The organism is Rhizobium sp. Root1212 (assembly GCF_001424985.1).
GTDB lineage: Bacteria > Pseudomonadota > Alphaproteobacteria > Rhizobiales > Rhizobiaceae > Pararhizobium.
The window spans coordinates 112,548-168,777 of sequence record NZ_LMDA01000001.1 but is presented as its reverse complement, the minus strand read 5'-3'; the positions used below and the strand labels follow the sequence as shown (position 1 = coordinate 168,777).

The window sequence follows — 56,230 nt, the reverse complement described above, 5'->3', positions numbered from 1 at the left end:
CCAAGGCCTCGCGCCCCTATGACGTCAACCGCGACGGCTTCGTCATGGGCGAGGGCGCCGGCATTGTCATCTTGGAAGAGCTGGAGCATGCGCTCGCCCGCGGCGCCAAGATCTATGCCGAAGTCGTCGGCTACGGCCTTTCGGGTGATGCCTACCACATCACCGCCCCCTCGGAAGACGGCGACGGCGCCTATCGCTGCATGAAGATGGCGCTGAAGCGTGCCGGGCTCGATCCGTCCGAGATCGACTACATCAACGCCCACGGCACCTCGACCATGGCCGACACGATCGAACTCGGCGCCGTCGAGCGCGTCGTCGGCGATGCCGCCTCGAACATTTCGATGTCGTCGACCAAGTCCGCCATTGGCCACCTGCTCGGTGCCGCCGGTGCCGTGGAAGCGATTTTCTGCGCGCTGGCGATCCGCGACAACATCGTGCCGCCGACGCTCAACCTCGACGATCCCTCGGTCGAAACCAAGATCGACCTGGTGCCGCACAAGGCGCGCAAGCGCAAGGTCGATGTCGCTTTGTCGAATTCCTTCGGTTTCGGTGGCACCAACGCTTCGCTGGTTTTGAAGCGCTATACGGCCTGAGCCTTCCATTGACGTTGCCCTCCGGCACTTGTGCCGGATGGAGCACGAATGTAGCCATAGGCGGGGATAATTTCGCGATTATCCTGCTTTTGCCGCATTGCTCGGCTCAAACGTGCGATGCGGGCGGTGGTCTGTCGACTTGATCTTCATGAAGACTGCGATTCGCCGTCGGCGACTGCCCATGAGTTTTTGCTTCTTCCCGGCTCTCTTCCGGAGTTCGCGTCGGGAAATCGAGACACAGGAATGGTGCGAACACCGGATTCAGGAAGATCGTGAGCGACGCAAACGAAAACAGCCCTCAGCCGTTCGGCCGTAGCGAGGCCGGCAGCAAGGGGCCTATTATCCCCAAATCGGCAAACGAGGCGCTTCGTCCCGAAAAGGTGCCGCAGCCGCAGAAGCGCTCGCGCAAGGCGCGCAGCCAGGTCGTCATCTTTCTGAATTTCCTGATGACGCTCGTCGTTTTCCTGACCATCGCCGCCGCCGGCACCGTCTATTATGCGATGACCTCCTATGAGGCGCCCGGTCCGCTGGCGGCCAACACCAATTTCATCGTCCGCAACGGCGCCGGCATCCAGGAGATCGCCTCCAATCTCGAGCGCAACAACATCGTCACCGATGGCCGCGTCTTCCGCTTCATGTCGGAAGCCTATCTCGACGACGACACGCTGAAGGCCGGCGAATACGAGATCAAGGCCGGCTCCTCGATGCAGGAGATCATGCAGCTCCTGAAGTCCGGCAAATCGATCCTCTATTCCGTCTCCCTGCCGGAAGGCCTGACGGTGAAGCAGATGTTCGACCGCCTGCGCAACGATCCGGTTCTCGAAGGCAACCTGCCGCAGGAGCTTCCGGCCGAAGGATCGCTACGGCCCGATACCTATAAGTTCTCGCGCGGCACCAAGCGCGCCGAGATCGTCGCCCAGATGTCGGCGGCGCAGAAGGCGCTGGTCGACCAGATCTGGGATCGCCGCGATCCGAACCTGCCGATCGCCACTCGCGAGGAATTCCTGACGCTCGCCTCGATCGTCGAGAAGGAAACCGGCATTGCCGACGAGCGTTCGCGCGTCGCCTCGGTCTTCCTCAATCGTCTCGACAAGGGCATGCGGCTGCAGTCCGACCCGACGATTATCTACGGCATCTTCGGCGGCGAGGGTAAGCCCGCCGACCGTCCGATCCTGAAATCCGACCTCGACAAGCAGACGCCCTACAACACCTACATGATCAAGGGCCTGCCGCCGACCCCGATCGCCAATCCGGGCCGGGCGGCGCTGGAAGCTGTCGCCAACCCCTCGCGCACGAAGGACCTCTACTTCGTCGCCGACGGCACCGGCGGGCACGTGTTCGCGACCACGCTGGATGAACACAATGCCAATGTCCGCCGCTGGCGCAAGCTGGAGGCCGAAAAGGCCGCCGCCGCCGGCAAGGCGGCCCCGGATGAGCCGGTTCAGGAGTAATCCCGAACGGCAGCTGTGGATCGTGCGGCCCCGGCGCGCTTACCCCTTGCGGGAGGCGCTGCCGGGGCCGTAAACATTTTGCCTAAAGCAATTCCAGCAAACGTGCGAAGCGCATCCGGGATTGCTCCAGAGATGAAGGCGTCTGATGGCGCCGGAGGATAACCATGCCATTGCAATCCATGACCGGGTTTGCCCGCCGCGAAGGCTCGTCCGGCCGATATCGCTGGGCGTGGGAACTGCGCTCCGTCAACGGCAAGGGGCTGGACCTGCGCCTGCGCCTGCCGCCCGGCACGGAAAACATCGAGGCGGACGTGCGGCGTCTTGCCGGCGAGATGTTTTCCCGCGGCAACATGCAGATCGGCCTGACGATCAGCGCCAGCGAGCTGGGCGTCGAGACGGTCGTCAACCAGGCCGCCCTCTCGGCCGTCCTGTCGCTGCGCGAACAGTTGACCGGCCTGATCGACCCCGCGCCGCTGCGCCTCGATACTTTGCTCGGTGTGCGCGGCATCGTCGAGTTCCGCGAGCCGGAGGAAAAAGAGGGCGAAAAGGCCGCCCGCGACGCCGATATCATGGCGGCCCTGCGCCTTGCGCTGCACGACATCATGATGATGCGCGAAACCGAGGGTGCCGCCCTCCATCACGTCCTCCTCGGCCAGATCGCCCGCATCGAAGAACTTGCCCGCACCATCGAGGCGGACACGTCGCGCAGCCCCGAGACGATTGCCACGCGCCTGTCGCATCAGGTGGCGCTCCTGATGGACGGCTCCACCTCCCTCGACCGTGACAGGCTTTATGCCGAAGTGGCGCTACTTGCCGCCAAGGCCGACATCCGCGAGGAGATCGACCGGCTGCATGCCCATGTCGCAGCCGCCCGTGATCTTCTCGAGAAGGGCGGTCCGGTCGGGCGCAAACTCGATTTCCTATCCCAGGAATTTAACCGCGAATCGAATACGATCTGTTCGAAGTCCAATGCGGCCTCCGTCACGGCGGCCGGCATTGAGTTGAAGGTCGTCATCGACCAGTTTCGTGAACAGGTCCAGAATCTGGAGTGACCATGAGCCCCGTCAGCCGCCCTTCGTCCATCAATATCCGCCGCCGCGGCCTCATGCTGGTGATTTCCTCGCCCTCCGGCGCCGGCAAGTCGACGATCGCGCGCAATCTGCTCGAAGCCGACCCGCAGATGAGCATTTCTGTCAGCGTCACCACCCGCCAGCGCCGCCCGAGCGAAATCGAGGGCCGTCACTATTACTTCAAGTCGATTCGTGAGTTCGAGGGCCTGCGCAAGGCCGATGCGCTGCTGGAATGGGCCGAGGTTCACGGCAATTTCTACGGCACGCCGCGCGACGCTGTTGAAGAAGCAATGGCCGAAGGCCGCGACATGCTGTTCGACATCGACTGGCAGGGCGCCCAGCAGCTTCAGGAAAAGATGGCCGGCGATGTCGTCTCGATCTTCATCCTGCCGCCAACCATGGCCGAGCTGCAATCGCGTCTTCACCGCCGCGCCGAAGACACCGAAGAGGTGATCGCCACCCGTCTCGCCAATTCCCGCTCGGAAATCGAGCATTGGCTGGAATACGATTACATCGTCGTGAACGAGGACCTGGACAGCGCCTTCGCCTCGGTCCGCGCCATCGTCGAAGCCGAGCGCCTGCGCCGTGACCGCCGTCCGGGCCTGTTCGATTTCGTCAATGGACTGCTGACTGAAAACCCGTTCTGAGGTTTCCCAAGGTGCGGCATTTCCCTTCTCCCCGCCTGCGGGGAGAAGGTGGCCGACAGGCCGGATGAGGGGTGAGGCTACCGATTCTCGGGGATTGGAGTTTGCTCCTCCGTCGCTCCGTCAAAGACAATTCGCCAACCGGCAGAATTCCTCGACGGACAAGGTTTCGGCCCGCCGCTGCGGATCGATCTCCGCCTTCGCCAGCAACGCCTCGCCGCCGAGCGATTTCACGCTCTGCCGCAGCATCTTGCGCCTTTGCCCGAAGGCTACCTGTGTTACGCGCTCCAGCGCTTCCACGCGGCAGGCAATGGGGTTTTCCCGCGGCTCCAGATGCACGACCGACGACGTCACCTTCGGCGGCGGCGTAAACGCCTGCGGCGGCACATCGAAGGCCATGCGCGCATGGGTGCGCCAGCCGCAAAGCACGCCGAGCCGCCCGTAATGATCGTCATCCTCTTCGGCAACGATCCTGAGCCCCACCTCGCGCTGGAACATCAGCGTCAGGGACTGGTAGAAGGGCGGCCACGATTTCGAAAGCAACCAGTTGACGAGCAACTGCGTGCCGACATTGTAGGGCAGGTTGGCGATGATCTTCACCGGGCTGCCATCCGTCACCAGCGTCTCGAAATCCACCCGCAGCGCATCGCCCTCGATCACCTCGAGGCGGCCAGGATAATGATTGGAAATTTCGGCCAGCGCCGGCAGGCAGCGGCTGTCGCGCTCGATGGCGATCACTTTCTTCGCCCCAAGCGACAGAATGGCCCGCGTTAAACCGCCGGGACCCGGCCCGACCTCGATCACCGTCACACCCTCCAGCGAGCCCGCCGTGCGGGCAATCTTCTGGGTCAGGTTGAGATCGAGCAGGAAATTCTGGCCGAGCGCCTTCTTGGCGTCGAGTCCGTGACGGGAGATCACGTCCCGCAGCGGCGGAAGTCCGTCGATGGCAGCCATCAGCCGGCCGTCCTTTCGGTGTTGTCGGCGAGTTCGCGGGCCATCCGAAGCGCCGCCATCAGGCTGTCGGAGCGGGCGACGCCCTTGCCGGCGAGGCTGAAGGCCGTGCCGTGGTCCGGCGAGGTACGAATGAAGGGCAGGCCAAGCGTGGCATTGACGCTGTCGTCGAAGCCCAGCGCCTTGGCCGGGATCAGCGCCTGATCGTGATACATGCAGATCGCCACGTCATAGGTGGCGCGGGCGCGGTCGTGGAACATGGTATCGGCGGGCAGGGGGCCGGCAACATCGTTGCCCTCGCGCTGCAGCCGCTCGATAACCGGACGGATGATCGTATCATCCTCCAGCCCGAGCGCCCCGCCTTCGCCGGCATGCGGGTTGAGGCCCGCCACGGCAAGCCGTGGACGCGCAAGCCCAAACCGCGCCTTGAGATCGGCGATGGTCACCGCGCAGGTGCGATAGATGAGATCGCCCGTCAGCGCCCCCGGCACATCCTTCAGCGGAATATGGATCGTCACCGGCACGGTCTTGAGCTTCGGCCCGGCGAGCATCATCACTGGCAGCAGCGGCTTGCCGGTCGCCCGTTCGCCGAGATCGGCCAGAAATTCCGTATGGCCGGGAAAGCCGAAGCCAGCATCGTAAAGCACGGATTTGGCGATAGGGCAAGTGACGACCGCCGCGGTCTCGCCGCCCAGCGTCAGCCGTACCGCTTCCTCGATGGCGCCGATGATAGCACCGGCATTGGCGCTGTCGGGCGTGCCTGCCACCACCGGCGCAGCACAAGGCATCGGAAGAACCGGCAGCGCATCCGCGAAGACGGAGCCCGCCTCGGCCGGCCCGGCTTCCTTGATGGCGATGTCATAGCCAAGTAGCTTAGCACGCGCCGAAAGCGCAGCCGGATCGCCGATCAATAGAAAGGGCGGGGTGTTCCAGTCGCGCCGCCTCAGCCAGACGTCAAGGCTGATATCGAGCCCGATGCCGGCCGGATCGCCCATGGAAAGCGCGAGCGGCGCCGCAGGGTGAGGGGTCATGAAGGATTACTTGTTGAGGATCTGCGCCTTGGAACGCAGCTCGTCCAGATACTTCACGCTGTTCGGGTCTTCGCCGCCCTCTTTCTTCTTGCCGAGGTCTTCGGCGCGGAAGACGACTTCGGCGGCAAGATCGTCGTTGACCTGACGCTTCTTGCAGATGGCGAGATACTCGACGCCCTTTTCGGTAACACGCGTTCCAGTCGTCTTGCCGTCGCCGGCCTTTTCGACCAGACCCTTCCAGTCCTCAGGAATTTCCTGGATCATCATGCGACCGAGATTACGGATCGAAACGTCGCGCATGGTGGCGGCATAAACCTTGGCCTGTTCGCAGCCCGGAAAGTTGGCGCGCGAGGCGTTGGCTTCGGCCTGACGCTTGCCGAGAATGGCGTTGCGCTTGGATGCGGGCACGACGAAAATCACCTGCTGCAGGAAATATTCGGTGGTCACCGGCTTCTGGCCGCCGTTTTCCTGCATGCGGCGCACCAGTTCCTCATTGGAAAGGCGACCGTTGTTGCCGGCGCGGTAGCGAAGGTTAACGGCGCGCGGCCAGCTCATGGCGACGGCGACATATTGCTTGAAGTGATCGAGCGTGACGCCGGCCTTGTCAAGAACGCCGCCCAGCTGCTGTACCGTCATCTTGTTGCTGGCGGCGAAACGGCCGACAGCCGCATCGACATCGGCACTGCTGACGGAAACCCGCAGCCTGAGGATTTCCTCGCGCTTCAGCGCTTCGTCGATCAGCTGCTTGCGGGCCTCAGCCGCGCCGCCGCCCTGCCGCTGCAGGCGCATGAAGGCGACACGCTTGGCGACGTCACCGGAAGTGATCGGAACATTGTTGACGATGACCGCAACCGAGCTTGCGGCATAGGCCGCCGGTGCCGTTGTCGAAACCACGGAGCCGGCGAGAAGACCCGCCACCAATGCCGCCGTGAGCGCCCGCTTCATCGAAAATGTTCCACCCATGTCCTGTCCTTCTCTAAGCCTCGGACCTGCCTCAGGCCGTTGCCGTGACCGTTATCGGCTGGAATCCATAATGGTGCCGGTGGTGCATGACAAGGCCTGCCGATTGCCACAAAGGCCGGATCGCAGGGCAATCCGGCCGTTTTGCGGCAATCCGCCGTTTTTACCCGGCAAAACAGCTTATCGCTGGTCGAGGCCTTCGAATTCCGTGTCGCCGACATTGATGTCGCCGAGTGTGCGGAAGCTGAGGCGCGCGCCGATCGACCAGTCGTTTGCGACACTGTCTTCGCTGTCACGTTCGCGCTTGTAAACCAGCGAGAAAAGCGTGTCCTGATCGTCATAGGTGATGCCGATGCCGTCGCGGGTAATGATCTGCGCGTCGATATCGTAGGTCACCGAGCCGAAGACCGACCAGTAATCGTGGAAGCGATAGGCGGCCGCAGTCTGAATTTCGTCCTGATCATTGACCGAGCCGTAAGTCGGCTGCGCCGCGATGCGGGTATAGGTCAGCGCCGTCTGCCAGCGGATGCCCTCATAGCCGATCGTCGTGTCGGCGCGACGAAGATCGAAGCTCTGTTCGTCGAAACGGCCGCTGAGGCTCGCCGTCAGGCCGGAGGGCGCATCGATGCCGATCATCGAGACATAGTCCGAACGGTCGGTTTCGAGACCGGAATCGGCACCGGCCTTCACGAGGTCGTCCGTCGCGAAGGAGTTGAGGCCGCCGAGATGGAAGGACTGGCCGGCAATCGCGCGCAGTGCATAGCCGTTGCCGAGTGCGCCGGTATAGCGGAAGCCGAGATTGGCACGGCTGCCGCCTTCGATGCGGTCGAAGCCGGAGAACTTGTCGCGGTCGAACAGCGAGGTCGCATCGAAGACGAAGCTTTGGGCATCCTCGTTCGGCAGGCCGCCGGCATAGTCTTCGTCCGGGCGCACATAGACCTGGGCGATCGGCTCGAAGATATGGCTGCTGTTTTCGGTCGCCATCAGGATCGGATAGCGCGCTTCGAGACCGGCCGTCAGCATGCTGCGGGTGGCCGCATCGTCGTTATAGTACGGGCCGGTATAGGCTGCACCGGGATCGTCCATCGTCAGACCGATGATATCGCCGCGCGCTGCAAGCAACGGCGTCAGCGAGAGGCCGCCGGGAACGATGAAATTACGCTGCCATTCCAGTTCCGCCGTCAGGCGGTGATCCGTGCCGCTCAGACCAGGGAAGCGGTTGACGCCGTCCACCGTATACATATCTTCGCGGTTGCGGTGGATGTTCGTCAGGTTGATCGTACCGTTCAGCTCGCCGCCGGCCACCGGCGTATCGGGCGTGAAGGTATAGTCGAGCACCTGCGCCACCGGCTGCTTGTTTTCGGCCAGGCTGTCAGGATCGGCATCCTGAATGTCGAAATAGAAAGCGCGGGCGTCGAAGTAGTTACGCTTGCCGAGACCGGTCAGGTAGACTTGATTGGTCAGCGTGCGGCCGTCGAAGGTCGAAAGCTCGTAGGTCTTGGCAAAATTGTTGTCGCTCTGGACAAGAACGTCCCAGCCGAAGGTCCAGCGCGGATTGACCTCGAACTTGCCGTGGGAGGCGATCATGCCGCGATTGGTTTCCTGGGCGTCGACCGTATCGGATGAGAAGGCGGAGCGGTCCAGCTGGCTGATGCCGGCCATACGCAGCACGTGCTCCCCGCTCTCGAAGGCCTGGCGGAATTCACCCTCCAGCAGGAAACCCTGTTTGGTCAGGCCGGTCGCGGTCACGGTCGCATCCATATAGGGCGAGATCGCGAAGTAATAGGGAACGCTGACGCCGGCGCCGAGCTTCTGCGTGTAGCGGAATTTCGGGAACAGGAAGCCGCTCTTGCGCTTCACCGTATGATCCGGAATTTCGAGTGTCGGCAGATAGACCAGCGGCTTGCCGAACAGCTCGAACTGGGCGTTCTCCAGCCGAACGGTATGGGTACGGCCGTTCTGTATGATGCGCTGCGCCTTGATCTGCCACAGCGACTTGTGATTCGGGTTGGTCGCGCAGGGGGTGCAGGCGGTGTAGACGGCATGATTGAGGATGATCTCCTCGCCGTTCACGCGCTCCCCGCTGACGGCCGCCAGCTTGGTGAGGTCGGTCGTCTCGATGCGCATGGCCTCGACGAAGCCGTTGCCGAAATCGTCGGTCACGTCCATGCGATCGGCATAGATCTTGTTGCCGCCGGGCTCGATCAGCTCGATTTCGCCGGTGGCGATGATGCGGCCGGTCTTCTGGCTGTATTCCACCTGCTGGGCCACCATCTGGTAGCCGCCGTAATTGATCTGCACCGCGCCGCGCACGATGACGCGCTCGGTGTCCCTGTTATAGACAAGCTCGTTTGCCGAAAGCAGCATCTTGGCGTCGTCGGGCATGGACGGCTGCAGCGAATCGAGATTCGCCGGTTGCGCCCATGCAGGCGCAGTCGTCCCCGCAGTCACCGCCGAAAGGGCGACGCCGGACGTGAGAATGGCTATCAGCAGCCTGTTATATTTGCGGTTGCCTGCCGCCACTAGCCATCTTCCTCATGCAACAAGATCGTCGCCCCCAGTGCCATCGCCACGACGACGGGCAACCAGGCTGCAACGAAGGGAGGAACAACACCGCTACTCCCGAATGCTTTGACAAGCACGGTGACGACATAAAGCACGAAGCCCGAAAGGATGCCACCGAGAATCACCGGCCGGGATTGGTTAAACCGGCTAAATTTTAATGAGACGCTTGCAGCGATCAGCGTCATTGCAACCAAAAGCAGAGGCAGCGCCAGCATGGAGTGAAACTGCGTTTCCATGCCGCCCGTCGGGAAGCCGAAGGACTTGGCCACCTCGATCTTGTGCCGCAGATCGAAAAACTGAATGGAATCAGGCTTGGTCAAGGTTTCCTGAATGAATTCCGGCTTCAGGTTGGTCGGCAGCTGTGCCGTTTCGAGATTGCGCGTCAATTCTCCGCTGCGGTTCTCGGTTACCTTGTTAAGAAGCCAGTAACCATTTTCGAGTTTTGCGCTCTGTGCATCCTGCCGAAGAACGATCTGTCCCTGTGGATCAAAGTGGATCACCGTGACCCCGATCAGCGTCTGTCCGCCGTCCTGCAGCGAACGTGCGCCGATGATCGTATCGTCGCCCTTGTAGATCTGACGCAGCCACGGGATTCGCAGATTCGTGCGTGCCGCAGAGCTGCTGCCCCATGACGCCTCAAGCGCTTCGGCCTTGCTCGCGCCCCAGGCGGCGAGGGGGTTGAGCGCGGCGACGGTAAGCGCGCCGAACAGGAAGGCGCCGGCAACGAAAGGCTGCAGGAACTGCCAGACCGATATGCCCGCCGCCCGCGTCACGACAAGCTCGTAGCGTCGGTTCAGCGAAATCAGCGCCGCCATGCCGGAAAACAGCGCCACGAAGGGCACGGTCTGCTGCAGGATCATCGGAATGCGCAAGGCCGTCATCAACAGCCCGCCGCCGATCGAATAATGCGGCAACTGCGACATGCGGCTTGAAAGCTCGCTGAAATCGATGATGAAGATCAGCGAGAAAATGCCCGTCAGGAACCAGAAGGTGGTGACGGCATAGCGTCTGAAGAAATAGCGCCCGAGCGTCGAGGTGAGAATCACGGCGTCTGGCCTCCGTCAACGGAGGTCTGCGCGCGCATCAGCCCGAGCCGTACCAGCCGCTCCTTGGCGAATTTCTCCCAGGTGACCGGTATTTCCAGCCGCCGGTTGCCGAAAAGATGGCGCACCGCCAGATATCCGGTCACCAGCGGGATGAGATACATGACCGGCACGAAGGCGAGCGATTCCTCGGCGCTGTTGCCGGCATAAAAGGTCATCCAGCGGATGAAGAGACAGGTCAGCAGCGCCGAAACCATGGGGTGCAGGCGTGCCTCGCGGTGCGAGCGCGCATCGCTCGAAAACACCAGCGCGATCAGCGCAAACAGGAATGGGTAGGTCCATTCCGTGAAACGGCGGTTGAGCTCGGCGGTAAAGGAAAGCGGGTCCTTCTTGAGCACCGGATCGTTCGGATCAGGGTGGAAAAGATAGGGCAGGTCGCGGTCCTTGGCCCGGATATTGGCTTCGCCGGCCATGCGCGTCATGTCGGTGAGGTCGAAGGCATAGGAATCGAACTTGATGATCGAGACGCCGCCGTCCGGCAGCTTGCGATGCACTTCGCCATCCTTCATCACCAGCGCCGAGCTGGTTTCATCGACGGCGCCCTCGCGGGCATAATAGACGAGTTCATAGGCGGGATTGCGCGAATCGGCGACGAAGATGCCGTGCAGCACACCGCCGCTGCGGCGCGAGGCGACCTGAACATAAAGGCCGTCGGCGATCTTGCGGAAGGTATTTTCCTGCACGACGGAAGAGAGCAGATCGGCATGCGCGGTCGCGATCATCTTGCGCACGGCCATGCGCGAATAGGGCTCGACGAAATTATCGACCGCGAAGGAAAGCACGCTCAGCCCGAGGCCGAGATAGAGCACCGGCCGGATGATCGTCATGCGCGAGCTGCCGGCGGCGGCAAGCACGGTCAGTTCCGAATCGGTGTTCATCGCCGTCAGCACCTGCGCCACGCCGATCACCAGCGCGAAGGGCAGGATCAGCGGCACGATCGAGGGCAGGATCAGTGTCGCGAGCTTGAGGAAGGCGAAGATCGACTGGCCGCTGTCGGTGACGAGATTGACGCTGGTCAGCGCCTGCGTGACCCACACGATCGCCAGGAGCGGAAGCAGCGTGGCGAGGAACATGCCCGTCGCCCGCCTCAATATGTAGCGCTCGATCAGTTTCATCTCAGGCCTTCGCCGGCGCCATTCGGCCATTGGGTTCGTGCAGCCGGCGCGCATGGACGCGCCTCTGGCGTGCCCGCGGTGCCGCTGGCCGGGGTGCTTGCTGTCACGCTGTACAAAAGGTTCTGCAAATTTTCCACGGCAACCAAGCTGTAAACGGACAGGGATAAATTAGTGCCAACGATAATGGTTAACCTGATGTAAACACGTCCGGCTGCGTTGCCAAGAGTCTCTGCCGTTACGAAACGACCGAAGTCCCGCCCGGCATTCTGGAATGTTGGCCAGTGTAACAGGACGGTAACAGATCGGGCCGGGCCTGCCTTCAGAAACTGCGACTTGCAAGCTGGCCCCGAGGCACTACAAAGGTCCCCGAAGGCCGCCCGGCGCAGGGCGGCACCGCTGTCATTCCGGAGTTTCCCATGTCCTTCACGTTCCAGATCGGTTTTTCGAAGTCGGCACCCGTCACCGGCGGTGTCGCCATCCTGGCGCGGGCGGCCGATGGCGCCGTTGCCGGCGCTGCCGAAGCCGATCCGGCAGGCATCCTCGAAAACGCCATGCGCATCGGCAAGTTCACCGGCAAGGCGCTCGCCACCCTCGATATTCTCGCCCCCCATGGTTCGGCTGCCGAGCGCATCATCGTGCTCGGCCTCGGCAAGCCCGAGGCGCTCACCGTCCATGATTGGCTGCGGGCCGGCGGTACCGCTGCGGCCAAGGTCCGCAAGGCCGATGCCGTCACCATCTTCCTCGATGCGCCCGGCGTAGAGATCACCGCCAAGGCCGCCGCCGATTTCGCCCTCGGCATGGAGATGAACGCCTACAGCTTCGACACCTACAAGACCAAGAAGGACGAAGACGAGGACAAGGCCCCGAAAAAGCCGGTCAAGGTCACCATCGTCACGGCCGTTGCGGGTGAAGCCAAGAAACTCGCCGCCGTCACCGATGCCGTCGCCGGCGGCGTCTTCCTCGCCCGCGATCTCGTCAACCTGCCGCCGAACGCCCTCGGCCCGATCGAATTCGCCGACAAGGCCAAGGCGCTGGAGGAACTCGGCGTCGAAGTCGAAATCCTCACCGAGAAGGAAATGACGAAGCTCGGCATGGGCGCGCTGCTCGGCGTCGCCCAGGGCTCCGTCCGCCCGCCGCGTCTGGCGATCATGAAATGGAACGGCGGCAAGGCCAAGGAACAGCCGATCGCCTTCATCGGCAAGGGCGTCGTCTTCGATTCGGGCGGCATCTCGATCAAGCCGGGCGCCGGCATGGAAGAGATGAAGGGCGACATGGGCGGCGCTGCTGCCGTCACCGGCCTCCTGCATGTGCTCGCCGCCCGCAAGGCCAAGGTCAACGCCATCGGCATCATCGGCCTCGTTGAAAACATGCCGGATGGCAACGCCCAGCGTCCGGGCGATATCGTCACCTCCATGTCCGGTCAGACGATCGAGATCATCAACACCGATGCCGAGGGGCGTCTCGTGCTCGCCGATGCCCTCTGGTATTGCAACGAGCGCTTCAAGCCGAAGTTCATGATCAACCTGGCGACGCTTACCGGCGCTGTCATGGTGGCGCTCGGCAGCCATCACGCCGGCCTGTTTTCCAATGACGACGCGCTCTCCGAGCAGCTTCTCTCTGCCGGCCTGACGACGCAGGAACGCCTCTGGCGCCTGCCGCTCGGCAAGGAATACGACAAGATGATCGACAGCAAGTTCGCCGACATGAAGAATACCGGCGGCCGTTACGGCGGCTCGATCACCGCTGCGCAGTTCCTGAAGCGCTTCGTCAAGGATACGCCCTGGGCGCATCTCGATATCGCCGGCACGGCCATGGGCTCGCCGACCGACGAGATCAACCGCTCCTGGGCCTCCGGTTTCGGCGTGCGCCTGCTCGACGAACTCGTTCGCGCCAATTACGAGGCCTGAGCCATCTGTGACGGAAATCCTCTTCTACCACCTGACTGAATCGAAGCTCGAAGACGCGCTTCCCGGCCTCCTCGACCGCAGCGTCGAGCGCGGCTGGCGTGTCGTCGTGCAGACGGTGGACGAGGAGCGCCGCGACAAGCTCGACCAGCATCTCTGGCTGTACCGTGACGACAGTTTCCTGCCGCACGGTACGCCGGACATGGCCTTTGCCGAGGAACAGCCGGTGCTGATCACGGCCGACGGCGAAAATCTCAACGGCGCCACCGTCCGCTTCATGGTCGACGGCGCCGAGCCGCCGGAGGTCTCGTCTTACGAGCGCGTCGTCTTCATGTTCGACGGCTACGACACCGCCCAGCTCGACAATGCCCGCGCCAACTGGAAGCGCCTGAAGGGCGAGGGCCATACGCTCACCTATTGGCAGCAGAATGACGATGGCCGTTGGGTGAAGAAGGCGTAGTCGAGGGATGTTCACCACGATGAAACGCATGGATGAAGACGATTGGCGGGCCATTCCCGGAGGCGATGCGCTGATCGCCTACTTCGGACATAGTCCGATGTTTCACGATGGCGAAATTACCCAGGTGGTTCTCAATCGCCTTTCGACCAGCACGATTTCGGTTCACATCTGGGGCGTTGATGATGTCGATCCGGTCAAGCACGCGGTCGTCACGCTCTCCATTAACGATATCATCGACTTGGAGCTTGAAAACTTCAGTCCGCAGAATGTCATTGGCGATGTGATCATCCGCCCTCTGCTCGAACGTGAAGACCGCCGTTCCCACTACCCCCGAAATCGAAAAGAGAGCGATATCGAGATAGAGTTGATTCCGATCTATGGATTGAACGGCATTCTTCGCGCGGGCTCGGTATCCCTGACATTTGTTCCCGGAAAACCGGGTGATGCCTGAGGATGAAGCTCGCGCATACCCTCATGAAGCCGGCAAACACCGTCGCTCTGCTGCCGAAGCCGCCATCCTTCACGACATTGCTGAAATAAAGATCGCTTTCGGCGCGGATGAAATTGTCCACGGTGATTTTTTCCGCGGCAAAGGCCGGGCAAGCCGCCGCAGCGGCAATCGACAAAATGCCGAACATCTTTGCGCTCTTCCTCATCATGGCGGCAATTTCCTTTAGCTGGAATGGGTGAGGGCAGGGGCTTTCCAACGCCCGTCGAGCGCTTCGGCTTTCGGCCAGTAGAGCCGCATGACCATGAAGAACGGGCCGGCTGGCGCAGGCAGCCAGTTGCGTTCCTTGTCTCGCCCCGGCGTATCGTGCTGAATATACAGCGTCATGCCGCCATCGCTGTCCTTGCTCAGGTTCGGCAGCATGGGGGAATTGATGAGATAACGGTTGAGCGCATTGGCCGAGAGCAGGCTCGACGGCAATTCATAGAGCGTCAGCGACCAGAAGGCATTCACCGGCGGCAGTTCACCGGGTGCAAAGCGGAGTTCATAGGGGCTTGCGCCGGTGAGCGGCTTTCCTTGACCATCCACGAAATAGGCCGGGTAGAGCGCCTCGTCCTTCGAGTTGCCGTAGATGCCGAGGACCGCGCCGGACATGCGGGTAAGATAGTCGTTCTTCAGGAATGCGCGCGTACCGAAGGAATCGGCGCTCGAAGCCTTGCCGGTATCGACGAAATCCTTCTTGTGCTGCTGGAAGGCAGCCCAGGCATCCGCCATGCCCTCGGTCACCGCCTGCTTCAATTCCGGCGACAGCGAGGCCGCATCGAAGCCTTTGCCGCCGTCGATGCCGAGTTTGGCGAACCGTTCCCTCAGTTCGGTTTCCGAAGGATGCGTCGGGCAGAATTGCAGGATGAAGCTCAACTGCTCGAAGAAACGCGGCGAGGTCTTTTCCTCCTCTGCCGTCAGCGGCTTGAAGAAATCGACGGCCGGTGCCGGCGCGGGCGCCGCCGTTCCGAGGAAGGACGACAGTGGCTCGACCTTGTAGCCGGCCTGGACGGCCTTCACCTTCTCGATGTCATCGGGACCGAAAAGCTGGGTGCGATACAGAACGAAGGCAAATTCGGTCTCGCAAGAAATGACCTCGGTGACGCCCTCCGGCTTTTCGCCCTTCCAGTTCGGCCCGGCGAGCAGATAGCGGCCTTCGCCGTTGCCGGTCGCCCGGCTTCCGACATAGGCGAAGTTGAAGGTGTACATGTCGATGAACTGAAGTGAGTAGTAACGGCCGTCCTCTACCTTCGGAACGGTGAACACCAGAGGCTCGGCCCTGAGATCGGCGCCGACATACGAGTAGGGCGTATCCGAATTGGGCGTCTGGATCGCCTTGTCATCCGGCGTATAGACGCGGGCATTGTTGACGAGCGTGTTCCAGCCTGCCTTGTATTCCGGCCCGCCCTTGTCGATGAAATAGGAATACTGCACCCGGTAGGTATCGACGAGCGGAAAGCCGTAGATGACGGCTTCCTTGGCGATCGCCCGCGCCTCGGCGGGGTCGATATCGGCGGCGAGGGCCGGATTCGCTTTGAGAAAAGGCAGCGATGCGAGAGCACCCAGCGCCGAGCAACCGAGGAAATATCGTCTTGAAAACATACTGCGACCTCCTTTGAGCAGCTTCATCCTATGGGAGAGACGAAATCGTGGGAAGGTTGCAACTGTAACTTACGGGGCTTGGGAGCCGTCGATCGCGGGAAAACGGGCCGCATGTCGCGCGGCCCGTCGAGACGGTTCAATCGATGAACGCTTCGACGAACTTGCGCCGGCCGAGCATGAACGCGTCGGCGACATGGCACAGCGGCGCCAGATCGACGTCGGATTTGCCCGCCTTCACGATCTCGGCAAAGCGCTCGTAAAGCGCCGGATATTCGCGCTCCGGCGTATCCTTGCGCAGTTCGCCATCGATCGAAAGCTTGGCGCCGCCCTCGGCCAGCACCATGCGGCCGGCCTCCGTTTCGGCGATGATGTCCCAGCTCTGGTGGCCGGTCTGGCGCCAGTCGAATTCAGCCGAGACATCAAGGCCGTCAGCATCGCTGAAGGTGATGTCGGCGGCGATCGGGGCGTCGCGGTTTTCCGGGAATTCCAGCGTCGCCGCAGTGATGAACAACTGCTTCGGCAGGATGTGGGTCACGATCGACAGCGCATTGATGCCGGGATCGAAGACGCCGAGGCCGCCGGCCGCCCAGATCCAGTCTTGGTTCGGATGCCAATGGCGCACGTCTTCCTTCCAGATGACCTTGACGCTGTTGATCCTGGTCGAGGCGAGGAAGGCCTTGGCCTCTTCCACCGCCGGCGCATAGCGCGAATGCCAGCTGGCAAACAGCGAAAGCCCCTTGGCATCGGCCAGCGCCTTCAGGTCGGCGACTTCGCTCAGCGTCGCGCCCGGCGGTTTTTCGAGAAATACATGCTTGCCGGCCTGTAGCGCCGTGTGCGCGGCCGCATAGCGGAACTGCGGCGGCATGCACAGAGAAACGGCCTCGATGGCCGGCACGGCCTCCAGCATCGCCTCGATCGATTTGAAGTTGTCGATGCCGTCGACGACGCCGTGGCGGCTCGCAGCCGCGATCAGCTTGTAGTCCGAGTTGGCGGCAAGGGCGGGGAGATGCTGGTCGCGGACGATCTTGCCGACGCCGACGATCGCGATATGGATGGGGCTCATGGGGTTTCGCTCGATTAGTATGATTATTCTTCGCTTGTATCAGAAAGTATGAATGGGGCAAGCTGCGGCACAATGATCGGCGACGATCTTGGACAAGGCAAGATGGCGCCTATTTGCTCTCTTTGAAACCCATGCAGGAGCCTTCATGCCGATCTTCCGAAATGCCAGTCGCGCCGATCTCGAAACCTTGCTGGACTGGGCTGCCCGCGAGGGCTGGAACCCCGGCCTCGACGACGCCACGCCCTTTTTCGCCGCCGATCCCGCAGGTTTTCACGTGGCGGAGGAAGACGGACAGATCGTCGCCGCGATCTCGCTGGTGCGTTACGGCCCAGCCTATGCATTCCTCGGCTTCTATATCACGCACCCGGATTTTCGCGGTCAGGGCATCGGCCGTGCTTTGTGGAATCATGCACTGTCGGAAACGGAGGCCAGGACCATCGGCCTCGACGGTGTCGTCGCGCAGCAGGAAAACTATCGAAAGTCCGGCTTCGCCTATGCCCATGCCAATCTCCGCTACGGCGGCGAAGTGAGTTGCAGCGAGCCGCCGTCCTCGGAACTGGTCGAGGTCTCCCCGGTCCACATCCCCGCGATCATCGACTATGATCGCCGCTTCTCGGCCGCCCCGCGCGAGGCTTTCCTGAAGGAGTGGCTGCGGCCCTTGCCGGCCCGCAACAGCGCGGTGCTGATCCGCAATGCCGAAATCCTGGGTTACGGCACCATCCGCGCCTGTCGCGACGGCCACAAGATAGGCCCGCTCTTTGCCGATACCGAAACCAACGCCGACCTGGTCTTCCGCAAGCTGGTGACGATGGCCGGCGGCGGCGACGTGTTCCTCGACATCCCCGAGCCGAACGCCGCGGCAAAAGCCCTGTGCGATCGCTACAATCTGAAACCTGTGTTCGAGACGGCCCGCATGTATCGCGGCCCGGTGCCGGAGCTGCCGCTTGCGAACATTTACGGCGTCACCTCGTTCGAACTCGGATGATCAGAAAATCTGCGTGCCGGTCGCGATCAAATAGACATTGAAGAGGGTGAAGGCTGAGAGGAGGAAGACGGCGACCCAGAACCACCGCCCCGCCGGCTCCCGGTCGCCCTCGGCGATGGCCGGCATGGCGTTGCGCAGCTTGTTCATCTGGTGGCGCGGATTGCCCCATTTCACCCGGCGAAACCGGTAGATATCGGTTTTGTCTGTGCGCTCGTTGCTCATGGCGCAAAAGTTTAGGAAGAGTCGCTGAAGACGATGTTAAAGCGACCGCTAAAATCTTAACGAAGCGTTGATGAGGCGGCGGAAACGGCGGGTTTCAGTCCGCCATCGCCTCTTCATACTCGGTCGAAAGCGCCATCCACTCGTCCTCGGCCTTGGCGAGCTTGCCGGAAAGCGCGCCGCGTTCCTTGATCTTCGCGGCCGCCTTGTCCGGGGATTTTTCGTAGAGTTCCGGGTTCTCAAGCTCCGCATCAAGGGCGCGAATCTGTTTCTGAAGCTTTTCCGTCAGGGATTCGATTTCATTGATCTTTTTCTTGAGCGGTGCAAAGGCAGCCCGCTTTTCGGCCGCCGCCTTGCGCTGATCGGCCTTGTTCATCGATTCGTCCGCAGCCTTCGCCTTGCCGTTTTTCTGCCTGGCGCTGGCAACGACGATGCTGCGATAATCCTCCAGATCGCCGTCGTAATTCGTCACCGTGCCGTCCTTGACCAGCCACAGCCGGTCCACCGTCGCCTCGATCAGGTGGCGGTCGTGGGAAATCAGGATGACGGCGCCTTCGTAGTCGTTCAGCGCCTCGATCAGCGCATTGCGGCTGTCGATGTCGAGATGGTTGGTCGGCTCGTCGAGGATCAGCATGTTCGGCGCATCGAAGGCGGCAAGGCCCATGAGCAGCCGCGCCTTCTCGCCGCCGGAAAGATCCTTGGCCGGCGTGTCCATCTTCTCGGTCGCAAGCCCCATCTGGGCGACGCGTGAGCGCACCTTCGCCTCCGGCGCATCGGCCATCAGCGGCCGCACATGCTCGACGGCGCTCTCGTTTGGCCTCAGGTCATCGAGCTGATGCTGGGCGAAAAAGCCGATCTTCAGGCTCGGCGCCAGCTTGATGTCGCCGGCCTGCGCCTCCAGTCGGCCGGAGATGAACTTGGCGAAGGTCGACTTGCCGTTGCCGTTCGAGCCCAGCAGGGCGATGCGGTCGTCATTGTCGATGCGAAGGTTGAGGCCCTTCAGAATCGGCTTGCCCGGCTGATAGCCCACCGCGCCGCCTTGAATGGCGATGATCGGCGAGGCCGGCTGCTTGTCCGGCTCGGGGAAGGTGATCGGATGCACATGATCCTCGATCACGGCAGCAACCGTGCCCATGCGCTCCAGCGCCTTGACGCGGCTCTGCGCCTGCCGCGCCTTGGTCGCCTTCGCCTTGAAGCGGTCGATGAACGATTGCAGATGCTTTCGCGCTGCCTCGTTCTTTGCGCGGGCCTTGTGCTGCAGCTCGATGGCTTCCGCCCGCTGGCGCTCGAACTGGTCATAGGAGCCGCGATAGAAGGTCAGCTTCTTCTGGTCGAGATGAATGATCGAATTGACCGCCGTGTTGAGCAGATCGCGATCGTGGCTGATGATGATGACCGTGTGCGGATAGCGGCGGATATAATCCTCCAGCCACAGCGTGCCTTCGAGGTCGAGATAGTTGGTCGGCTCGTCGAGCAGCAACAGGTCCGGCTCGGAAAACAGCACCGCCGCCAGCGCCACGCGCATGCGCCAGCCGCCGGAAAAGGATGAGGCCGGCCGCCGCTGCGCCTCATAGTCGAAGCCGAGACCATCGAGAATGCTCGCCGCCCGCGCTTCCGCCGAATGCGCCTGGATATCGGCAAGCCGCGTCTGGATTTCGGCGATCCGGTGCGGATCGGTGGCGCTTTCGGCTTCCCGCAGCAGCGCCTCGCGCTCCTTGTCCGCCTTCAGCACGATCTCGATCAGCGGCTCCTCGGTGCCCGGCGCTTCCTGCGCCACCTGTCCGATCCGCGCATTCTTCGGGATCGAAACCGAGCCGGTTTCGCTCTCCATCGTGCCGGTGATGATGCGGAACAGCGTCGATTTGCCGGCGCCGTTCTTGCCGACGAGGCCGGCCTTGGTGCCGGCGGGAAGCGAAACCGTCGCCTGGTCGATGAGCAGGCGGCCGGCAATACGGGCGGAGAGGTTGTTGAGCGTAATCATGGCCGGCGTTTTGGCCGATGTTGCCTGAGAAGGCAAGAGTTTGCGGGCAGCCTTGCCGCCGCCCGCGCAATCAGGCCGCGTGCGGCGAATAGAGCCGCGGCGCCCGCGCGCCGATAGCCGACGAGAATACTAGCTGGCCCGGCCGCCCGGTGGCCTTCACCGCCTGCAGCGCCAGTTCCGCCTGGCTGGTGAGATCGGCATCGCCGCTGGCCTGATCGGTCATGGCGATCCCGGCCGAAATCGACACTCTTTCGGGCGTGAAGGCACGCTCGGGAAGGGGAATATCGATCGCCTCGATCGAGGCGCGGATGCGCGCGACGATCGCCTCGGCATTGGCGGCATTCACATCCGAAAACAGAAAGGCCAGTTCGTCGAGCCCGATACGGCTGATGAAATCGTTCTTCTTGATCGACTTGCGAAAGGTCGGCGCAAGCTTCTTCAGCGCCTTTTCCAGGGCGCCGATGCCATAGCGTTCGCCCACGCCGCGCAGACCGTCGACGGACACCACGACCAGCGCCGAAGGCGCGCTCGCAGGTGCGTCGACAAAGAGCGCCGAAAGCCGCGCGGCAAAGGCGGTGCGATTGGGAAAGCCGGTCGAGGCGTCACGCGTCGCGGCCGCCCGCAGCGCATCGATATCGCCCTCCATCGAGGAAAGCTGCGCGGCTGCCTCATCAAGCCGGCCGGCAAAGCGGGTTTCCTCGCGCAGCAGGGTTGCGGCCTGTTCGCGGATCGCCTGCGCCGCGTCGGCGAAATCCGACATGCCGACGACGGGATCGGTCTCCAGGCGCAGTGCAAAATCGGTGAGCTGCCGCACGAAACCCGTCTTGCGCCCGTTCGCCTCGCGCATCGCCACCGAGGCGGCGTTCAAGAGCTTCGCCGCTTCCGCCTGCACCTTGTCGGCATTGAGCGTCGCATGGCTTGCGAGATTGTGGCGAATGCCGAGTTCGTCGATCTTCGCGGGCGACGGCGAGGGTCCGAGCGCGGCCAGTTCGCGGGCAAGCTCCGGGTTGCGCCCCGAAAGCGCCTCGTAGAACAGCGCGTAATTGCGGGGAAGGGGCGAAACGCCGAGATTTGCCATCGCCTGGGCGATCCTGCCCACCACGGCATCGATTTCGGGACGGGCGGGGTTTTTCGCTGTCTGCCTTGGGTTCGTCATCGGCTCGATCCTGCTCGGCGGCCAGTGCGCCGTTTTCCTGTTGTGGGATCAGGGGTAAGCCTTTGACATTTAAAAGAGCGTCAACCAGCCAGGACAGCCGTTCTGCATGGTTAGCAGAGTGCTAGGACCGGTCGATCGCTCACGCCGCATGCCGCCGCCCCTCCGGCGTGCGCTGGAAAAAGGCAAGATCGAGCGAAAGGCTCGGCTTGCCAAGCGAGGTCAGGATCATATGGCACTGGCCGCGATGATGGGTCTGGTGGTTGAAGAGATGGGCAAGGGCCGGCGAGAGCTTTTGCGAGACGGGCGTCGGGTTGCTGACGGGCGTATAGGTGATGGTGCCGCGCAGATCCTCTTCTATCAGCCCGGAAACCCAGTCGATGATCCGGATATCCTCGGCCCGCCGCGCCGCGGCAAGCGCCGCAAAATCCTCGTGCAGCACGGCATCGAGCCGGTTCGGCGCTTCGCCGGTGCCGGTAAAGCGGCGCATCCAGATGCGGTCGGTGGCGAGCAAATGGTTGAGCGTGCCGCAGAGCGAGCCGAAGAAGGCGCCCTTGTTTTCCCGGAATTCATCGTCGCTCAAGGCGGACGCCGCCTCGTAGACCAGCCGGTTCGCCCAGCTGTTGTAGTCCGCCATCATCATGAAGTGGTTGCGCATCGGGTTCTCCTGTTTTGTGCGAGCATAGCCGAAGAGCCGATCGCTTTGGCTGATGCGACAGATGAAATTTGCTGATCGCCGCCCTTTGGCCGAAATCCGGCCGCCACCCCTTGTTTTGCGCCGCGTTGGCGGCTATTGACGCGCCAAATCCACGGATAACCAAGGGAAGTTAGAAAATGGCGATTGAACGCACCTTTTCGATGATCAAGCCGGACGCCACCAAGCGCAACCTCACGGGCGCCATCACCAAGATGCTCGAAGACGCCGGCCTGCGCGTCGTCGCTTCCAAGCGCGTCTGGATGAGCAAGCGCGAAGCCGAAGGCTTCTACGCCGTTCACAAGGAACGTCCGTTCTTCGGCGAACTGGTTGAATCCATGTCTTCCGGCCCGACCATCGTTCAGGTTCTCGAAGGCGAAAACGCCATCCTGAAGAACCGCGAAATCATGGGCGCCACCAACCCGGCAAACGCCGACGAAGGCACCATCCGCAAGGTTCATGCCCTGTCGATCGGCGAAAACTCGGTTCACGGTTCGGACGCTCCGGAAACCGCAGCGATCGAAATCGCCTACTGGTTCTCGGGCACCGAAATCGTCGGCTGATCGCCACCTTCGGTTCGAATACAAAAAAAGGCCGGGCGTCAAAAGCGCCCGGCCTTTTCGTTTTTGCATCAGGCATTGCATTTGGCCGTCTCGAAATGCGCCGGCGCCTTGCCGTCTTTGAACACTTCGGGATTCTTGTCATAGGCTGGGCCGATCACCAGCGGCTTGGCCGGCAAAACGTCCTGATCGAGCGTCGAGGTGACGGTCGTCTTCACCGTCTGCAGAAGATCGCCGTCCGGGCCCTTGAGTTCGATGGTCACCGCATAGGGTTTCTGCTTGCGAACGCAGGTCACGTCAGGACTTTCGAGCACGATCTTTTCCTGCTTGGTAAAGACCTTGCGCTCCAGAAGCAGCGGCTCGCCCCCGGCCGGATTTTCGAAGGTCGCGACCACCACGCTTCCCTCCGGTACCGGCTCCTTCTTGTTCAGCGTCACCATGTAGGTGGCGTAAGCCAGCCGGTAATTGAAGACGAAGATCTTGCCGCTCAACTGCAACGGCTCGTCGCTCGTCTCGCGCTGGCAGGCGGAAAGGGCGAGAAGCCCGAGCAGCATGACCGCAAGGCCGCCACGTCTTACCCCACGGCGCCGCAGGACGCGGGGTCCGGCATATGCCGCGCGATACCCCCCTCTGTCACTGCGTGACATCTCCCCCTCAAGGGGTGAGATTGGCAGGAGGTCGCCTCCCGCTCCCGATCTACCCCCTTGAGGGGGAGATGTCAGCGAAGCTGACAGAGGGGGGTAATGCGGCAAATACCGCGCCACCGACCCGTTCGCCATTTCGGCGCCGCACGATGCAATCTCTCGCCAAATCCTGATCATGACCCTGCCTCCTTCTGTCTGCGATAATGGCGGCTGGCCTTCACCCGGTTGCCGCAGACGGCCATGTCGCACCAGTTGCGGCTCCGGTTGCGGCTGCGGTCGATAAACAGCCATTGGCAATTGGGGCATATCTTCAGCCGCCCGTCGCCGGTTTCGGTCGTGAGCCGAAGCGCCGAATGCGCGGTCGCCGCTTCCAGCGCAACGAAGCCCGGTTCACTCCGCCCTCGCAGCGCCGCCGCCGCCGTCTCCAGCAGGTCAGCCAGCAGATGATCCGATGCCTCACCCTCCACGGCCGCGCGAAAATGCCGGTCGGTCGCCTCGCGCAGGGCAATCAGCAGCGGCCGCCTGTCCGGCACCGTCGGCGCGAGCCGTTCGAAAGTCTCGCCGCAAAGCCGGCTTGCTGCATCCGCAAAGGCATCCATGGCGACGGGATCGGCAAAACGATCGATCCGCCGCGCCGGATCGAAGCGCAGCACGACGGAGTTTGCGACATCCAGCGCCAATGCGCCGCCGGAAAAACGATGGGGTGTCCAGGCAAAGCTCATGGAAAAATTCTAACTGGTAAAACGAATTTTACAAGTTATAATTCATCATCGCCAACGGAACGCGCCATGGCCTATTTCCTACAACAGCTTGCCAATGCGGTTCCCGTCGCAGCACTTTATGCGCTGCTCGCCTTCGGCTATTCCATCGCCTTCGCCGTCACCCGCCGGGCGGATTTGACCTATGGCGCGCTGTTCGGTTTCTCGGGCCAGATCTTCCTGCTTTTCACCGATTTCGCCTTCAATCGACTGTGGCTGGTGCTGCCGGCGTCCCTTGCGCTCGGCGCGCTGGCGGCCCTTGTCTACACGGCCGGCACAGGCATTTTCCTCGGCCGCAGCGTCTTCCGGCGCGTCGTGCTGTTTTCGCCGAATACGGTCATCGTCGTATCGCTGGGCCTCGCCATCGTGCTGATGGAAGTATCGCGCCTTGCCGCCGAAACGCGCTCCATCTGGCTGCCGCCCTTCCTCAACACGCCGCTGGTGCTCTGGGATGACAGTCATTTTCCGGTCACCCTGACGGTCATCCAGTTCATCAACACGTCAGCGATGCTGATCCTCGTCGGCGCCGGCCAGCTTTTCCTGCAACGCTCCGCCTGGGGTCGCCATTGGCGAGCCGTTTCAGATGACGGGAAGGCGGCCGCGCTCTGCGGCGTCGATCCCGCCCGCATCTTCGTCATGGCCTATGGCGCATCGGCGCTGCTGGCTGCCATCGCCGGCATCCTCGCCACCGCCTATTACGGCACGATGGATTTTGGCGCAGGCCTGGTGTTCGGGGTGAAAATCCTGTTCATCGCCGCCATCGGCGGTCAGGCGACGCCGATTCTGGCGGCCGCCGGCGGCGCGCTGATGGGCCTGTCCGAAACCCTCTGGAGCGGTTACGGCCCCATCCTCTGGCGCGATTTCGCGATCTTCAGTTTTCTGGTGCTTTTGCTGGTGCTGACACGCAAGGAACGGGTCCAGCCCTAATCCTTCTTCCACCGATCCCGCGCACTGTCATCGGCATCCTTGGCCGAGACCCAGCCCCCGGCCGTGCCGTCGGTGCCGATTTCCTTCTTCCAGAACGGCGCCGAGGTCTTGAGGAAGTCCATGACGAAATTCGCGCCGTCAAAGGCAGCCTGCCGGTGCGGGGAGGCGGCGACCACCAGCACGATATCTTCCCCCGGCAATATCCGCCCATGCCGGTGAATGGCCGTCAACGCGATCAGCCCGAAACGCACCACGGCCGTCTCGCAGACCCGCCGTATCTCCGCTTCGGCCATGCCGGGATAATGTTCGAGTTCCAGCGCCCCGAGCGTACCCGCCTCATCACGGCAGAGCCCGGAAAAGGTGACGATCGCACCGACGTCCCCGCGCCCTTCGGACATGGCTGCCACTTCCGCGGCCAGATCGAAATCCTGCCGCTGAACCCGCACGGAAATCGCCGGGCCGGTCATGGCTCAGCCACCCGTCATCGGCGGAAACAACGCGATCTCGCGCGCCCCGGCAATCGGTTCGTCGTGCTCCACATGCTCCTGATTGATGGCGACGCGGATGACGTTTTCATGTTCCAGCGCCATCTCATAGTCTTCGCCCAGCGTCTTGAGATGATTCAACAAGTCACCCGCCGTCACCACGCTGTCGGGCAGCGCGATCTCTTCCTCGTCCTTGCCGATCCGCTCGCGCACCCAGGCGAAATAGACGAGCCTCACCGTGCTCATTCGTCGATCACATGCTTGAGGCCGGCGCGGAAATAGTCATAGCCGGTGTAGAGCGTGATGGCCGCTGCGATCCAGAGCAGCAGGATGCCCATCTCGGTGGTGTAGGGCAGCACCTTGTCGCCGGCGGGACCGGCGAGCAGGAAGGCGATCGCAAACATCTGCAGCGTCGTCTTCCACTTGGCGATGCGCGTCACCGGCACGCTGACCTTCAGCGCCGCCAGATATTCCCGCAGGCCAGACACGAGGATTTCGCGGCACAGAATGATGATCGCAGCCCAGATCGACCAGCCGGCAATCGTGCCGTCGGCGGCGACCAGCAGCAGCACCGAGGCGACCAGCAGCTTGTCGGCGATCGGGTCCAGCATGCGGCCGATATTGGAGGTCTGGTTCCAGATGCGGGCGAGGTAGCCGTCGAGATAATCAGTGATCGAGGCGATGGCAAAAATGACCAGCGCCGTCCACCGCGCGAAATCGGAACTCTGCAGCCGGCCTTCGACGAAGAAGCAGAGAACGATCAGCGGAACGGCGAGGATACGGCCATACGTGAGCAGGTTCGGTATGTTATAGGCGGCAGGCGTGGACATCGAATTTCTGTTCTCTGGGAGGTGTGGCGACAGATGAGGCCTTTATGACCGTAAGGTCAACCGGTCGGCGTAAAATCAGGATGAATTATGACAGGATTTATCTGAATGCAGTGTGAACCTGTCAAATGCCGGGCCGCCTACATCGGCTACGCGAAAAATCTTCGACTTCACGACAACGTGAAGACGAGCGCACGTGCAAGTATGCGCTTTGAAACGTTTGCCTGATATGAAAAAAATCCCCTAATATTTTGGGGTTTTGTGAAACAGATAGCCGTGACCATGGAACAATCCGCCCTTATCGATCGCATCTATGAAGCCGCCGTCATTCCGGAACTGTGGCCGGATGTCTGCGACCGGCTGGCGGCTGCGGTCGATGGTTATGCAACCTGCGTTCTCGGCATGGCTCCGGACGGAACCGCACGCTGGGTTTCCTCCGAGCGCATTGAGGAACCCCTGACGGTCTATTCGAAAAGCGAGCTTCGTTTCGAAAATCCACGTCCCGAGCGTTCGATGCGCCTGTTTCCGTTCGCCTTCGCGCGCGATGTCGATGTCATGACGATGGAGGAGATCGAGCACGATCCGATCTACAACACCTTCCTGCGCCCCGCCGGCGTCGGCTGGAGCATGGGCAGCGCCCTGCCGGAACCCTCCGGCCATACCCTGATCTTCGATTTCATGCGCCAAATCGACCGCGGTCCCTTCGAGGGCCGCCATCTCGATATCGTCAACGGCCTGAAGGGCGATCTGGCGCGGGCGGCGCTGGTCTCCTCGCGGATGATCTTCCAGCAGGCACGCTCGATCGCCAATGCCCTGTCGATCGTCGGCCTGCCGGCTGCGGTCGTCGGGGAGACCCAGCAGGTCCTCGCCATGAACGAGGAGATGGAGGCGCTCAGCCCCCGCATCCGCACCGGCGCGCAAAACCGCCTGTCGCTCGATCAGCCGGCCGCAAACCAGCTGCTGCAGCAGTGCTTCGATATTCTGAAAGGCAGCGACGGCCCGCGCGTGCAATCGCTGCCGATGGCGGCAACGCCCGACGCTTCGGCCATGGTGCTGCATGTGCTGCCGGTGCGCCGTAACGCCCGAGACATCTTTTCCCGCGGCCTCGCCGTGGTGCTGGCCACCCCCGTCGGCCCCGGCGGCCCGCCGAGCATCGGCGTGCTTTCGGGCCTGTTCGACCTGACGCCGGGTGAAGCCCGCGTCGCCCGCGAACTCGCGACCGGTGTCGGCATCGAGACGGTGGCGGCGACGCTGACCCTCAGCATCGAAACCGTGCGCAGCTACTTGAAGCGAATCTTCCTGAAAACCGGAACCCGCCGCCAGCCGGAGCTTGTCGGCCTGCTCGGGGGATTGGGGCGGATCGGGGTTTGATTGGGGGCTACTTGCCCCCATCCTCATGAAAATGATCATAAACCAGCTTCGCCACCGAAGCCGAAATCCCTGCGACGGACATCAGATCGTTGATCCCCGCCCGCGATACGGCCTTGGCCGTCCCGAAGTGATGCAGCAGTGCCCGCTTGCGGGTCGGCCCGATACCGCCGATCTCGTCGAGCGGGTTTTTCACCATCTCCTTCTTCCGCCGTGCCCGATGCGAGCCGATGGCGAAACGGTGCGCCTCATCCCGCAGCCGCTGGATGAAATACAGCACCGGATCGCGCGGCGGCATGGTGAAGCTTTCCCGCCCCGGCGGAAAGAACCGTTCGCGCCCGGCATCGCGGTCGACACCCTTGGCGACGCCGATGGCCACGACGCAATCCTCGATATCGAGTTCTTTCAGGATGGCGCGAACCGCCGTCATCTGCCCTTGGCCGCCATCGATCAGGATCACATCCGGCCATGCCGGAAAGGCCTGATCCTCTGAAGGTTGCGCGGAGCGATCCGGCTTTCCCTCTTCCTTCAAGAGCCGTGAAAACCGCCGCGTCATCACCTCGCGCATCATGCCGAAGTCGTCGCCCGGCGTGATGTCGGTCGATTTGATGTTGAACTTGCGATACTGGCCTTTGACGAAACCTTCCGGCCCCGCCACCACCATGCCGCCGACGGCATTGGTGCCCATGATATGCGAGTTGTCGTAAATCTCGATCCGCTGCGGCACCCGCTCCAGCTTGAAGGTCTCGGCGAAACCCTGCAGCAACCGCGATTGCGAGGCGGTTTCGGCGAGCTTCCTTCCATGCGCTTCGCGCGCATTGGCGACGGCATGATCGACAAGGTCCTTCTTCTCGCCCCGCTGCGGCACGGCGATGGCAACCTTGTAGCTCGATTTTTCCGAAAACGCCTGCGCCAGCAGTTCCTGCTCCTCCACCTGCTCGCACAGCAAAATCTGCCGCGGGCAGGGCTTGTCGTCATAGAACTGCGCCAGAAACGCGCTCAGCACCTCGGAAGACGTCAGCGCCGGATCGGCCTTGGGGAAATAGGCGCGGTTTCCCCAGTTCTGTCCGGTGCGGAAGAAGAACACCTGGATGCAGGAAACCCCGCCCTCGTGATGGATCGCAAAGACATCGGCTTCCTCGACGCCGGCCGGATTGATGCCCTGGTGGCTCTGTACATGCGAGAGCGCCGCCAGCCGGTCGCGATAAAGAGCTGCCCGCTCGAAATCGAGATTTTCGGAAGCCTCGCTCATGGCGGATGCGATGGTTGCCTTCACCGCCTGGCTTTTGCCGGAAAGGAAATCCTTGGCTTCGGTTACAAGCTCGGCATAGCCCTCATCGGAAATCTCGCGGGTGCAGGGGGCGGCACAGCGCTTGATCTGATGCAGCAGGCAGGGCCGCGTCCGCGTCTCGAAAACGCTGTCGGTGCAGGTGCGCAAAAGAAAGGCGCGCTGCAGTGAGTTGATCGTGCGCCCGACCGCGCCGGCGGACGCGAACGGCCCGAAATAATCGCCCTTGCGGCTGCGCGCCCCGCGATGCTTGTAAAGCGCCGGCGCCCGGCTGTCGCCGGTCACGAGGATATAGGGAAACGACTTGTCGTCACGAAGCAGCACGTTGAAGCGCGGGCGCAACCGCTTGATCAGGTTGGCTTCCAGCAGCAGCGCTTCGATCTCGGTGCGGGTGGTGACGAATTCCATGTTCGCCGTCTCGCGCACCATGCGGGTCAGGCGGTTGGAATGCACGCGTCCCTGCGCGTAGTTGCTGACGCGCTTCTTCAGGCTGCGCGCCTTGCCGACATAAAGCACGTCGCCCGCCTCGTTGAACATGCGGTAGACGCCCGGACTGTTCGGCAAAAGCTTGACGAAGGCCTGGATCAACTCGGCGCCGCGCAGCGTGTGGTCGAACTCACCGGCTTCGGCCCAGTCGATCGCCGGCACGGCTTCGGGCAGGTCGTTTTCAACCTCGATCAGGTCGTCTTCATCGGCGGCATTCTCGTCGTACAGGATGCCGCCATCGTTCGGCGTGCGTCCGCTCATTCCACGATCTCCAATATATCGGGCGTTTCCCAGGCCAGATGCTGGCCGCCATCGAGAGCGATCATCTGCCCGGTGATCGACGGCGTCTCGAACAAGAAGCGGATGGTCCGCCCGAATTCCGAAAGCTCCGGTCCGGCCCTGAGAATCAGGGCCTCCACCTGTGCCTCGAAGTCGGACTGGTTTTGCCGCTCGTTCGGCAGCGTCGGCCCCGGCCCGATGCCGTTGACGCGAATGGTCGGGGCAAGCGCCTGCGCCATCGTCGTCGTCGCCATCAAGAGCGCCGCCTTGGACAGCATATAGGAATAAAATCGCGGATTGGGAGCCCAGACCCGCTGGTCGATGATGTTGACGATCAGCCCGCCATGGCCCTGCGGCATTTGTGCCGCAAAATCCCGCGCCAGGATCGACGGCGCCTTCACGTGCAGGTCGAAATGCCGGTCCCAGATGTCTTCGTCGAAATCGGAAACGCTGTCCTTGCGGAAGATCGAGGCGTTGTTGACGAGCAGCCCGATCGGTCCGATCGCCTCAACAGCTTCGCCCATCAGCCGGCCGGCAGCCTTGCTGTCCGTCAGGTCTGCAACAACGGCGGCCGCCTTGCCGCCCTGCCTGCGAATGTCGGCGGCCAGCGCCTCGGCTTCGTCGCGGCCCTGGTGGGCGTGGATCGCCACGGCAAAGCCATGGGCAGCCAGATCCTCGGCGATCGCCTTGCCGATGCGACGGGCGCTGCCGGTGACGAGGGCGGTTTTCAGCGGTTTTCTCAAGGCCGGTCCGTTTGCGAGATTCGAAACTTCTATCGATCGCAAGATATAGGTGGAGAGGCCGATGAGTGAAACCGCGAATGCACAATGGTTTCGAAAAAATTAACGGCTGTAACAGACGTTGAGCTAAAAGAGAGCAGTTGAAGTATAGATATGTTTATTCTTTCTTCATGGTTAACAAATAGCCTGTGGCCGTGAAGCAACATCGAATTTCGGACATCCTTATGCCACCAAAATTTCATATTTTGGCTCTGGAGAATCCTCATTTGGTGTCCAATTTCAGCTCAACCGGGCGGGGTTAAATGTAATTGCCGGTGTGCCGATCCGGACCAAAAGGGGTCCTCTGGTCGCCGGCCTGAAAGGAGAATTTGTATGCGTACTCTTATCACCACCCTCATGGCATCGGCTGTGACCCTCATCACCTTCTCGGCCGTTCAGGCTGCCGACGCGATCGACGAAGTTCCGGCTGCTCCGGCTGCGGAATATTCCGAGCCGGTCGTCAAGAACTGGTCGGGCGCCTATGTCGGTGGTACCGCCGATTGGTCCCACGGCCAGTTCGACGCCACCGGCGGCCGCGGCGCTGCTGCCTTTGGCGGCGGCCTCTACGGCGGCTACAACATGCAGAGCGGCCAGATCGTTTACGGTGCGGAAGCCGACGTGAACTACAGCGGCAACGATGCGACCAACCCGACCCGTACCATGGAGCAGGGCGTCAACGGCTCGCTGCGCGGCCGCGTCGGTTACGACCTGAACCCGGTTCTCGTCTACGGTACGGCCGGCGTCGCCGCTACCGACGTCAAGGCCAAGGAAGGTGGTTCTTCCGACAGCAAGACCCTGTTCGGCTGGACGGCCGGTGCCGGTGCCGAAGCCTTCGTGACCGACAACGTGACGGCGCGTATCGAATACCGCTACACCGACTACCAGAAGAAGGACTTCGACCTGCCGAGCGGCAACGTCTCGTCGGGTTACGACGCACACAGCGTTCGTGTCGGTATGGGCGTGAAGTTCTGATCTTCGGGTTCTTCCCAAAGACGAAAAGGCCGGAGCGATCCGGCCTTTTTTGTATTCTCAATCCTGCTTCTTGGCGCGGGCAGGGCGCTTCGCCGCCGCCTTCGCGCTGTTCAGCGCCACGGCCGCGCGAACAAGACCCTTCAGCGCTTCCGCGTCGATTTCCTCGCCCTCACGCACATCGATCGCCCGCCGCACATTGCCGTCGAGGCTGGAGTTGAAAAGCCCCTTCGGGTCTTCCAGCGAAGCACCATTGGCAAAGGTCATCTTCACGACGCTCTTGTAGGTCTCGCCGGTGCAGATAATCCCGTCATGCGACCACACGGGCACGCCGCGCCACTTCACCTCCTCGATCGCCTCCGGGTCGGCCTCGCGGATGATGCTGCGGATTTTCGCAAGCGTATCCCCGCGCCAGCCGCCAAGCTCGGCAATCTTCCGATCGATCAACTCCGATGCAGCACTTTCCGTCATTCCAGTTCCTCCAAATTCGACATGCGTTCGCCCCGGCTTCGGCAGGTAGGGTCCTGCCGCTCCTTGTCGAGGGACGAAGCCGTCAGGCCTTGAACTTGCCGTAGTCGGGAAACTGCTTTTCGAATTTCTTCGGCCAGTTCTTCAGCTTCGGCCGGCCGCGCTGCCATTCGCCGCTGAAGCGCAGCTCGATATAGCGCAGCATGGCCGCCAGCGCGAAATGTCCGCCATGCAGCTTGGCCGCCGTCTTCGGCAGGTTGGCTTCGAGATAGTCGAGCCCGCGCACCACCTTTTCCCACTGCTTGTCGATCCACGGCTGATGGATCTTTTCCGGCGGATGGATGCGCTTCTCGTAGACGATGGCCAGCAGGCTGTCGCAGATGCCGTCGCAGAGCGCTTCGAGGATTTCGACATCGGTGCGCTTTTCCGCATTGCGCGGATAAAGCTTGCCCTTCGTTTCCCGGTCGATGAAGTGCATGATCGTCCTGCTGTCATAGATCGCCTTGCCGTCATTGGTGATCAGCGTCGGGATCTTGCCGAGCGGATTGTTGGCGATCAGTTCGGGCGGGTTGGAGGCCGTGTCGGTCAGCACGCTTTCGGCGGTAATGCCGGCGTAGTGGGCGGCCATGCGCACCTTGTTGGAATAGGGGGAGGCGGGCGAATAGAGAATTTTCATCGCGTCGGCTTTCTGTTCGGCTTCATCAAAGGGCAGGCAACGTCAGCGACCGCGCCCGGCAGCCGCCACGGTCGACGTCCGGGCAGGGGCGAAACCCAAGGTCACGGTTCATGCAGATACGGATTTCATCGAGCTGGCCGGAAGAGCAGGTGACAGCGATCGCTCCGGTGCTCAGGCCCGGATTGGCGGCGATGAGATCGGCCTCGATTTCCTGCGGCGATGCCTTCGCCGTCCGGTTCCCGGATTTCAGCTCCGGCGGAAGCCGGAGCTTTTGCCACGCCGCCCGCATCACGGCGAAATAATCCTTCTGCCCGAGCCCCGAGCAGGTCCCATGCTTGCGCCATTCATGGCCGATCAGCCCCATGGAGGGCATGATATCGAACATCTGCCGCCCCAGCGCTTCCGGCACCCGGTCGCTATCGCGGCTGCGGCAGAATTCCGGGTAGCCGCTTTCGTTCTGCGGCCAGAGGCCATGCACGATCAGCCCATGATTGCGCGAGGTATCGCATTGCATGGTCTTGCCGTTCGGATCGTTTTCCCCGCACCAGCTCGGCGACCAGGAGAGCGACAGCACGTAGAAATCGAAACCGCTGCCAAGTGGCACCGTCGCGGCCTTTTCAGGTTTCTTCTCTGTGCTGGTTGAAACAATCGGCGTCGGCGCCGTCTTCTTCGCGCCGTCATCCTCGCCGCTGCATCCGGCAAGCAGAAGCGCTATGAGGGCGGTTGCGAGGATTTTTGATTTCATCGAGGAGGCTCCCGAACCATGGCTACCCCATATGGAAAGGCGAGGGAAGGGCGGTTTGCGCCCTCAATTCTCCTCGACCGTTTCCCCCCGCAGCCAGAAACTGCGGCCCGAGGCAAACTTGTCCTGCGCCAGCCGTCCCTTCAGGAACGGCAGCAGCACATCCAGTTCCCCCTTAAGTGTAAAGGGCGGATTGACCACGATCAGCCCCGAACCGGAAAGCCCGGTCGTCTCCCGCTCGCTGCGCACGGAAAGCTCGGCACACAGCATCTTCGGAATATTCAGCGCCTGCAAATCCTCATGAAACTTGCGGATCGGCGCTCCCTGCTTCAGCGGATACCACAGGCAGAACACGCCTCCTGAAAACCGCCGCCAAGCCTTGGCGAGCCCCTCCACCAGCCGGTCATATTCCCCGGCAATCTCAAACGGCGGATCGACCAGCACCAGCCCGCGCTTCTCTTTCGGCGGCAGATGCGCGCCGAGCGCCAGCCAGCCGTCGAGTTCGGTGACCCGGCTCTGGAAATCGCCGTCGAACAGCCGGTGCAGCGTCTCATAGTCGTCAGGATGAAGTTCCATCGCCGAAAGCCGGTCCTGCGGCCGCATCAGCATGCGCGTCAGCTTCGGCGAGCCCGGATAGAGCTTGATGCGGCCGTCGGGATTGAGATCGCGCACAGCTTCGAGATAGGGCGCAAGGATCGCTGCGACATCGCCCGGCAAAGGCTTTTCCAAAAGCCGCCCGATGCCGTCCACCCATTCCCCGGTCTTCTGCGCTTCCTCGCTGGAAAGATCGTAAAGCCCGATCCCGGCATGGGTATCGAGCACCCGGAACGCCTTGTCCTTCTGCTTGAGATAGGTGACGAGCCGCGCCAGCACCGCATGCTTCAGCACGTCGGCGAAATTTCCTGCATGATAGATGTGCCGGTAGTTCATTCGCCCTGCTGATCGTTCCGATGAATTGTTGATATGGATGCGGATTGGCCCTTTGAGAGCCTTTGGCCTTGTCCTATAGAAAACCCATGAACGTTGCGACCCCCATCAAGAGAGAAAAGTCCGTCGGCCACACGGTCTGTCCCCACGACTGTCCGTCCGCCTGCGCATTGGAAGTCGACCTGACGGCGGAGGGCCGCATCGGCCGCGTGCGTGGCTCCGCCGCCAATACCTATACGGCCGGCGTCATCTGCGCCAAGGTGGCCCGCTATTCCGAGCGCATCTACCATCCCGGCCGCCTGATGGTGCCCCGGCGCCGCCTCGGCGCCAAGGGCGATGGCCGCTGGCAGGAAATCTCCTGGGAAGCCGCCCTCGACGAAATCGCCGATGCCTTCGTGAAAGCTGAGCAGGCCCACGGCTCCGAAGCGATCTGGCCCTATTTCTACGCCGGCACCATGGGCCAAGTGCAGCGCGATTCGATCGAACGCCTGCGCCATGCCAAGCGCTATTCCGGCTTCTTCGGCTCGATCTGCACCAATCCGGCCTGGACTGGCCTTGCCATGGCGATCGGCTCGCTGCGCGGGCCTGATCCGCGCGAGATGGCGAAGTCCGATTGCGTGGTCATCTGGGGTACCAATGCGGTCTCGACCCAGGTCAATGTCATGACCCACGCCGTCAAGGCCCGCAAAGAGCGCGGCGCCAAGATCGTCGTCATCGACATCTACGACAACCCGACGGTCAAGCAGGCCGATATGGGCCTCGTCCTCAAGCCCGGCACCGATGCGGCCTTGGCCTGCGCCGTCATGCACGTCGCCTTCCGTGACGGCTATGCCGACCGCGCCTATCTCGCCCGCTACGCCGACGATCCCGCCGGCCTCGAAGCCCACCTGAAAACCCGCACCCCCGAATGGGCCTCCGCGATCACCGGCCTGTCGGTGGAGGAAATCGAAGCCTTCGCCAAACTCGTCGGCACGACCAAGAAGAGCTATTTCCGCCTCGGCTACGGCTTCACCCGCCAGCGCAACGGCGCGGTCGCCATCCACGCGGCAGCCTCGGTGCCGACCGTGCTCGGCTCCTGGCAATACGAAGGCGGCGGCGCCTTTCACACCAACAACGACGTCTTCCGTTTCGACAAGCGCGAACTGATGGGCACGGCGATGGTCGACCCGGATATCCGCATGCTCGACCAGTCGCAGATCGGCCGCGTGCTGACCGGCGATGCCGAGGCCCTGCGCCACCGCGGCCCGGTGACGGCGTTGCTGATCCAGAACACCAACCCCGTCAACGTCGCCCCCGAACAGCGACTGGTGAAAAAGGGCTTCCTGCGTGACGACCTCTTCGTCGCCGTGCACGAGCAGTTCATGACCGATACGGCCAAGGTCGCCGATATCGTGCTGCCCGCCACCATGTTCCTGGAGCATGACGATCTCTATCGCGGCGGCGGTCACCAGCATATCCTGCTCGGCCCCAAGGTCGTCGAGCCGCCATCAACGGTGCGCACCAATCTCTTCGTCATCGAGGAACTGGCAAAGCGCCTCGGCGTCGCCGACCGCCCCGGCTTCGGCCTCACCGAGCGCGAGCATATCGGCCACATCCTCGTCAATTACGGCCTGGGCTTCGAAGAGCTGAAGCGCGAGAAATGGCTGGATATCCAGCCCGATTTCGACACCGCCCACTTCGTCCACGGTTTCGGCCACCCGGATGGAAAATTCCGCTTCAAGGCAGACTGGACCGGCACACCCGCCCCGAACCGCCCGCCCAAAGCCCTCGGCGTCTTCGGCCCGCACCAAGACCTGCCGGAATTCCCCGATCACGTCGATCTGATCGAAGTCGCGGACGAAACCCACCCCTTCCGTCTCGCGACCTCGCCGGCGCGCTCCTTCCTCAATTCCACCTTCGCCGAGACCCCGTCTTCGGTGCAGAAGGAAGTCCGCCCCGAAGCGATGATCCACCCGGAAGACGCGGCAAGCCTCGGCATCGCCGATGGCGATATCGTCCATCTGGGCAACACCAGAGGCGACATCCGCCTGCATGCGAAGATCGGCGGCGGCGCCCGCCGCGGTGTCGTCATCGCGGAAGGCCTCTGGCCCAACGACGCCCATCTCGATGGCGAAGGCATCAACGTTCTGACGGGGGCCGACGCGGTCGCGCCCTATGGCGGCGCGGCCTTCCACGACAACAGAATCTGGCTGCGCAAGGACCCGGCATGACGAAATTCAAGGATGCGGCGATCGAGATACTCAAGGACGAGACGCTCTCGAAAAACTGGTACCACCTGCGCAACGTCACCTTCAATTACACCGGCTCCAACGGCCAGACGAAGACGCTGAAGCGCGAGGTCTACGACCGCGGCAACGGCGCGACGATCCTGCTCTACGACCCGAAGCGCGACAGTGTCATCCTCGTGCGCCAGTTCCGCATGCCCGCCCATCTCAACGGCCACCCAGGCTGGCTGCTCGAAACACCCGCCGGCCTGCTCGACGGCGACAACCCGACGGAAGCCATTCGCCGCGAGGTGGTCGAGGAAACCGGCTATGTGGTGAAGGACGTCCTTCCGGTCTTCCAGTCCTTCATGTCCCCCGGCGCCGTCACCGAGATCATCCACTTCTTCGCCGCCGTCATCGACGTGACCGAGCGCGCGGAAGAGGGGGGCGGTGCCGCCCACGAGGACGAGGATATCGAAGTGCTGGAAGTGCCGCTCGCGGAAGCGATGGCGATGATCGAAACCGGCGACATCTGCGACGGCAAGACGATCATGCTCCTGCAATGGGCGATGCTGAACAAGGGGAAACTGGGCGGCTGAGAGCCTGCCGCTTGTTGCTTCTCCCCGCCTGCGGGGAGAAGGTGCCCGAAGGGCGGACGAGGTGCCGTCTACGCCGTTCCGACCTCTATCCGCCCCCGCACGGCGAGAGGCCGCTACTCCCAGGACCGCTGGTTCTTCGGCAACCGCCCTGTCGGATCGATCACCGTCACGGCATTCGTCTCACCCGTATTCCACCGCCACAGCACCAGATTGTGAAACTCCGCCCGCGCTCCATTGGCAAAGGACGGCACGATGATCCCGTTCATCGCCCCATGCAGCCGGTCATAGACACCCCAGGACCCCGGCCGCTTTCCCTCCGAAAGATCGCTTGCCCAGGCGGCGCTCATTTCTTCGAGCGTTACGCCATGCGCCGCCCGCCCGGTCTCGCCCCCGAGATCGGCAATCCCATCGCAATCGACATCATAGGCGCAGATCGTCAGCGGCTGTAGCCGATGGCCGAAACCTTGCGCGGCCTCTGTCACCGCTCCATCGATACTGAGTGCAAGATAAAGCGCCGGCACATCCTTGGGATTGAATCGCGCACCGCGAATGGCCGCTCCCTCGCCTGAAAGCGGGCTGAAGGCCCAGCGCGGATCATGGGCGCGGTAGCAGGTCTGCGTCAGCCTCAAGCAAAGCCGCCAAGCGCAATATGATCGAGATAGTCGCGCAAGGCCGAGGCCTTGCCGCTCTTGACGATGCTTTCAGCCGTGCGACCCCCGAAGGCGGGCAGGGGCTCGGCCCGATACCAGGCCAAAGCCTGCCGGTCCCCGCCGGCCCAGCCCGCGATGCGATGCAGGATTTCCGCCATCTCGGCGATCCGCGCCGTCACGAAAGGTCCCTGCGCCCGCGACTTGCGGTGCAGCGTCGAAGCCGGAATGCCGGCCGTCTCAGCCAGTTCCCGCTTTGAAATACCCAGACGCTCCGAAACCGCCTCCAGCTCAAGAGGCGGCTCAAATCGCATATGTCGAGCATGGGTCATGTCAGTCACCTGTACGGTTTTATCGTACAAAATGTATGACATGAGCCCCCGGAAGTAAAGGGCGGGAACCTGTATGGACAGGCTCCCGCCCCAAATGGCTAGAAGCTCGCCTTCAATCCAACCCGCACCGCCATTGTTTGGTAGGATGCGCCGGCGGCGTCCTTGCTGCCGTCCTTCAGGCCGCTGGTCGTCTCGGTAACAGACATGTCGCCGCGCTTGCGGAAGACCTTTTCGTAGGAGCCCGCAACAAAGAGCGATGCCGCATCCGTCAGATGGTAAGCCGCTTCGACATTCAGCATCACCACCGGCGCCGCATCCATGTCGTCATAGAAGCGCAGGCTGCGCAGCCAGTGGTCGTCGATATCGTTGATGCCGAAGGTGAAGCCGCCCTTAGCGCCGCCGGATAGGGTGAAGCGGTCGAAACTGGTCGCGCCGTCGATCCCCGCGAAAATGACCGGAATTTTCTGCCGGTAGCTGATCACGCGCTCGCCGTCGTCGAATTCGCCGATCGTATCGCGCGGCGTGAGGGCGCTGTAGATGTAGGAACCGCCATAGGCGTCCCATTTCACATCGGAATATTTGAAGCCGGCATTGATCCCGAACGATTTCTGCTCGTCCGAATAAAGACGGCGGCCGATTTCGATGGAGCCGGCGAAGTAATGGGCAAGTCGGGTATCCGGGCTGATGGAGCGGTCGCTCCAGCCGTCCATGCCGGTGTTGACGTAGTTCGGGGCGATCCAGTCGTAATCGACCATATGGCCGTCGCCATTGGCGCCGATATCGACAGTCGCCTTCACAGACCAGTCCGGCGTCAGCTCGGCCAGCGCGGTGCCGCTATAAAGCACGACGCCTTTGCTCTCCCAGTCGAGCTGACTCATCTTGTGAGCGCCTTCGTAGACATATTCCTTTGCTTCGATGTTCATCAGGCCGATGGAACCGCTGAAGCTGAAGCGTCCGTCGTCGAAGCTGGCTGCGGCCGTATCCGCCGCGTGGCCGGAACCGGTGGAAGCCATGAGACAGGCAATCGAAACGAGAAGAATACGCATATCTGAAAATCCGCTGCTGATTGAAATTGCAGCGGATTGGTACGTATTCGTTTTCTAGTGACAAGGCGCCAGTCAGATGCGCCCTAATTTGGATAGGCTTTATGGGGCGGGATCAGCTTCCGACCCGCACCGCCTTGCCATTTTCCATCCGCACCTGGCCTTCGGCAAGCAACCGCAGCGCCTGCGGATAGGTGCGGTGCTCGACAGTCAGCACCCGCGCCGCCAGCATTTCCGGCGTATCGCCGGCCAGAACCGGAACCTCGGCCTGCAGGATCACCGGCCCTTCATCCATGCCTTCGGTCACGAAATGCACGGTGCAGCCTGCCCTCTCATGGCCCGCCTCGATCGCCCGCCGATGGGTGTCGAGCCCCGGAAACAGCGGCAGCAGGGAAGGGTGGATGTTGATGATCTTGCCCTCGTGCCGGCTGATGAAGTTGCCGGAGAGCAGCCGCATATAGCCCGCAAGGCAGATGATATCCGGTGAAAGCGCGTCCAGCGCATCGAGGATCGCCGCCTCATGGGCGTCCTTGCTGGCAAAATCCTTGCGCACGAAGCTCATCGTGCGGATGCCGAGGGCCTCCGCCTTGGCAAGCCCGCCGGCATCGGCCTTGTCGGAAATCACGGCGACGATCTCCGCCGGAAAGTCCGCCGTTTCCGTCGCCTTGGCAAGCGCCAGCATGTTCGAACCGCCGCCGGAGATGAACACGACGACACGCTTTCGGGTAGTCGCTAATGTCATAGGGCAAGCGTGCCCTTGTAGATCGTGCCCGCAGCACCTTCCTCACGCGCCACCATGCGGCCGAGCGTGAACACGGTTTCGCCCTCCGCCGCCAGCACCGCCGCAACCTTCTCGGCCTCTTCATCCGGCACGACGGCGATCATGCCGACGCCGCAGTTGAAGGTGCGCAACATTTCCTTGGCTTCGACGCCACCGGTCCTGGAAAGCCAGGAAAACACAGCCGGCGCCTTCACCGCGTCGAGATCGATCTCGGCGGCCAGATGCTTCGGCAGCACGCGCGGAATATTTTCGGGAAAACCGCCGCCGGTGATATGCGCCAGCGCCTTGATCGCGTCCGTCTCGCGGATCGCCTTGAGCAACGGCTTCACATAAATCTTGGTCGGCGTCATCAAAAGATCGGCCAGCGTCCCGTCACCGAACGGCGCGGGCGCATCCCAGCCGAGGCCGGAAAGCGCGACGATCTTGCGCACCAGCGAATAGCCGTTGGAATGCACGCCGGAAGAGGCGAGCCCGAGGATCACATCGCCCTCGGCGATATCGCCCGCCGGCAGCAACTGCCCACGCTCTGCGGCGCCGACGGCGAAACCGGCAAGATCGTAATCGCCGCCCGAATACATGCCCGGCATTTCCGCCGTCTCGCCGCCGATCAGCGCGCAGCCCGCCTGTCGGCAGCCATCGGCGATGCCGCCGACGATCGCCGCACCCTGGTCCGGGTCAAGCTTGCCGGTCGCGAAGTAATCGAGGAAGAACAGCGGCTCGGCACCCTGCACCACGAGATCGTTGACGCACATGGCCACGAGGTCGATGCCGACCGTATCGTGCTTGTTGGCGTCGATGGCGATCTTCAGCTTCGTGCCGACGCCGTCATTGGCGGCCACCAGCACCGGATCGGTAAAGCCCGCAGCCTTCAGGTCGAACAGCCCGCCGAAGCCGCCGATCTCGCCGTCGGCACCCGGACGGCGCGTCGAGCGCACATGCGGCTTGATCTTTTCCACCAGCAGGTTTCCGGCATCGATATCGACCCCCGCATCGCTATAGGTCAGACCGTTCTTACCCGCCTCACTCATGGCTTTCGTCTCCACTGGCTTTTGATCCGGTTGCGATTGACATGGGTGCGGCTGAAGCGCAAGCGCCAGCGGCCGGCAAAGGCCGTTTTTTCACCGTTTTGCCCGGTTTGCCCGGCTGTTTTCCGGGCGAGGCTTGACCCTGCTTGCCGCTGCATCCTATCTCCTGAACGAACGTAAAAAGGCGGAAAAAAGCGGCATGAACGGCAACGACACCTCCGGCGGCGGCAACAGGCTGCAGAAACAGGTCCTTTTCTGGGGCCTGTGCTTCCTGCTGTTCGTCGCCTTCCTCGCTGTGTTCAGCTCAATCCTCCTGCCTTTCCTGGCCGGGATGGCGCTCGCCTATTTCCTCGATCCGGTCGCCGACCGGCTGGAGCGCCTCGGCCTCAGCCGCCTGATGGCGACCATCGTCATCCTCATCGCCTTCGTCGTCGTCTTCGTGCTCGGTCTCGTGATCATCATCCCGATCATCGCCTCTCAGGCCGCCGATTTCATCCAGCGCGTGCCGGGCTATACGACGAAGCTGCAGGAACTGCTGCTCGACGCCAATTCCCGGCTGGTGCCGGATTGGCTGGCGAGCCAGCTGGGCTCCGTCAAGCAGAATGCCATGAAGATCCTGGAGCAGGGCGCCGGTTTCGTCGTTACGCTGTTCCAGCAGATCTGGAGTTCCGGCGTCGCACTTCTCGATATCATCTCGCTCCTCGTCGTCACCCCGGTCGTCGCCTTCTATATGCTGCTCGATTGGGACCATATGGTGGAGAAGGTCGATAGCTGGATACCGCGCGATCATGTCGAGACGGTGCGCGAGATCGCCCGCGATATGGACCAGACCATTGCCGGCTTCATCCGCGGGCAGGGCTCTCTCTGCATCATCCTCGGCCTCTATTACGGCACCCTGCTGTCGCTGGTGGGCCTCAATTTCGGCCTGCTGATCGGGCTTTTCGCCGGCATGATCAGCTTCATCCCCTATGTGGGCTCGATGGTCGGCCTGGTGCTGGCGCTCAGTGTCGCGCTGGTTCAGTTCTGGCCGGATTATGTCGATATTGGCCTCGTGCTCGCGGTGTTCTTCTCCGGCCAGTTTCTGGAAGGCAATATCCTGCAGCCACGCCTCGTCGGCAAAAGCGTCGGCCTGCATCCGGTCTGGCTGATGTTCGCGCTGCTTGCCTTCGGCGCCCTTTTCGGCTTCGTCGGCCTGCTGATCGCGGTGCCGGCGGCAGCCGCCATCGGCGTGCTTGTGCGCTTCGGCATCGGGCGCTACCTTCAAAGTGCGCTTTACCGCGGCCACGCGGTGAAGGTGGAGCCGGCGCCGAACAGCCCGGAGTGACGTGGATGACCCGCAAATCGGAACAATTGCCGCTGGCCTTCGGCCACGAGCCGCAGACGGGACGTGACGACCTCTTGGTCTCCGATCCCCTGAGTGCGGCCGTCTCCATCGTCGACAACTGGCCGCACTGGCCGTCGCCGGTCGTCATCCTCGCCGGTCCCGTCGGCTCGGGAAAATCCCACCTTGCCAGCATCTGGCGGGAAAAGGCGGGTGCGGCCGACATCCACCCGACCGCCGGCAGCGATGCCTCCGAGATCGCCGCATCCGGCCCCGTCCTGTTCGAGGATGCCGACCGCCGTGGCTTTGACGATACCGCCCTGTTCCACGTCATCAACAGCGTGCGCCAGCACGGCCATCATCTGCTCATCACCAGCCGCCTCTGGCCGATGTCCTGGCCGGTCGAACTGCCCGACCTACGCTCGCGCCTCAAGGCCGCGACCGTGGTCGAGATCGGCGAACCCGACGACGAACTTCTGGCTCAAGTTCTCGTCAAGCTCTTCGCCGACCGCCAGCTGTTCATCGACGACCGCCTCGTCGCCTATATAGTCGCCCGCATGGAGCGCTCGCTCGATGCGGCGCAGAAGATTGTGGAAAAGCTCGATCATCTGGCGCTGGCGCGCGGCACGCGCATCACCAGAACCCTTGCCGCCGAAGTGCTCGGCGATCTGGGAAACGGCCACCTCCACGATTGACTGTCACAGTTCTGTCGTCAAACTGGGATAGCTGCGAGGCCAACTATAAGAGGGGTAGGGACCATGGATATCACGACGGACACCGCGGCGAATGCGGCGCCCCCGGCCGCGCCGATCACCGATGCGATCGATCTGATGACGAGCCCCGAGCGCTTCATCAACCGCGAATTCTCCTGGCTGCAGTTCAACCGCCGCGTCCTCGAAGAAACCCTCAACACCGCGCACCCCTTGCTGGAGCGTGTCCGCTTCCTGTCGATTTCCGCCGCCAACCTCGATGAGTTCTTCATGGTGCGCGTCGCCGGCCTCGAAGGCCAGGTGCGTCAGGGTCTGATGGTGCGCAGCCCCGACGGCAAGACGCCGGCCGAGCAGCTCGAAGCCATCCTCAAGGAAATCGACAATCTGCAGATGGAGCAGCAAGCCTCGCTCGCCGTGCTGCAGCAATACCTCGCCAAGGAAGATATCCTCATCATCCGCCCGGTCTCGCTGTCGACCGAAGACCGCCGCTGGCTGGAAAACGAGTTCGACCAGTCGATCTTCCCTGTCCTGACGCCGTTGTCGATCGACCCGGCCCACCCGTTCCCCTTCATCCCGAACCTCGGCTTCTCCATCGGCCTGCAGCTTGCGAGCAAGACTGGCCGCGAGCCGATGACGGCGCTACTTCGCCTTCCCGTCGCGCTAGACCGCTTCATCCGCCTTCCCGATGCAAAGTCGACGATCCGCTACATCACGCTGGAAGACGCCGTCGGCCTGTTCATCGAAAAGCTGTTCCCCGGTTACGAGGTCAAGGGCTCCGGCACCTTCCGCCTCATCCGAGATAGCGATATCGAAGTCGAGGAAGAGGCCGAAGACCTCGTGCGCTTCTTCGAAACCGCGCTGAAGCGCCGCCGCCGCGGCTCGGTCATCCGCATCGAGATCGATTCGGAAATGCCGCTGGAACTGCGCCGTTTCGTCATCTCCGAGCTGGGGGTCGCCGAAAACCGCGTGGCGGTGCTGCCCGGCCTTCTCGCTCTCAACACGCTCTCCGAAATCACCAAGGCGCCGCGCGACGATCTGCGCTTCGAGCCGTACAATGCCCGATTTCCCGAACGTGTCCGCGAGCACGCCGGCGATTGCTTCGCCGCCATCCGCGAAAAGGACATGGTCGTCCACCACCCCTACGAATCGTTCGATGTGGTGGTGCAGTTCCTTCTCCAGGCTGCGCGCGATCCTGACGTTCTGGCGATAAAGCAGACGCTCTACCGCACCTCCAACGACAGCCCGATCGTGCGCGCCCTGATCGACGCCGCCGAATCCGGCAAGTCGGTGACGGCGCTGGTCGAGCTCAAGGCCCGCTTCGACGAAGAGGCCAACATCCGCTGGGCGCGCGACCTGGAACGCGCCGGCGTTCAGGTCGTCTTCGGCTTCATCGAACTCAAGACCCACGCCAAGATGTCGCTGGTCGTGCGCCGCGAAGAAGGCAAGCTGCGCAGCTACTGCCACCTCGGCACCGGCAACTACCACCCGGTTACCGCGAAGATCTACACCGACCTGTCGTTCTTCACCTGCGATCCGCTGATCGCCCACGACATGGCGAATATCTTCAACTTCATCACCGGTTACGGTGAGCCGGAAGCCGGCATGCAGCTGGCCGCCTCGCCGCACACGCTGCGCCCGCGCATCCTCCAGCATATCGAGGAGGAGATCGTCCATGCCCGCGCCGGCCGCCCGGCGGCGATCTGGATGAAGATGAATTCCCTGGTCGATCCCGACATCATCGACGCGCTTTACCGCGCCAGCCGGGCAGGGGTGGCGATCGATCTCGTCATCCGCGGCATCTGCTGCCTCCGGCCCCAGGTTTCGGGCCTGTCCGACAATATCCGCGTCAAATCGATCGTCGGCCGCTTCCTCGAGCACTCCCGCATCTTCTGCTTCGGCAATGGCCACGGGCTTCCCTCGGAGCGGGCGCTTGTATATATCGGTTCCGCGGATATGATGCCGCGCAATCTGGACCGGCGGGTGGAGACCCTTGTGCCCCTCACCAACCGGACCGTGCATGAACAGGTTCTCTCGCAGATCATGCTGGCCAATCTCATCGACAACCAGCAAAGCTATGAAATCCTCGCTGACGGAACGTCACGACGCATGGAAGTCGCCAAGGATTCTGAGCCGTTCAATGCCCAGCTCTATTTCATGACCAATCCCAGCCTGTCGGGCCGGGGCGAGGCCCTGAAGTCGAGCGCCCCCAAAGTCATAGCCGGCTGGAAAAGCGGCCGCGGAAAGTAAGCTGGAATTGCATGGTCGAATCTGAAGCCCAGGGACGCCTGCCTGGAATTGCTCCCGTCTCCGTTGTGGATATCGGTTCGAACTCGATTCGACTGGTCATCTATGAAGGCCTCAACCGCTCGCCCGCATTCCTTTTCAACGAAAAGGTCATGTGCGGCCTGGGCAAGGGCATCGACGCCACCGGCCGCATGGAACCCGATAGCGTCGAGCGCGCCCTGAAGGCGCTGCACCGTTTCAAGGCGCTATCCACCCAGGCCCGCGCCTCCACCGTCTTCGTTCTGGCGACGGCGGCGGCGCGCGATGCTTCCAACGGCCCGGATTTCATCCGCCGCGCCGAAGTCATCCTCGGCCAGAAGATCCGCGTCCTCACCGGCGAGGAAGAGGCGTATTTCTCGGCGATGGGCATCGTCAGCGGCTATCATGACCCGGACGGCGTCGTCGGCGACCTCGGCGGCGGCTCGCTGGAGCTTGTCGATGTGCTCGGCACGAAGGTCGGCAAGGGCATCACCCTGCCGCTCGGCGGCATCCGCCTTTCGGAACATGCCGAAGGTTCGCTGATCAAGGCCCGCACCTACGTCCGCAGCTTCATGAACAAGGTCGAGGTGCTGAAGAATGCTGAAGGCCGCACCTTCTACGCGGTCGGCGGTACCTGGCGCTCGATCGCCAAGCTGCACATGGAATTGCGCGACTATCCGCTGCACATGATGCAAGGCTATGAAATCTCCTATGACGAGACGATGGAGCTTCTGGCCGAAGTCGTCGAGCCGAAAAACCCAAAGGCGCCGGCTTACGCCGCGATCTCCAAGGCGCGCCGCGCCCTTCTGCCCTTCGGCGCCATCGCCATGCAGGAAGCGATCGTGCGGATGAAGCCGGCGCGCGTTTCCTTCTCCGCTCTCGGCGTGCGCGAGGGCTACCTCTATTCTCTGCTGCCTGAAAGCGTACAACAGCGCGACCCGCTGCTGGCGGCCGCCGGCGAACTGGCCATCCTGCGGGCCCGCTCGCCCGAACACGCCCGCGAGCTTGCCGACTGGAGCGGCAAGATGCTGCCCTTTTTCGGCATCACCGAAACCGAGGAGGAAAGCCGCTACCGCCAGGCCGCCTGCCTGCTCGCCGATATCAGCTGGCGCGCCCACCCGGATTACCGCGGCCTGCAGGCGCTGAACATCATCGCCCACAGCACCTTTTCCGGCATCACCCATGCCGGCCGCGCCTATATCGCGCTGGCGAACTATTATCGCTTCGAAGGCCTGAACGACGATGAGGCGACGAGCCCGCTGACGGCCATCGCCACGCCGCGCCTGCGCGAACTGGCAAAGCTGCTCGGCGGCATTCTGCGTGTCGCCTATCTCTTCTCGGCGTCCATGCCCGGCGTCGTGCGCAACCTGTCGATCCGCCCGGCCAAGAGCCCGGACCTCGATCTGGAGTTCATCGTGCCGGCCGCCTATTCGGAATTCCAGGGCGAACGCCTGGATGCCCGCCTGCAGCAGCTGAGCCGCCTCACCGGCAAGCGCATCGGTTTCCTGTTCCAGTAGCGGGCGCCAAGACCGCCCCCCGCTACGTCCTGAAAACGGCGTACTAGTCCTTTCGGTTGATCGACTATTTGTCGGCGCCGACCGACGATTTGCCAGCGTGAACGTAGCGCCGGTTGCTGTATCCTTGAATGTCGCCGCCGTCGAGTTGTTCTAGCTCGTCCGTTGTTCCGGCGATTTTTTAAGGTCTTTTTCCCATGGCGGTCATTACCTTCAACGATATCACCGGCGGCGTAGATATGTCGCTCATCCAAACCTCCGGTTTCCTCGACTACGACTTCTCGCAGAGATCGGCGACCGAGCTGAAGCTCTACGACAATGCGAGCAACTATTCGCTTTTCACCGGTACCGGCTTTGCTTACACGGTGCAGTCCGGTCAGGTGAAGGCGATAACCGCCGGCACCCTCACAGGCTTGAAGGTCGTCAGCGACAACGTCGCCGCCGTCTCCGTCACCGGCCTGAACGTATCGGCCAAGGCCGTCGGCGACAGCATCTTCAATGGCCAGGACGCCGTCTTCCTTTCGCTCCTCCTCGCCGGCAACGACACCGTCAACGGCACCAAATTTGCCGATCTGCTGATGGGCGGGGGCGGCAACGACACGCTGATCGGCGGCCTCGGCGCCGACAAGCTCCTCGGCGGCGCAGGCACGGATATCGCCTCCTATGTCAACGCAACGGCGGGTGTCATCGCCAGCCTTGTCTCACCCGCGGGAAACAGCGGCGAGGCCAAGGGCGACACCTATTCCTCGATCGAAGGTCTCTCCGGTTCGAAATTCGTCGACAAGCTCGTTGGCGACGGCAACGGCAACGTGCTCTACGGCCTCGCCGGCAACGACAATCTCGATGGTGGCGCGGGCAATGACGTGCTGATCGGCGGCCTGGGTGCCGATACCCTCATCGGCGGCGCCGGCACCGACACGGCCTCTTACGCCGATGCTGCAAAGGGCGTCGTCGCCAATCTCGCCAAGCCCTCGCTCAACACGAACGACGCCCTAGGCGATACATTCTCCTCCATTGAAAACCTGACCGGCTCCCGCTTTGGCGACACCTTGACAGGCAATGCCGGGGTCAACGTGCTTCTCGGCGGCGATGGGGCGGACGTGCTGAACGGCGCGGCAGGCAACGATCGTCTGGATGGCGGGGCGGGCGATGACGTGCTGATCGGCGGCTTAGGTGCCGACACCCTCATCGGCGGTGCCGGTATCGACACGGCTTCTTATGCGGACGCGGCAAAAGGCGTCATCGCCAATCTCGCCAACTCCAAGGTCAACACCAACGATGCGCTCGGCGACACCTTCTCCTTTATCGAAAACCTGACCGGTTCCAACTACGCCGACACTCTGACCGGCGATGCCAATGCCAACATGCTTGTCGGTGGTGCAGGGGCGGACGTGCTGAACGGTGCTGCAGGCAACGATACCCTCTACGGCGGTGCCGGTGCGGACGATCTCTATGGTGGCGGGGGCAAGGACGTCTTCGTCTTCAAGGCGACGTCGGAAAGCACCGTCAGCACCGCCAATCGCGATACGATTTTCGACTTCACGGCAGACGACAAGATCAACCTGTCGGCCATCGACGCCAACAGCAAGACCTCGACGAACGACCCGTTTTCCTTCATCGATACGAAAGGCTTCTCCGGCAAGGGCGGAGAACTGCGTTACGAAAAGCAGGCCTCGGACACCTATATCTACGGCGACATCAACGGCGACAAGGTCGCCGATTTCGTCATCCATCTCGACGATGCCGTGATTCTGAAGAGCGGCTATTTCGTCCTCTAAGGGACAAAGGCCTCTCCGTCATCCCTTCTCCCCAGCGGGGAGAAGGTGGCCCGAAGGGCCGGATGAGGGCGCTTTCCGCTCATTCTGAATGGTCGGCGGCCCTCAGCGACCCATCAAAGCTCCACGGCCTCGATCTTGCGGTCCACGAACCGCAGGGCCACTTCGCCCTTGATCAGCTTCAGCGCGGTCTCCCCGAAGAGTTCGCGCCGCCAGCCCTTTAGCGCCTCGACCTCGGCATTGTCGCCTTCGGCAGCGATGCGCTCCAGATCGTCGCTGTTGGCGATGATCTTGGCGGCGACGCCCTGCTTTTCGGCGATCAGCTTCAAAAGCACCTTCAGGAGTTCGCTGGCAGCGGCAGCCCCTTCCGGCGATTGCTGTTGCTTCGGCAGCCGCGGCATTTCGTTCTTGGGGATGGCGAGCGCCGCATTGACGGCCTCGATCACGGCCGCGCCGGAAGAGGACCGTTCCCAGCCCTTCGGGATGGTGCGCAACCGGCTCAGCGCCTCGGCGTCCTTGGGCTGCTGCTGGGCGATTTCATAGAGCCCGTCATCCTTGATGATGCGCCCGCGCGGCACGTTGCGGGAGCGCGCCTCGCGCTCGCGCCAAGCCGCGACCTTCTGCAGCACGGCAAGCTCGATCGGCTTCTTAAGCCGCATCTTCAACCTCTGCCAGGCGTCGTCGGGATGCAGGTCGTAGGTTTCCTTGGCCTCCAGCACCGCCATCTCGTCGGAAAGCCACAGCGTGCGGCCCTCGCGCTCCAGCTGCTCCTTGAGGGTGAGATAAACGTCGCGCAGATGCGTCACGTCGGCCAGCGCATAGTCGAGCTGCTTTTCCGACAGCGGCCGCCGGCTCCAGTCGGTGAAGCGCGAGGACTTGTCGATATGCTCGCCCTTGATGCGGCTGACGAGCTGGTCGTAGGAGACGCTGTCGCCGAAGCCGCAGACCATGGCCGCGACCTGCGTATCGAAGATCGGATGCGGAATGAGATTGCCGAGATTGTAGATGATTTCGATATCCTGCCGCGCGGCATGGAAAACCTTGATCACGTCGGGATTGGCCATCAGTTCGAAGAACGGCGCAAGGTCGATACCGTCCGCCAGCGGGTCGACGATGACGGCGAGATCGGGACCGGCCATCTGGATCAGGCAGAGCTGCGGCCAGAACGTGGTCTCGCGCAGAAACTCCGTGTCGATGGTCATATAGGGGGCGCTGGCGAGCTTTTCGCAAGCGGCGGCGAGGTCGGCGGTTGTTACAATCATCAAGGCTTCAATCACTGTGGCGAAAATCGGGCACAAAAAAACAAGCTTCCGATGTATCCCTTCATGAAAGGCCTCACAACGAAAAAGTCAGACCACCCGGAAATAAGCCGACATGCCGGTCTTCTGATGTTCGATGATATGGCAGTGCAGCAGCCAGTCGCCGAGGTTGTCCGCCACCAGCCCCAGTTCCGCCTGTTCGTCCGGCTGCAAGAGGATCGTATCGGTCGGCGGCGGCAGGAATGTGCGCTTGTTCGATGAAAGCACGCGGAAGCTCAGGCCATGAAGATGGATCGGATGTGCATGCGGCGTGCGGTTGCGCACCTGCAGCACATAGCTCTTGCCAAGCTTCAGGTCGGAGAGCGGTGCCACCGGATCGGGGGTATCGCCCTGCCACGGTACCTTGTTGATCGCCCAGAAGGTATAGCCCAGCGAGCCGCAGATGCTTTCCGTCGCCTTGTGCTCGGCAGTCGCGGTAAAATCGAGCGGAATGCGCTCTGCCGTCGAAAGATCGGCCTCGGCGATCTGATTGGCGGAGAGCGGCTTCACATCCTGCAGGCTGCGCTTCAACGAACTGCCGCCGACCGCTTTCAGGGTCGTAATCGTCCAGGGCGAAGAGCCGCGGAAATTGCCGAGCTTAATGCTCTTTCCTTCCTCGTCCGGCATGCGCACGATAAGTTCCACCCGCTGCCCAGGCCCGAAATCCAGCCGGTCCAGCGGAAAGGGGGCGGCAACCGCGTTGCCATCGAGCGCCACGACGAGACCCTGCCCATCCTCGATCCCGATCGTATAGATGCGCGTCACATCGGTCGCGGCGATCCGCACCCGCACCAGTCCGCCGGTCGGCGCCTCATAGACCGGTTCCTGCTGCCAGTTGGCGGTTCGCACCGTGCCGTAGGTGCCGCCCTTGGCGGCATCGCGCGGCTTGAAGGGCGCAATGAAGGCTCCGCCAGCACCGAGCCGCCAGTCGCGCAGGTTCAGCACCACCTCCGCATCGAAAATGGGATCATCGGGGTTCTCGACCACGATCACCCCGGTCATGCCGTGGCCCATCTGGGTCAGCGTGTTGCAATGGGGGTGGTACCAGAAGGTGCCGGCATCCGGCGGCGTAAAGGCATAATCGAAGCCGTCGCCCGGATAGACGTAAGGTTGGGTCATCTCCGGCACGCCGTCCATGGCATTGACGATGCGCAACCCATGCCAGTGCACCGTGGTCGGCTCATCCAGCCCGTTGATGAGCCGCGCGGCAAAGGATTCGCCCTTTTTCATCCTGAGGATCGGCGGCATGCCCCTGGCGGCTTCGTCCCCCAGCCCATAGGTCATCAACTTGGGTGTCACCCCGTCGCTGGCAATCGCTGCTTCGGTAAATTGGGCCTTCAGCGTCACCGGCGAGGCGATGCCCGGCCGCGCTGCAAAGCCTGCGCCCAGGGCAAAGGAAGCACCGGCCACGGCCGATCCCTTGAGGAACGTGCGACGCGAAAGAAGGGCCATGGGGAAGAACCTCGGGAGACTGCGATGGTCTTCTTTTAAACTTGAGGTCCGCCTTCAGCAATCATCACGCTACAGCCATCTTGCCGCAGGCAAGACAAAGCCCGCGACGGCGCGCCGCGGGCTCCATAGGGTAAACACGACAAAGCTTACTTATGGTCGATCGCCATGCGGGCCTTCTGCATGGCGGCAACGCAGCCGTCGATGTCACCGCTCTGCATCGCCATCGTCGCCGTGCCGATGGCGGCCTGCGCGTCGGATTTCTGCGCATCGCTCGGCGCCTTTTTGACGTCGGCCTTCAGGTTTTCCATGTTGGTGTTATCGCAGGTCATCGGCATCATCGTCGCCGAGGTCTGGGCAAAGCTCAGGGTCGAGAATGCGATGGTGGCAGCGCCTGCAAGAGTGATCAATTTCAACACGATGGTTTCCTCCGGAGAAGTAAAAGAGTTCAACGAAGGAGCGAACGGCTGGCGGCGCTTGTTGTTCCCTTTTTACTTCCTCGGCTCGTCGCCGCGCGCCGCAAGCTTGGAAAAGAACGGCGAGGTCCTGAGCAGGTTGCGAAACCGCATCGCCCGCTCGCCCGCCGGCACCGGCCCGCGCGCCGTCATGCGCTGCACCGTGTAGATCATGAAGGCAAAGAGCACGACGGCCGTATAGACGAACAGCGCCTGCGGCCCGAAGAGATCGAGCATGAAGGAGGCAAACAGCGGCCCGATGATCGCCCCGAGCGACCAGAAGAACAGCATGCCCGCCGAGACCAGCGCATGCTGCCCTTCCGCCGCATGGTCATTGGCATGGGCCGAACAGAGCGAATAGAGCGGCATGGCAAAAGCGCCGAAAACGAAGATGCCTGCGAAGTTCAGCCACTCGTTCGATCCCGCGACGAAGGCGAGAAACAGCCCCGAGATCAGCGATCCCAGCGTGGCGATCAGGATGATCAGCCGCCGGTCGAGCTGGTCGGAATAGAGCCCTAGCGGATATTGCAGCACAACGCCGCCGATGATGCCGACGCTCATGAAGGTGGCGATGGCGGTGATCGAAAGCCCGATGCCCTCGGCATAGATCGGCCCGAGCGACCGGAAGGTCGAGTTGGTGAGGCCGACGACGATGCAGCCGATCGTCGCCAGCGGCGAGATGTTCCACAGCGCCTTGACGTCGAAACGGATCGCTTCGGGCGCCTCCGGGCTCGACCGGTCGGCAAAGGAGATCGGCACTAGGGACAGCGTCAGCGCCATGGAGATGATCGCAAACAGCTGGAACCCCTCGATCCCCACCGTCGGGATCATATACTGCGCTGCCGTCACCGAACCGAGATCGACCAGCCTGTAGATTGACAGCGTGCGCGCCCGGTTCGAATTGGTCACCCGCGCATTCAGCCAGCTTTCGACCGTCGCAAACAGCCCGGCGAAACACACGCCCGCCACCAGCCGCATCAGGAACCAGAACCACGGCTCGATGAACAGCACCATGGCAATCGAGGCGGCCGACGCAATCGCCGCCATCGCGGAAAAGGTGCGGATATGCCCGATGGAGCGCAGGATGCGCGTCACATAGATGCAGCCGATGGCAAAGCCGATATTGTAGCCGGTTCCGACAAGCCCGATCAGCGAGGTCGAAAAGCCCTCGTTGAGCGCGCGCAGCGAAATATACGTTCCCTGCAAACCATTGCCGCCGATCAGAATACCGGCGGTGACGAGAAGGGGAATCAGGGGACGAATCTGCGACATGGCGGCACTATGCCGAATGGGTGTCCGATTGGTAGCAATGAAATCGACAGCCTGTGGCGAATTTTGAGGAGGAGAGGGCGGTTAGGACCGATCGACATTCAGCCCAGGCCGTGCCGAAAATGGTGATTTTCTGCGACCCGGAGCGCAGCGTACTTCGGTACGTGAGCACCGGAAGCGCGGGAAAGCGCCATTTGCAGACCGGCATGGGCTGAATGTCGATCGGTCCTAGTCCTGGCGTTGCGCCGCTTCCCGCATCATCCACCCGATCACCGTCTCCAGCGCTTCGGATTTCCGATACCGCGGCCAGACCAGATAAAAATCCGAAGGCCCCCGCAACGACCCCTCGAACAACCGTACCAGCCGCCCTTCTTCCATATCCCGCGCCACGAAATCCCGGTTTGCGAGCACGATGCCTTGCCCGGCAATCGCCGCCTCGATCGCATGGGAGGTCTGGTTGAAGCTTGTGCCCTTGAACGACATCTGCGCGCTCTGCCCGAGATAGCGCTCGATGAACTCCGGCCAGAAATTATGGGAATCATGCAGCAGCGCATAGGCCGCCAGCTCTTCGGTCGTCCTCGGCGCGCTGCCGCCCTTCAGCAGCATCGGGCTGCAGACGGCAATGGTCTCCTGCTCGAACAACAGTTCCACCGCAAGCCCCGGCCCGAACGGCGGCCTGCCATAGCGAACGGCCAGATCCACCCCGTCGACCTGAAAATTCGAAACCCGCTCCGTCGCGAGAATATGCAGATCGAGTTCGGGATTGCCGGCAAAGAAATCCGGCAGCCGCGGGATCAGCCATTTCGAGGCGAAGGTCGGCGTGACACTGATCGTCAGCCGCACCGGCTGCGGTTTGAGTTCCGCCGTCGCCTGGGCGATAATATCGAGCCCGCGCCGGATGTCGGCGATGTAGCGCCGCCCTTCGGTGGTGAGCGAAAGACTGCGCGGCAGCCGTTCGAAGAGCTTGATGCCGAGTTCGGCCTCCAGCCCGCGCACCTGCTGGGCAACGGCCCCTTGCGTCACGCCCAGTTCCTCGGCCGCGAGCCGGAAATTGAGATGGCGCGCCGCCACTTCGAATGTCTTGAGCCCGTTGAGGGAAGGGAGTTTGCCGGGAGCATCCGTCATCGGATAGATTTTCTACTGTCAGATTGAAATGAAACTGGCTCGCAGCCTGCCCCCGGAGATGATATTTCAGAGACAATCGCGAGGCAATCCATCCCTGTCTCCCCGAAACTCGAAGGAAAGGTAAAGTCCATGTCAGTAGAAAAAGTGGCTGTAATCACCGCAGGCGGCAGCGGCATGGGCGCCGAGGCGGCCCGGCGTCTGGCAGCAGACGGCTACAAGGTCGCAATCCTCTCCTCCTCCGGCAAGGGTGAGGCACTGGCGGCCGAACTCGGCGGCATCGGCGTCACCGGCTCCAACCAGTCGAATGACGATCTGCAGCGGCTGGTGGATGCGACGATGGCCAAGTGGGGCCGCATCGACGTGCTCGTCAACAGCGCCGGCCACGGCCCGCGCGCCCAGCTGCTGGAAATCACCGACGAGCAGTGGCACACCGGCATGGACGTCTACCTGATGAACGTCATCCGCCCGGTCCGCCTTGTCACCCCGATCATGCAGGCCCAGAAGTCGGGCGCCATCGTCAATATCTCCACGGCCTGGGTGTTCGAACCGTCGCCGATGTTCCCGACATCAGCCGTCTTCCGCGCCGGCCTCGCCGCCTACACCAAGCTTTTCGCCGATACCTATGCGGCCGACAACATCCGCATGAACAACGTGCTGCCCGGCTGGATCGACAGCCTGCCGGCCACCGAAGAGCGCCGCGACAGCGTGCCGATGAAGCGCTACGGGACCAGCGCCGAGATCGCCGCGACCATCGCCTTCCTTGCCTCCGAAGGCGCCGGCTACATCACCGGCCAGAGCCTGAAGGTCGATGGCGGCCTGATGCGCTCGGTCTGAGCCGACAGACCAAACAAAAAAGGCCATCGGAGCGATCCGATGGCCTTTTGATTCTCCGGCTGAAATATCAGACCGCTCCGTTCACATAGGGCCAGACTTCCACAGTGCCGCGATAGATCATGTCGAGCGAGACATAGAGAATGATCGCAAGGCCGATATAGGCGATCCAGTGATACTTGCCAAGAAGGCGGGCGATGAAGTTGGCGGCAAAGCCCATCAGCGCGATGGACAGGGCGAGCCCGAGGATCAGCACGCTCGGATGCTCGCGCGCCGCACCCGCAACGGCCAGCACGTTGTCGAGCGACATGGAAACGTCGGCGACTACGATCTGCGTCGCGGCCTGGAAAAAGGTCTTCCTTGGCGCGTTGGCATTGGCAATCGCCTCTTCGTCGCCGTGGCCGGCGCGCAATTCGCGCCACATCTTCCAGCAGACCCAGAGCAACAGCAGGCCACCGGCGAGCAGCAGCCCGATGATCGCCAGCAGATGCACGGCCACGGTCGCAAAGGCGATACGCAGCACGGTCGCGGCCAGAATGCCGACAAGGATAGCCTTCTTGCGCTGCGTCGGCTCAAGGCCGGCCGCGGCAAGGCCGATGACGACGGCATTGTCGCCGGCAAGAACGAGATCGATCGCGATGACCTGCAAAAGCGCCGTCAGACCGGCCGCCGTAAAAATATCCATTCCACTTTTCCCCTGGACTTGAAGCCTCGACCCTCTCCGGTCGCGAACCGTTTTGACGCCCAATCTGCAACTAGCAGCCAAATAGACAATGGAATAGGGTTATCCAGACTGAAGCCCCCGAAAAGACGCGGGCGAGCAGCCCGCCTTGGAAAGCGAAGCAGAAAACGCCGACTTGGAAATCCTCCCGGCAGCCTCTCCGCAGATGCAGGAATGGTTGCGTCGGTAAAGCGTTACCGAATGAAGCTGACGATTTGCTGACATTCCGCCATCCCCGCAAATCCCCGCCGCCTGCTGCGCGGCCTACACTGCCGGCGTCCTGCCACGGATACACCGGAGCGCGTTGACGGCGAGGCGGGACCGGTGCCCTGGAAGACGGCTGAAACGCAGGTCGTATTTCAGGACGCGGCAGAAAATGGTTTCCCTCCCGTTTGAAAGAGAGCGGGGCGTGCCTGTGGGGCACACAGGAAGACGGCCATGCCGTTCTTCGCAGAGGAACCGGAGTTGTCGTGCCAAGACACCGAACGGGGCGCTGCGAGGCGTCATATTATAAAACAAAGATGAGGCTCCCCGCGGCGCCCCGTCCGAACCCGGCTTGCCAGGGTGCAGATGATTCCATTCCCACGGATGCTCCGGGCATTGCGTGGCTTTTGGCGCAGGGAAGGGTAAAGATGAAGAACGGAATTCGCCT

The 56,230-nt window shown here is 62.5% G+C and carries 55 protein-coding genes (1 of these 55 running past the window's edge); 21 read left to right on the top strand and 34 right to left on the bottom strand.

The features are described 5' to 3' along the window. The 4 genes from fabF to gmk form a co-directional block, all read left to right on the top strand. Positions 1 to 593, top strand: partial view of a beta-ketoacyl-ACP synthase II gene (gene fabF, locus ASC86_RS00835; protein WP_056314935.1) — the end only. The gene continues 670 nt to the left of window position 1, outside the view; only the last 593 of its 1,263 coding nucleotides appear in the window; the start codon falls outside the window, past its left edge; the stop codon is at positions 591 to 593. Positions 594 to 865: 272 nt separating this feature from the next. After that, positions 866 to 2,044, top strand: a complete 1,179-nt coding sequence (mltG, locus tag ASC86_RS00830) for an endolytic transglycosylase MltG (RefSeq protein WP_056314933.1) — start codon at positions 866 to 868, stop codon at positions 2,042 to 2,044. 164 nt (positions 2,045 to 2,208) lie between these two features. Further along, the gene (locus tag ASC86_RS00825; RefSeq protein ID WP_056314931.1) at positions 2,209 to 3,096 is read left to right on the top strand and encodes a YicC/YloC family endoribonuclease; all 888 of its coding nucleotides are present in this window, start codon (positions 2,209 to 2,211) and stop codon (positions 3,094 to 3,096) included. A gap of 2 nt (positions 3,097 to 3,098) precedes the next feature. Next, on the top strand, positions 3,099 to 3,761 hold the full coding sequence (gmk, locus tag ASC86_RS00820; protein WP_056314930.1) for a guanylate kinase: 663 nt from the start codon (positions 3,099 to 3,101) through the stop codon (positions 3,759 to 3,761). A 120-nt stretch (positions 3,762 to 3,881) separates the two neighbouring features. Here gmk and rsmA read toward each other — a convergent pair whose 3' ends face one another. From rsmA to lptF, 6 genes are all read right to left on the bottom strand, one after another. Further along, positions 3,882 to 4,712, bottom strand: a complete 831-nt coding sequence (gene rsmA, locus ASC86_RS00815; protein WP_056314928.1) for a 16S rRNA (adenine(1518)-N(6)/adenine(1519)-N(6))-dimethyltransferase RsmA — start codon at positions 4,710 to 4,712, stop codon at positions 3,882 to 3,884. Continuing rightward, positions 4,712 to 5,740 carry a 4-hydroxythreonine-4-phosphate dehydrogenase PdxA gene (pdxA, locus tag ASC86_RS00810; protein ID WP_056314926.1) on the bottom strand — a complete coding sequence of 343 codons (1,029 nt, stop codon included), beginning with the start codon at positions 5,738 to 5,740 and terminating at the stop codon, positions 4,712 to 4,714. Before pdxA ends, rsmA begins: the two co-directional genes overlap by 1 nt. 6 nt (positions 5,741 to 5,746) lie before the next feature. After that, positions 5,747 to 6,703, bottom strand: a complete 957-nt coding sequence (locus tag ASC86_RS00805) for a peptidylprolyl isomerase (RefSeq protein WP_056314925.1) — start codon at positions 6,701 to 6,703, stop codon at positions 5,747 to 5,749. A gap of 177 nt (positions 6,704 to 6,880) precedes the next feature. Then, complete coding sequence (locus ASC86_RS00800) at positions 6,881 to 9,223, bottom strand: LPS-assembly protein LptD (RefSeq protein WP_056314923.1); 2,343 nt, start codon at positions 9,221 to 9,223, stop codon at positions 6,881 to 6,883. Beyond that, positions 9,223 to 10,308, bottom strand: a complete 1,086-nt coding sequence (gene lptG / locus ASC86_RS00795; RefSeq protein ID WP_056318054.1) for an LPS export ABC transporter permease LptG — start codon at positions 10,306 to 10,308, stop codon at positions 9,223 to 9,225. The genes ASC86_RS00800 and lptG overlap by 1 nt, the downstream gene beginning before the upstream one ends. Beyond that, positions 10,308 to 11,483, bottom strand: a complete 1,176-nt coding sequence (gene lptF, locus ASC86_RS00790; RefSeq protein WP_056314920.1) for an LPS export ABC transporter permease LptF — start codon at positions 11,481 to 11,483, stop codon at positions 10,308 to 10,310. Before lptF ends, lptG begins: the two co-directional genes overlap by 1 nt. Positions 11,484 to 11,899: 416 nt before the next feature. Here lptF and ASC86_RS00785 point away from each other — a divergent pair, with 416 nt between their 5' ends. Genes ASC86_RS00785 through ASC86_RS25470 form a run of 4 tightly spaced genes read left to right on the top strand, consistent with a single transcriptional unit; the run spans position 11,900 to position 14,524 of the window. After that, positions 11,900 to 13,390: a leucyl aminopeptidase gene (locus ASC86_RS00785; RefSeq protein ID WP_056314917.1), complete on the top strand. Its 1,491-nt coding sequence runs from the start codon at positions 11,900 to 11,902 to the stop codon at positions 13,388 to 13,390. 7 nt (positions 13,391 to 13,397) lie between these two features. Continuing rightward, on the top strand, positions 13,398 to 13,847 hold the full coding sequence (locus tag ASC86_RS00780) for a DNA polymerase III subunit chi (RefSeq protein WP_056314915.1): 450 nt from the start codon (positions 13,398 to 13,400) through the stop codon (positions 13,845 to 13,847). 19 nt (positions 13,848 to 13,866) lie between these two features. Then, the gene (locus ASC86_RS25475; protein WP_156386855.1) at positions 13,867 to 14,298 is read left to right on the top strand and encodes an Imm50 family immunity protein; all 432 of its coding nucleotides are present in this window, start codon (positions 13,867 to 13,869) and stop codon (positions 14,296 to 14,298) included. Then, positions 14,291 to 14,524: a hypothetical protein gene (locus ASC86_RS25470; protein WP_156386854.1), complete on the top strand. Its 234-nt coding sequence runs from the start codon at positions 14,291 to 14,293 to the stop codon at positions 14,522 to 14,524. Before ASC86_RS25475 ends, ASC86_RS25470 begins: the two co-directional genes overlap by 8 nt. Here the strand turns inward: ASC86_RS25470 and ASC86_RS00770 are convergent. Together ASC86_RS00770 and ASC86_RS00765 are read right to left on the bottom strand one after the other, a co-directional pair. Then, on the bottom strand, positions 14,521 to 15,939 hold the full coding sequence (locus ASC86_RS00770) for a DUF1254 domain-containing protein (RefSeq protein WP_082509824.1): 1,419 nt from the start codon (positions 15,937 to 15,939) through the stop codon (positions 14,521 to 14,523). The two genes, ASC86_RS25470 and ASC86_RS00770, sit on opposite strands and share 4 nt — an antisense overlap. A gap of 136 nt (positions 15,940 to 16,075) precedes the next feature. Beyond that, entirely contained in the window at positions 16,076 to 17,002 is a 927-nt protein-coding gene (locus ASC86_RS00765; protein ID WP_056314911.1) for a Gfo/Idh/MocA family oxidoreductase, read from the bottom strand. A gap of 145 nt (positions 17,003 to 17,147) precedes the next feature. On the opposite strand from ASC86_RS00765, the gene ASC86_RS00760 reads away from it, so the two are divergent. Continuing rightward, positions 17,148 to 17,987, top strand: a complete 840-nt coding sequence (locus tag ASC86_RS00760; protein WP_056314909.1) for a GNAT family N-acetyltransferase — start codon at positions 17,148 to 17,150, stop codon at positions 17,985 to 17,987. On the opposite strand, the gene ASC86_RS00755 is transcribed toward ASC86_RS00760, so the two are convergent. The 4 genes from ASC86_RS00755 to ASC86_RS00740 form a co-directional block, all read right to left on the bottom strand. Beyond that, complete coding sequence (locus tag ASC86_RS00755) at positions 17,988 to 18,209, bottom strand: hypothetical protein (protein WP_056314907.1); 222 nt, start codon at positions 18,207 to 18,209, stop codon at positions 17,988 to 17,990. A 94-nt stretch (positions 18,210 to 18,303) separates the two neighbouring features. Further along, entirely contained in the window at positions 18,304 to 20,187 is a 1,884-nt protein-coding gene (locus ASC86_RS00750) for an ABC-F family ATP-binding cassette domain-containing protein (RefSeq protein ID WP_056314905.1), read from the bottom strand. 70 nt (positions 20,188 to 20,257) lie between these two features. Further along, positions 20,258 to 21,343, bottom strand: coding sequence for a GGDEF domain-containing protein (locus ASC86_RS00745; protein ID WP_056314903.1), 1,086 nt, complete (start codon positions 21,341 to 21,343; stop codon positions 20,258 to 20,260). Between the two features lie 139 nt (positions 21,344 to 21,482). Continuing rightward, positions 21,483 to 21,998, bottom strand: coding sequence for a DinB family protein (locus tag ASC86_RS00740; RefSeq protein ID WP_056314901.1), 516 nt, complete (start codon positions 21,996 to 21,998; stop codon positions 21,483 to 21,485). Between the two features lie 176 nt (positions 21,999 to 22,174). Here ASC86_RS00740 and ndk point away from each other — a divergent pair, with 176 nt between their 5' ends. Then, positions 22,175 to 22,597 carry a nucleoside-diphosphate kinase gene (ndk, locus tag ASC86_RS00735; protein WP_056314899.1) on the top strand — a complete coding sequence of 141 codons (423 nt, stop codon included), beginning with the start codon at positions 22,175 to 22,177 and terminating at the stop codon, positions 22,595 to 22,597. Positions 22,598 to 22,665: 68 nt separating this feature from the next. Here the strand turns inward: ndk and ASC86_RS00730 are convergent, their stop codons facing one another. Further along, entirely contained in the window at positions 22,666 to 23,148 is a 483-nt protein-coding gene (locus ASC86_RS00730; RefSeq protein ID WP_056314897.1) for a hypothetical protein, read from the bottom strand. Positions 23,149 to 23,411: 263 nt separating this feature from the next. Beyond that, entirely contained in the window at positions 23,412 to 23,960 is a 549-nt protein-coding gene (locus tag ASC86_RS00725; protein WP_056314894.1) for a CGNR zinc finger domain-containing protein, read from the bottom strand. A 66-nt stretch (positions 23,961 to 24,026) separates the two neighbouring features. On the opposite strand from ASC86_RS00725, the gene ASC86_RS00720 reads away from it, so the two are divergent. After that, positions 24,027 to 24,923, top strand: a complete 897-nt coding sequence (locus ASC86_RS00720; RefSeq protein WP_056314892.1) for a branched-chain amino acid ABC transporter permease — start codon at positions 24,027 to 24,029, stop codon at positions 24,921 to 24,923. Here the strand turns inward: ASC86_RS00720 and ASC86_RS00715 are convergent. From ASC86_RS00715 to pgsA, 3 genes are read right to left on the bottom strand one after another with little or no spacing between them, the layout of a single operon-like run. Further along, a complete protein-coding gene (locus ASC86_RS00715) occupies positions 24,920 to 25,390 on the bottom strand; it encodes a molybdenum cofactor biosynthesis protein MoaE (RefSeq protein ID WP_056314890.1) in 471 nt (156 codons plus the stop codon). The two genes, ASC86_RS00720 and ASC86_RS00715, sit on opposite strands and share 4 nt — an antisense overlap. 3 nt (positions 25,391 to 25,393) lie before the next feature. Continuing rightward, the gene (moaD, locus tag ASC86_RS00710) at positions 25,394 to 25,654 is read right to left on the bottom strand and encodes a molybdopterin converting factor subunit 1 (RefSeq protein ID WP_056314888.1); all 261 of its coding nucleotides are present in this window, start codon (positions 25,652 to 25,654) and stop codon (positions 25,394 to 25,396) included. After that, positions 25,651 to 26,238 carry a CDP-diacylglycerol--glycerol-3-phosphate 3-phosphatidyltransferase gene (gene pgsA, locus ASC86_RS00705; RefSeq protein WP_056314886.1) on the bottom strand — a complete coding sequence of 196 codons (588 nt, stop codon included), beginning with the start codon at positions 26,236 to 26,238 and terminating at the stop codon, positions 25,651 to 25,653. Before pgsA ends, moaD begins: the two co-directional genes overlap by 4 nt. Before the next feature lie 279 nt (positions 26,239 to 26,517). Here pgsA and ASC86_RS00700 point away from each other — a divergent pair, with 279 nt between their 5' ends. Then, positions 26,518 to 27,606 (top strand): helix-turn-helix transcriptional regulator, encoded by a 1,089-nt coding sequence (locus ASC86_RS00700; protein ID WP_056314884.1) that lies wholly within the window; start codon positions 26,518 to 26,520, stop codon positions 27,604 to 27,606. Between the two features lie 7 nt (positions 27,607 to 27,613). On the opposite strand, the gene uvrC is transcribed toward ASC86_RS00700, so the two are convergent. Both uvrC and ASC86_RS00690 read right to left on the bottom strand, forming a co-directional pair. After that, the gene (gene uvrC, locus ASC86_RS00695; protein ID WP_056314882.1) at positions 27,614 to 29,638 is read right to left on the bottom strand and encodes an excinuclease ABC subunit UvrC; all 2,025 of its coding nucleotides are present in this window, start codon (positions 29,636 to 29,638) and stop codon (positions 27,614 to 27,616) included. Beyond that, the gene (locus ASC86_RS00690) at positions 29,635 to 30,399 is read right to left on the bottom strand and encodes an SDR family oxidoreductase (RefSeq protein ID WP_056314880.1); all 765 of its coding nucleotides are present in this window, start codon (positions 30,397 to 30,399) and stop codon (positions 29,635 to 29,637) included. The genes uvrC and ASC86_RS00690 overlap by 4 nt, the downstream gene beginning before the upstream one ends. Before the next feature lie 369 nt (positions 30,400 to 30,768). Here ASC86_RS00690 and ASC86_RS00685 point away from each other — a divergent pair, with 369 nt between their 5' ends. Beyond that, positions 30,769 to 31,407: an outer membrane protein gene (locus ASC86_RS00685; protein WP_056314878.1), complete on the top strand. Its 639-nt coding sequence runs from the start codon at positions 30,769 to 30,771 to the stop codon at positions 31,405 to 31,407. Positions 31,408 to 31,464: 57 nt separating this feature from the next. Here the strand turns inward: ASC86_RS00685 and ASC86_RS00680 are convergent, their stop codons facing one another. From ASC86_RS00680 to ASC86_RS00665, 4 genes are all read right to left on the bottom strand, one after another. Continuing rightward, positions 31,465 to 31,875, bottom strand: coding sequence for a DUF1801 domain-containing protein (locus ASC86_RS00680; protein WP_056314876.1), 411 nt, complete (start codon positions 31,873 to 31,875; stop codon positions 31,465 to 31,467). 82 nt (positions 31,876 to 31,957) lie between these two features. Continuing rightward, positions 31,958 to 32,548 (bottom strand): glutathione S-transferase, encoded by a 591-nt coding sequence (locus ASC86_RS00675; protein WP_056314875.1) that lies wholly within the window; start codon positions 32,546 to 32,548, stop codon positions 31,958 to 31,960. Between the two features lie 25 nt (positions 32,549 to 32,573). After that, a complete protein-coding gene (locus tag ASC86_RS00670; protein ID WP_056314872.1) occupies positions 32,574 to 33,293 on the bottom strand; it encodes a hypothetical protein in 720 nt (239 codons plus the stop codon). A gap of 63 nt (positions 33,294 to 33,356) precedes the next feature. Beyond that, positions 33,357 to 34,220, bottom strand: coding sequence for a 23S rRNA (adenine(2030)-N(6))-methyltransferase RlmJ (locus ASC86_RS00665; RefSeq protein WP_056314870.1), 864 nt, complete (start codon positions 34,218 to 34,220; stop codon positions 33,357 to 33,359). 68 nt (positions 34,221 to 34,288) lie between these two features. Here ASC86_RS00665 and ASC86_RS00660 point away from each other — a divergent pair, with 68 nt between their 5' ends. Beyond that, on the top strand, positions 34,289 to 36,427 hold the full coding sequence (locus ASC86_RS00660) for a molybdopterin oxidoreductase family protein (protein ID WP_056318049.1): 2,139 nt from the start codon (positions 34,289 to 34,291) through the stop codon (positions 36,425 to 36,427). Then, positions 36,424 to 37,020 carry an NUDIX domain-containing protein gene (locus ASC86_RS00655; protein ID WP_056314868.1) on the top strand — a complete coding sequence of 199 codons (597 nt, stop codon included), beginning with the start codon at positions 36,424 to 36,426 and terminating at the stop codon, positions 37,018 to 37,020. Before ASC86_RS00660 ends, ASC86_RS00655 begins: the two co-directional genes overlap by 4 nt. Before the next feature lie 113 nt (positions 37,021 to 37,133). On the opposite strand, the gene ASC86_RS00650 is transcribed toward ASC86_RS00655, so the two are convergent. From ASC86_RS00650 to purM, 5 genes are all read right to left on the bottom strand, one after another. Further along, a complete protein-coding gene (locus ASC86_RS00650) occupies positions 37,134 to 37,649 on the bottom strand; it encodes an RES domain-containing protein (protein ID WP_056314866.1) in 516 nt (171 codons plus the stop codon). After that, on the bottom strand, positions 37,646 to 37,999 hold the full coding sequence (locus ASC86_RS00645) for an antitoxin Xre/MbcA/ParS toxin-binding domain-containing protein (RefSeq protein WP_082509822.1): 354 nt from the start codon (positions 37,997 to 37,999) through the stop codon (positions 37,646 to 37,648). The genes ASC86_RS00650 and ASC86_RS00645 overlap by 4 nt, the downstream gene beginning before the upstream one ends. Positions 38,000 to 38,097: 98 nt before the next feature. Next, the gene (locus ASC86_RS00640) at positions 38,098 to 39,045 is read right to left on the bottom strand and encodes an omptin family outer membrane protease (protein ID WP_056314862.1); all 948 of its coding nucleotides are present in this window, start codon (positions 39,043 to 39,045) and stop codon (positions 38,098 to 38,100) included. Positions 39,046 to 39,157: 112 nt separating this feature from the next. Then, positions 39,158 to 39,784 carry a phosphoribosylglycinamide formyltransferase gene (gene purN / locus ASC86_RS00635; RefSeq protein WP_056314860.1) on the bottom strand — a complete coding sequence of 209 codons (627 nt, stop codon included), beginning with the start codon at positions 39,782 to 39,784 and terminating at the stop codon, positions 39,158 to 39,160. Continuing rightward, positions 39,781 to 40,851 carry a phosphoribosylformylglycinamidine cyclo-ligase gene (gene purM / locus ASC86_RS00630; RefSeq protein ID WP_056314858.1) on the bottom strand — a complete coding sequence of 357 codons (1,071 nt, stop codon included), beginning with the start codon at positions 40,849 to 40,851 and terminating at the stop codon, positions 39,781 to 39,783. The genes purN and purM overlap by 4 nt, the downstream gene beginning before the upstream one ends. Before the next feature lie 196 nt (positions 40,852 to 41,047). Between purM and ASC86_RS00625 the strand changes: the two genes are divergently transcribed. From ASC86_RS00625 to ASC86_RS00605, 5 genes are all read left to right on the top strand, one after another. Beyond that, on the top strand, positions 41,048 to 42,172 hold the full coding sequence (locus ASC86_RS00625) for an AI-2E family transporter (RefSeq protein WP_056318047.1): 1,125 nt from the start codon (positions 41,048 to 41,050) through the stop codon (positions 42,170 to 42,172). Positions 42,173 to 42,177: 5 nt separating this feature from the next. Then, positions 42,178 to 42,864, top strand: a complete 687-nt coding sequence (hdaA, locus tag ASC86_RS00620; RefSeq protein WP_056314856.1) for a DnaA regulatory inactivator HdaA — start codon at positions 42,178 to 42,180, stop codon at positions 42,862 to 42,864. Positions 42,865 to 42,999: 135 nt separating this feature from the next. After that, a complete protein-coding gene (locus ASC86_RS00615; RefSeq protein ID WP_244477533.1) occupies positions 43,000 to 45,126 on the top strand; it encodes an RNA degradosome polyphosphate kinase in 2,127 nt (708 codons plus the stop codon). An 11-nt stretch (positions 45,127 to 45,137) separates the two neighbouring features. Next, entirely contained in the window at positions 45,138 to 46,658 is a 1,521-nt protein-coding gene (ppx, locus tag ASC86_RS00610) for an exopolyphosphatase (protein ID WP_056314852.1), read from the top strand. Positions 46,659 to 46,852: 194 nt separating this feature from the next. Continuing rightward, on the top strand, positions 46,853 to 48,433 hold the full coding sequence (locus tag ASC86_RS00605) for a calcium-binding protein (RefSeq protein ID WP_056314850.1): 1,581 nt from the start codon (positions 46,853 to 46,855) through the stop codon (positions 48,431 to 48,433). 113 nt (positions 48,434 to 48,546) lie between these two features. Here ASC86_RS00605 and rnd read toward each other — a convergent pair whose 3' ends face one another. From rnd to gcvA, 5 genes are all read right to left on the bottom strand, one after another. Next, the gene (gene rnd / locus ASC86_RS00600) at positions 48,547 to 49,692 is read right to left on the bottom strand and encodes a ribonuclease D (protein ID WP_056314848.1); all 1,146 of its coding nucleotides are present in this window, start codon (positions 49,690 to 49,692) and stop codon (positions 48,547 to 48,549) included. A gap of 87 nt (positions 49,693 to 49,779) precedes the next feature. After that, positions 49,780 to 51,180: a multicopper oxidase family protein gene (locus tag ASC86_RS00595; RefSeq protein ID WP_056314846.1), complete on the bottom strand. Its 1,401-nt coding sequence runs from the start codon at positions 51,178 to 51,180 to the stop codon at positions 49,780 to 49,782. Positions 51,181 to 51,326: 146 nt separating this feature from the next. After that, on the bottom strand, positions 51,327 to 51,596 hold the full coding sequence (locus ASC86_RS00590) for a hypothetical protein (RefSeq protein ID WP_156386853.1): 270 nt from the start codon (positions 51,594 to 51,596) through the stop codon (positions 51,327 to 51,329). A 72-nt stretch (positions 51,597 to 51,668) separates the two neighbouring features. Continuing rightward, positions 51,669 to 52,904, bottom strand: coding sequence for an MFS transporter (locus ASC86_RS00585; protein WP_056314840.1), 1,236 nt, complete (start codon positions 52,902 to 52,904; stop codon positions 51,669 to 51,671). Between the two features lie 225 nt (positions 52,905 to 53,129). Next, positions 53,130 to 54,026 (bottom strand): transcriptional regulator GcvA, encoded by an 897-nt coding sequence (gene gcvA / locus ASC86_RS00580; protein ID WP_056314839.1) that lies wholly within the window; start codon positions 54,024 to 54,026, stop codon positions 53,130 to 53,132. 129 nt (positions 54,027 to 54,155) lie between these two features. Here gcvA and ASC86_RS00575 point away from each other — a divergent pair, with 129 nt between their 5' ends. Further along, a complete protein-coding gene (locus ASC86_RS00575; protein ID WP_056314837.1) occupies positions 54,156 to 54,860 on the top strand; it encodes an SDR family oxidoreductase in 705 nt (234 codons plus the stop codon). Positions 54,861 to 54,927: 67 nt separating this feature from the next. Here ASC86_RS00575 and ASC86_RS00570 read toward each other — a convergent pair whose 3' ends face one another. After that, the gene (locus ASC86_RS00570; protein WP_056314835.1) at positions 54,928 to 55,542 is read right to left on the bottom strand and encodes a TerC family protein; all 615 of its coding nucleotides are present in this window, start codon (positions 55,540 to 55,542) and stop codon (positions 54,928 to 54,930) included. Positions 55,543 to 56,230 lie beyond the last annotated feature (688 nt).

Coding starts and splice junctions, on each gene's coding strand:
- ASC86_RS00670 (WP_056314872.1), bottom strand. CDS start 33,293: ATGAAATCAAAAATCCTCGCAACCGCCCTCATAGCGCTTCTGCTTGCC.
- ASC86_RS00760 (WP_056314909.1), top strand. CDS start 17,148: ATGCCGATCTTCCGAAATGCCAGTCGCGCCGATCTCGAAACCTTGCTG.
- ASC86_RS00715 (WP_056314890.1), bottom strand. CDS start 25,390: ATGACCGGCCCGGCGATTTCCGTGCGGGTTCAGCGGCAGGATTTCGAT.
- ASC86_RS00570 (WP_056314835.1), bottom strand. CDS start 55,542: ATGGATATTTTTACGGCGGCCGGTCTGACGGCGCTTTTGCAGGTCATC.
- ASC86_RS00700 (WP_056314884.1), top strand. CDS start 26,518: ATGGAACAATCCGCCCTTATCGATCGCATCTATGAAGCCGCCGTCATT.
- ppx (WP_056314852.1), top strand. CDS start 45,138: ATGGTCGAATCTGAAGCCCAGGGACGCCTGCCTGGAATTGCTCCCGTC.
- gcvA (WP_056314839.1), bottom strand. CDS start 54,026: ATGACGGATGCTCCCGGCAAACTCCCTTCCCTCAACGGGCTCAAGACA.
- ASC86_RS00785 (WP_056314917.1), top strand. CDS start 11,900: ATGTCCTTCACGTTCCAGATCGGTTTTTCGAAGTCGGCACCCGTCACC.
- purN (WP_056314860.1), bottom strand. CDS start 39,784: ATGACATTAGCGACTACCCGAAAGCGTGTCGTCGTGTTCATCTCCGGC.
- ASC86_RS00740 (WP_056314901.1), bottom strand. CDS start 21,998: ATGCGCAACCACTTCATGATGATGGCGGACTACAACAGCTGGGCGAAC.
- moaD (WP_056314888.1), bottom strand. CDS start 25,654: ATGAGCACGGTGAGGCTCGTCTATTTCGCCTGGGTGCGCGAGCGGATC.
- ASC86_RS00625 (WP_056318047.1), top strand. CDS start 41,048: ATGAACGGCAACGACACCTCCGGCGGCGGCAACAGGCTGCAGAAACAG.
- ndk (WP_056314899.1), top strand. CDS start 22,175: ATGGCGATTGAACGCACCTTTTCGATGATCAAGCCGGACGCCACCAAG.
- ASC86_RS00765 (WP_056314911.1), bottom strand. CDS start 17,002: ATGAGCCCCATCCATATCGCGATCGTCGGCGTCGGCAAGATCGTCCGC.
- hdaA (WP_056314856.1), top strand. CDS start 42,178: ATGACCCGCAAATCGGAACAATTGCCGCTGGCCTTCGGCCACGAGCCG.
- rsmA (WP_056314928.1), bottom strand. CDS start 4,712: ATGGCTGCCATCGACGGACTTCCGCCGCTGCGGGACGTGATCTCCCGT.
- ASC86_RS00655 (WP_056314868.1), top strand. CDS start 36,424: ATGACGAAATTCAAGGATGCGGCGATCGAGATACTCAAGGACGAGACG.
- ASC86_RS00585 (WP_056314840.1), bottom strand. CDS start 52,904: ATGTCGCAGATTCGTCCCCTGATTCCCCTTCTCGTCACCGCCGGTATT.
- ASC86_RS00730 (WP_056314897.1), bottom strand. CDS start 23,148: ATGCTGCTCGGGCTTCTCGCCCTTTCCGCCTGCCAGCGCGAGACGAGC.
- ASC86_RS00595 (WP_056314846.1), bottom strand. CDS start 51,180: ATGGCCCTTCTTTCGCGTCGCACGTTCCTCAAGGGATCGGCCGTGGCC.
- ASC86_RS00615 (WP_244477533.1), top strand. CDS start 43,000: ATGACGAGCCCCGAGCGCTTCATCAACCGCGAATTCTCCTGGCTGCAG.
- ASC86_RS00685 (WP_056314878.1), top strand. CDS start 30,769: ATGCGTACTCTTATCACCACCCTCATGGCATCGGCTGTGACCCTCATC.
- rnd (WP_056314848.1), bottom strand. CDS start 49,692: ATGATTGTAACAACCGCCGACCTCGCCGCCGCTTGCGAAAAGCTCGCC.
- ASC86_RS00755 (WP_056314907.1), bottom strand. CDS start 18,209: ATGAGCAACGAGCGCACAGACAAAACCGATATCTACCGGTTTCGCCGG.
- ASC86_RS25475 (WP_156386855.1), top strand. CDS start 13,867: ATGAAACGCATGGATGAAGACGATTGGCGGGCCATTCCCGGAGGCGAT.
- ASC86_RS00575 (WP_056314837.1), top strand. CDS start 54,156: ATGTCAGTAGAAAAAGTGGCTGTAATCACCGCAGGCGGCAGCGGCATG.
- pdxA (WP_056314926.1), bottom strand. CDS start 5,740: ATGACCCCTCACCCTGCGGCGCCGCTCGCGCTTTCCATGGGCGATCCG.
- uvrC (WP_056314882.1), bottom strand. CDS start 29,638: ATGAGCGGACGCACGCCGAACGATGGCGGCATCCTGTACGACGAGAAT.
- ASC86_RS00750 (WP_056314905.1), bottom strand. CDS start 20,187: ATGATTACGCTCAACAACCTCTCCGCCCGTATTGCCGGCCGCCTGCTC.
- ASC86_RS00605 (WP_056314850.1), top strand. CDS start 46,853: ATGGCGGTCATTACCTTCAACGATATCACCGGCGGCGTAGATATGTCG.
- ASC86_RS00745 (WP_056314903.1), bottom strand. CDS start 21,343: ATGACGAACCCAAGGCAGACAGCGAAAAACCCCGCCCGTCCCGAAATC.
- ASC86_RS00675 (WP_056314875.1), bottom strand. CDS start 32,548: ATGAAAATTCTCTATTCGCCCGCCTCCCCCTATTCCAACAAGGTGCGC.
- ASC86_RS00645 (WP_082509822.1), bottom strand. CDS start 37,999: ATGACCCATGCTCGACATATGCGATTTGAGCCGCCTCTTGAGCTGGAG.
- ASC86_RS25470 (WP_156386854.1), top strand. CDS start 14,291: ATGCCTGAGGATGAAGCTCGCGCATACCCTCATGAAGCCGGCAAACAC.
- ASC86_RS00825 (WP_056314931.1), top strand. CDS start 2,209: ATGCCATTGCAATCCATGACCGGGTTTGCCCGCCGCGAAGGCTCGTCC.
- ASC86_RS00725 (WP_056314894.1), bottom strand. CDS start 23,960: ATGAGCTTTGCCTGGACACCCCATCGTTTTTCCGGCGGCGCATTGGCG.
- ASC86_RS00680 (WP_056314876.1), bottom strand. CDS start 31,875: ATGACGGAAAGTGCTGCATCGGAGTTGATCGATCGGAAGATTGCCGAG.
- ASC86_RS00720 (WP_056314892.1), top strand. CDS start 24,027: ATGGCCTATTTCCTACAACAGCTTGCCAATGCGGTTCCCGTCGCAGCA.
- purM (WP_056314858.1), bottom strand. CDS start 40,851: ATGAGTGAGGCGGGTAAGAACGGTCTGACCTATAGCGATGCGGGGGTC.
- gmk (WP_056314930.1), top strand. CDS start 3,099: ATGAGCCCCGTCAGCCGCCCTTCGTCCATCAATATCCGCCGCCGCGGC.
- lptF (WP_056314920.1), bottom strand. CDS start 11,483: ATGAAACTGATCGAGCGCTACATATTGAGGCGGGCGACGGGCATGTTC.
- ASC86_RS00805 (WP_056314925.1), bottom strand. CDS start 6,703: ATGGGTGGAACATTTTCGATGAAGCGGGCGCTCACGGCGGCATTGGTG.
- ASC86_RS00640 (WP_056314862.1), bottom strand. CDS start 39,045: ATGCGTATTCTTCTCGTTTCGATTGCCTGTCTCATGGCTTCCACCGGT.
- pgsA (WP_056314886.1), bottom strand. CDS start 26,238: ATGTCCACGCCTGCCGCCTATAACATACCGAACCTGCTCACGTATGGC.
- ASC86_RS00770 (WP_082509824.1), bottom strand. CDS start 15,939: ATGTTTTCAAGACGATATTTCCTCGGTTGCTCGGCGCTGGGTGCTCTC.
- ASC86_RS00665 (WP_056314870.1), bottom strand. CDS start 34,220: ATGAACTACCGGCACATCTATCATGCAGGAAATTTCGCCGACGTGCTG.